This is a genomic window from Polyangiaceae bacterium (assembly GCA_020633205.1).
Classification (GTDB): Bacteria; Myxococcota_A; Polyangia; order Polyangiales; family Polyangiaceae; genus JAHBVY01.
The window spans coordinates 1,200,857-1,258,527 of sequence record JACKEB010000011.1 but is presented as its reverse complement, the minus strand read 5'-3'; the positions used below and the strand labels follow the sequence as shown (position 1 = coordinate 1,258,527).

Below are 57,671 nucleotides of genomic sequence, written 5' to 3'. Positions count from 1 at the left end.
ACTGAGCTGCGGCGCGGGGAAAAGGGGCTTGATTGGGCACCTGACGCGCTCTCCCTAGTGCGCCAGACGGGGACCATCGACTCTGCAAGCATTGACACCGCATCCAACGAGGCAGCATCCATCGAGGCCGAATCCAACGAGACAGCAGCCATCGAGGCAGGGTGGAGAACGGAGACGCTCGAAGACGCCCCGGCGCCGCAGCTCGAGCGCCCAATCGGTGTGGGCATGGACTCGTCCCCTCCCCCCCAAAGTCCGGGCACGCTCCAGGGATTGCCGGGGCAGCCACGAGAGCAGACCTCAAACTTCGCATCCCCACGGCAACAGAAGTCAGCGAAGCCGCTGCTAGTTTTTTTGGGGGTGAGTGTGCTCCTGGGAGGCGTCCTAACCGGCGTCTATGTGCTGCGCACCCCCAATACCGCGCAGCAACCCGCGGTCACGCCGTCCGCCGTCGAAACCACCAGCGGCGTTCCGGCTCCGCTAAGCAACGGAGCCGCGAGCCAGGTGCCAGCACAAGGTGCAGCCCCCGAAGCGCCGTCAGCCATTTCGAGCGGCGCCGCTCCGCCCAAGCCGAGCGCCAGTGTGGCCAAGCTCGGGCCACTCCCAGGCGCCCAGCCGAGCGTCGCGAAGAGCGCTCAACCGGCGGACAAGCCAGCGTGCACCGGCGCTCTGCAGATCTTCTCCAATGGCAGCTGGTCGGTGAGCGGCGGACCAAGCGCGGTGCAGTCGCCGGGGCGATACGTCTGGCCGTGCGGACGCTACAGCCTGTCAGCCGTCTCCCGCATGGACAGCACCCAGCGCAAAGGCGGCAGCGTGGTGATCGCCGACGGTCGCACCGCAACCCTCGACCTTCGCTGAAGCACGCGCAGACGCGGCCCGGGAAAAACACTAAACTCCAGCAAGCGGACGAGGCACGGGTGGACGAAACAGCGTGTACGCAAGTGGTGATGCAAGACGGACAGGTGGTGATGCGCCTGCCGCGCTTCCGCGTGCGCGTCGTCGAGGGCCCCGACCAGGGTGCGACCGCGGAGGCCAAGTCAGGGCGCTTGGTGGTCGGGAGCAGTAGCCAGTGCGACCTCAAGCTGACGGACCGCGCCGTCAGCCGTTTCCACATGGAGCTGAGCGCAGGCCCAAACGGCATCACCTTGAAGGACCTCGGGTCCACGAACGGGACCCGTATTGGCGGCGTGCGCGTCGAACGCGCGACACTCCCCGGCGCCCTGGAGCTCAGCGTTGGAAGGACGCGGCTCGCTCTTGAACTGGGAGACGCCCACGATGAGGTGCGCGGCGGGCGTAGCCACTTCGGGGAACTGCTCGGAAGCTCAGCCGCGATGCAGAGCGTGTACACGCTCCTCGAGAAGGCGGCGCCGACGGACGTGCCGGTGCTGCTGCTCGGGGAGAGCGGGACCGGCAAAGAGCTGGCAGCGCGCGCCGTCCACGCCGCGAGCCCGCGTGCTGCTGGGCCATTCGAAGTCGTCGATTGCGGCGGGTTGCCACCAACCTTGATCGAGAGCGAACTCTTCGGCCACGAAAAGGGCGCGTTCACCCACGCCATCAGCGCGCGGGCCGGCGCCTTCGAGCGCGCGAACGGCGGCACGCTGTTCCTGGATGAGCTAGGTGAGCTGCCCCTCGAGGTGCAACCGAAACTGTTGCGCGCCCTGGGCGAAGGAGAGGTACGGCGGGTAGGCGGGGCGCGCCGCGAGCGCGTGGATGTGCGCATCGTTGCCGCCACGAATCGCGACCTGCGCAGCGAGGTGAACCACGGTACATTCCGCACGGATTTATACTATCGCATCGCCGTGATGGAAGTCCGCATGCCGCCGCTGCGCGAGCGGAGCGAGGACATCCCCCAGCTCGCTCGGGAGCTGATGCAGCAAATCGTTCTCGACCGCAAGATCCCCACGCTCATCGTGCCGAGCGCGGAGCTCTTGGCAGAGCTACAGAAGCAGCGCTGGGCTGGCAACGTACGAGAGCTCCGCAACTACTTGGAGCAACTCGCGGTACTGCAGGTGCCTCCGCCTTTACGCGACCCGAACCCGAGCGCAGGGGACGGCAGCGCCTTCGATGACCTACTGGAGCGCCCCTGGCGTGAGGCGAAGCAGGAGCTGGTAGAACGCTTCGAGCGTCAGTACCTGGAAGCGGCGCTGCAAGCGAGCGACGGCAACGTTGCTCAGGCTGCGCGCCACGCGGGGGTCGATCGCGGCACGCTGTTTCGCAGCATTCGCCGGCTCGGGCTGCGCGGAGACGACTGAACCGTGGGGAAACGATTCACGCGAAGGCTGCTTCGACGCGTGCCGCGCGGCGCCTTGCTCCTGGTCTGCACCCTGGTGGCCGCCGAGTGCAGCATGGGTTGTGAGGCTGAGTCGCTCTCCGTGCGGGTGACCCGCAGCGGCGCACTGCGAGTGCTTGCGAGCTGTGAGCCCGATCCCAACGCGTGCAAGACCCACGCGGAGCTGAATCCGTTGACCCACGCGCTCGAGGGCACCGCGCTCGACGTAGCCCTGGTGACGAGCAGCGGCGAAGTAAAGCAGCGCTCTGCCTGCGTACGAACGGCGCTCTCTTCTCAGCCTACAGAGCTCGCGACACTGCTGAACGACGCCCTCGACCGCGCGATGCCTGACGGCATCACCTTCACCGACTTCGAGAAGGAGAGCGACGCCACGCTGGTGGCCGTGCTCTACGCCACCGGCGCAGACGACGTGACGTGTCAAGCGGACAACCTCATCGGCTGCTCTACCTTCGGCTTGGTCGCGGCTGGCTCCAGCAGCTACGACATCCAGTGTTCAGCTTGCGCAGGCGGAACCCGCAGCGGCGCCGGCTGCCAAGCAAACAGCCAGTGCGTATTCGGCGTGTGCGACTTCCAGTGCGCCCTCGAAGTCTGCCTGGGAGTGGCAAAGAAGTAGCGCTCCGAACCCACGAACTCGAAAGAGCTTTACCGCCAAGGACGCCAAGAGCGCCAAGACTGGGGGGGCGTGCACCTTTTCGCGCTGCGAGGACACGAACATTGCTGCACGCGTCGCGAGGGGTTTTACCGCCAAGGACGCCAAGAGCGCCAAGATTGGGGGGGGCGCGCACCTTCAAGCTCCGGGCCCTCTGAACATTGCCGCGCGGCACCGACAGGAGAGCGCGTCCGCTGACAATAGCGCGCGCTGACTGAACGGGTGGTACAACCGACGTACGCCTCGAGCCCAACCCCCTTGGCGTCCTTGGCGCCCTTGGCGGTTCAATCCTCGAACACCGATGCGCCCCAAGCCGCGAACGAGACCAAAGCGCTGAAGTAGCGCTCCGAACCCACGAACTCGAAGGGGTTTTACCGCCAAGGACGCCAAGAGCGCCAAGATTGGGGACGCGCACCTTCTAACTCTGCGGGGAGCCGGATATTGCCGCACGGCATCAAACAAGAAGCCCACCAACCGCATGGCTCACAACAGCACTAAGACGACTCAGCCAACCGGCGTACGCCTCGAGCCCAATCCCCCTTGGCGTCCTTGGCGTCCTTGGCGGTTCAATCCTCGGACACCCATGCGCCCCAAGCCGCGCACGAGACCAAAGCGCAGAAGTAGTCAGTTGCACCCGCGCGGCGGACAAAACTTCAGGTCGCGCTCGCTGCGGGCGACTGCGATGGTCGCTACGGTGCCGCCGACGACTACGGCGCCGGCGAGAGGCCACACGTACCAGGGCACGCCGGTTTCCTCACGGCAACTTTCTCCGAGCACCCGGCAGGCTAGCGCCTCGAGGTCTTTCGCCGGCCCCTGAGTGTGGCGTACGCGCTTGCCAGAGGCGGCGTCCCACAGCGACAGTTCGATGCGCCGCCGGGGCAAGTGCTTGAGTTCCAGCACGTCCTCCGCGCGGGACCAGAGCGCGACGGCGAGCTGTTTTTCGTGAGTCGAGGCGGCTCGAGGCTTTCCGGACACGAGCTGCGCAGCCAGCGTGGTGGGCCGCGCAACTTCCATGCTGAGCTGCACGCGCCCCGACGGCTGCAGAAGGATGCGCTCGGTGAGCAGCTCGAAGCGGAAGCGCCGCAGCGTCACGAAGTGGTCGCCGAGGCGCACCTTGGCGTTGAGCGGCGTCTTGCCGCGCTGCTTGCGACCGTCAATCCACACTTCAGCGCCTGGCGGATCGCTCTCGATGCGCACCATCCCGCGGGCGCGCTTGAGGACGTCGTCGCGCGCCTTCAGCTGCTCCCGCTCTACATCCTCGCGGTGCAGGCCTACCTTGGGAGGCTTCTCGTCGAAGGTCGCGGCGGCCAGGAAGTGCGGCCGCGCGTCTTCGAGTTGCCCCGCGGTAACCAGACAGGCGCCGATCTGGATGTGTAGATCTCGGAGCTCCTCGAAGTGGCCGCTCAGCGCGAGCACGGTGGTCGCTTCGCTGAGCACTCGCGCCGCTTCACGCACGCAGGCATCGAAGCGCGCCTCGGATTCGTAGTTGCGGGCGCGCTTCAGCGCGAGCTCGATGGCGCGACGGCGCGCCTCTAAGTTGGCTTCTTGAACGGTGCTGCGCTCCGGCGGAGGCAGCGGCAGTGCGCTGACGACCCGACGAAAGCGTGCGGCGACGCGGAACAGCTGACGGCGCTCCTCGGCATCGCTCTGTTTGGTCACCAAGTAAACCGGATTGCCAGCTGCGTAGGCGATGCTGGGTGAAGCGACGGTGAGCAAGCAGGCGCAGGCGATGAACAGCGCGCCTAACCCCCAAACCCGACCCATGACTCAAAGCTAGTGCTAGAACCGGCCCATGAACAAGCGGCTGGCGTTTCTCGAGCAACTGCACACCGATGGCAAGGCGGACTCCTTCGCCCTGTATGGCTTGGCGATGGAGTATCGGAAGCTCGAGCGCGTGGAAGATTCGCTGAAGATTTTCGAGGAGCTGCGCGAGAAGGACTCCGGCTACCTCGCGATGTACCTGATGGCGGGTCAGCTCTTGATCGAGGCCAACCGCGGCAGCGACGCGCGGGTCTGGCTCGAACAGGGCATCGAGCTCGCGACGCGTACCGGCAACGGCAAGGCCCTCGGCGAGCTGCAAGACGCCCTCGAAGACTGTTGAGTTTTCGCTACTGGGCAGCTGGCGTAGCTCAGCCGACGGCAGGCGGCGGCAAGGTCCAGGACGAGCTGTCTTGACCTTCATCGTCCGGGGGGCCTGCCTCTTCGACCTCACCAAAGAAGTCCAAGAGCTCCGTGCGGCGCGCGTACGCATCCGCGCGACCTAGATCGATCAAGCTGCGGGCAAAGCCACCATCGAACAGCAGGTAGCTCGCGAGGTCTGCGTCATCCGCCACGCCCACATCGAGCAGCTTGAGCAGACGCTTGGTCACCACCGGGCCCGCCTTGAGCTTGCCTTTCCGCAGGTAATCACCCGCGAGCTTGCCGACGCGCTCCGTGGGGCGAACCACCATCGTGCTGATTTCGCTGAAGCGGTGACCGCCGCGCAGCGCCGCGGCGGCGTTCAGCTTGTCGACGTAGTCGAGGCCGAAGGCCGCGCGCCCGCTCTCCATGGTGTCGTTCAGTAGGTTCACCATGCCGAGGTCGTTGTCCAGGTGGTCGAGGAGCAACGCATTGAGGATCTTGCCGAGCAAGAAGGTCGCGCCGGGCGCCTGCAAATCCGGCTGGGGATGCACCACGCCACGCACCAGGCGCGAGGTGCCAACGACCAACACATGGGTCGCGCCCAGGCGAATCGCTGGGGCAATCGGCGTGTTCTGGCGCACGCCACCGTCCACGTATAGCTGGCTACCGATTTGCACCGGAGGGAACAACAGCGGGATCGCAGCGGATGCAAGGGCGTGTTGCGGCCCGATGCGATCCGCGCGGATCAACGTGCGCGGCGGCGCGCGAGTTGGCAGCGCGGTGTTCGGCCCCGTCTGCATGAAGATCACGGTGCGTCCGGTGCTGACTTCCGTCGCGGAAACGCTCAGCGCCTTGAGGTGACCCTTACGCAGGCTGCGGGAGACGGAGCGCCACGGGATCTCCTTGTGCACCAGGTGGGACATCGGCGCGACGTCGAACACGCCAGTGCCTTGGCCGCCGCCCATCAACACCTTGGGCAGCGACAAGGCCTGCCGGACGCCGAAGCCAAGCACGCGATCCAGGCGCAGGCCGCTCCACACATCGACCAGGCGCCGCACACCGAGCACCGGGTCGCTCAAGTGCGCAGCGGTGAACGCGCAATTGATCGCGCCGACGCTTGTCCCGCACAGAATATCGACGCGTGGCGGTGCACCGCGGAGCCGCGTGAGCTCGTCGAAGAGGTACCAAAGCACCCCTGCTTCGTACGCACCCCGCGCACCTCCCCCCGACAGGATGATGGCTAGACGTCGTCCGGATTTGTTGCTCACACCGTCCGACAAGCTAGTCCGTGCTAGCCCCCAAGGCCAAGCCGAAATAACCGCGTTGCTTACATGGCCGCGGAAACCCGACTGACCTTCGCTGATCCGAAGAAAACACGGGGTGATCTCGAACGTGGAAGTGTCCTGTCGCCGTAGTTCGCTGCAAAAACTCGCCCGCCCCCTCGAGGTGTCGGCGCTCGAGTTTTGCGCCTTCGCGCTACTTTTGAGACGAGGAAACGCTGTGTTGACTTGTTCGGCGAATCACAGATTCCCCTCACTAGGTGCTTGCGCTGGAAACACCGCTTTCCTGGCCGAGGGAGCTGCAGCTGAGCGCGCCAAGGCGCCGCTCAAAGCTCGACTTCCTTGGAGCGCGAGGCAGCAGACGCGATGCTCGAGCCATGTCTCTCAAGGCTTGCGGCGCGGCTCTATTGCTCATGCTTTCGCTCACTGGCTGTGGCAGCGACGACTCTGCGCCGGAGCCCGGAGGGCCGCTCTTGCTGTCGAACCACTTCCTCAACATCGCCCATCGCGGGGGCCGCAAGTTGGCCCCTGAGCACACCTTGGTCGCGTATCAAAACGGCCTCGACGTCGGCGCCGATATCCTCGAGTTGGACGTGCACGGCACCTCCGACGGCGTGCTGGTACTGATGCACGACGAGACGGTGGATCGCACAACCAATGGCACCGGCGCGATCTCGGAGATGACCTTCGCCGAGCTACGCAGCTTGGACGCGGCGTACAACTTCAGCGAAGACGGCGGACAATCGTTCCCCCATCGCGGCCAAGGCATCCAGGTTCCAACCCTCGAGGAGGTATTCGACGCGCACCCGGACACCGAGTTCGTGATCGAGATCAAGCAGGAGACGCCGAGCATCGTCCCCGAGTTCGCCGAGATCGTGCGAGCCAAGGGCATGACTGAAAAAATCTCCGCGGGCTCCTTCCATAGCTCCACCGTGCAAGAGCTCAGGCAGCTGATGCCCGAGGTGCCAAGCGCATATGCCCTGGGGGAGATCCTGGACTTCGTCGACCTGAACGACGAGTCGAGCTATATTCCCCCAGGAAAAGTGCTCCAGGTGCCGCCAGAGCAGCTCGGCATCAGTATCATCAACGAGACCACCGTCGCTCGCGCCAAGCGCTTCGACCTCAAGATCCACGCGTGGACCATCAACGACGCAACCGAGATGGAACAGCTGATAAACCTCGGCGTCGACGGCATCATCACCGACGATCCGATCACGCTTGACCAAGTGCGCAAGCAGCTCGGCAAGTAGCCTCCCGGCACCGTGCATCGTTGCCCCCTTCTTTTTTTTGGGGGGGTGAGGCGCACCGCTTCGACTAGCGATTGACGAACGCGCCGTTCCAGCAGGTCACAACGGGCTCACCAGGTGCCTCCCCGGTAACCACGAACGCCTTGCAGCTCTCTCGGGTGCGCATCACGTAACCGCCCGGTTCGAGCCCAGCGAGCTTGCTCGACAAGTGCGCGACGCTGCAGTCGGACAGATTCGGCATTTGCCCGGAAGCCTTGGCTCCCGCAGGCTTCGTGACGTCGATCGCCACTCGCGCACCGCGATTCGTCTCGAGCTCCATCGCACCCGAGAGGTGCACTTCGTTTTTACTGGTCAGGCAACCAACGTAGAACTTGACCTCGATTTCGTTTCCGCGCTGAATCACGCAGCTGTCACTCACGGGCACGCTCTTCGGGTCAGGCTCGCTGGCGCCGCCGCAAGCTTCGCTGGCCGCGCGGGCTGCTGCTTCCTGACCACCGCCGATGTCTGCAACGTGGGCGATCTCGAGCGTCATGTGGCTGTCGCTGTCGTTCACGCCAAGCGGTGGAGAGTCGCCCTGCACCGGCGCATCCGCCTCCGCGACCGACCGCTGCTGAACAGGTCCACCACCACACGCGACGCACACGAGTGCCGCGCTCCCAAACATCCAACGCAAACGCACGTGGGCACCGTCGCCCAGTGACTGCGCGAATTCAACGCCCCGGACTATCGGGACCCGGAGTCTTCACGATCGGCCGATCATTCCAGCACGTGCGTTTCTCTTCGACTGGCCCGAGGCGCGGCAGCGCACTGGGCGCAAGTTGCCTGAAGGGTAGGCAGGTGTCGTTGACTCGGAGCTGATAGTCGCCGGGTTGGATGGACAGCGGCAGAGTCATCACGACGACTCTCCCGACGATGTCATCTCTTTCACCACGTCGATAGACTCGGTGCTTCGCCTCGAGCTCGAGGAAGACCGAGTTCGTGCCGCGCACGAGCGAAATCGTCTCGAGTTCCTCGGCGCCCAACTCGAAGTAGAGCAGCGCGCGCTCGCGATCTTGGAGCACACAAGCGTTCACGAATCCGAGCACTCCGAAGCGCTCGGGTGCGAGCTCACAGCTGCGGCCCGCCGACGGCTCGATGGCGATAGATAGCGGCCACGCACGAAACACAGGTGGCAGCGGCAACGCCTGCGCGACACGCGCGCTCGAGGTTTCAGCTGCAGCTTGATGGGCCGCTGACGGAAGGATTTGTGGTTCGTTCGCGCCTCCCGGGCGCGAATTGGCGGCGCTCGTTGGAGTCGGCTCAGCTGGCTCTGGATGTTCCGAGCTCCTTGGACGCGTGGCACACGCAATGATCGACAGCGCCACCAAGGAACTCAGCACAGCTCCCCTCACCCCCGAAACCGCGAACGCCACGGTCTAAGGGTTACCCAGAAGAACCCGGCGCTCAAGCGGCGCTAGAACCGGAAGGGGTCATCGCGCAGACAGATCCGCACGGCAGCATCCTTTTCCGGGACCTTGGCTTTGACCTCGAAGGGCACGCACGCATCGTTCACCCGCAGGGTGTACTTGCCGGGTGCGTTCGAAAGCGGAATGACTGCGCGAACCTCGATCGCCTCGAGCAGCACTTTCTCACCGGGGCGACGGATTGGCACGCTCTCCTCGATCTCGAGGAAGCGAACTCGACCAGTGTCTTGTTTCGAGAGGATCTTCCAAGTCAGGCCGGTGCCCCCACGGCTCATCACCCCAAGGCGCACCCCTTGGTCGCTGTGTTCGACGCAGGCGTTGCTGAAATGGAGCTCCGCGAGCGAGGTATCCTCGCGGGGACACGGCTCCTTCGTTGCCGGCGCGACCGTGACCCGAAAGGGCTGCGTGCGATACTCACGGGGCGGCTCCGCAGGCTGCTCTGGCTCAGCCGCGGGCGCAGGTACTGGCTCTGCGTCGCTCGACACGGAAGGCGACGACGCGCCGGATGCAGTTGGCGCGGAGGACGAGGGTGTTGAAGGCGGGGACGTGCTGGGTGAAGCGGCTGGAGCGCAGCCGCCGCAAAGCAGCAACAGCAAGCAGCCTGTGACGCTTCGGGGCTCAGCCTTTGACGCCATCGGCCTCGTCCGCTTGCTCGAGGCCAGTGAGCGAATCGCGTTCGATGTCCTCGTCGGGGTCGGCGCTGCGGTTGGGGTCGATGTCGAGTGGAGGCAGCAGCTCGGAGATCTCGCGTTCGGATCGATCCACATCCGCGTTGGTGCCTAGCTGGCCGGTCTCATGGCGCCCGACCCCTGTGTCCTCTGCCGGGCCCAAGAGTTCGACCACCACACCGCGGCGCCTGAATGTTTTCCGTGCAGCTTTGTCACGAATGAAGCCCATCAGCTCCTCCGTGTATTCAGCTGCTCTCTTCTGCAGCTCCCCCGCTTGGGGCGAACCGGCTTTGCGGAGCGCTTCGCAGCACAGCGCGCGCGTCTCGAGGCCGTACTCGCTGCCTTGCACCGTGCCGATGGCACCCATCGCGGTCGTCGCCAGTAGGATCCCCGTGTGCTGCTCCCCAATGTCCACTCGCGCCGCCGCTTCGACTGCCATGGCATAGAAGTGGAACGCGACGTAGGCCTGAGCCTCCGCCGCCTGGCGTGCGTCGAAGGCGTGCATCACCGCCGCGCCAGAGTCTCCGGTGCGCCGCGCGAGCAAGGCCCGCATGATCTTCTCGTGCACCGAGTCGTAGGCGCTGCTGGTGACCGCGGTCAGCGCGCCCGCGTCACCCACCAGGTTCTCCGCGGCGTCCACATCACCTGCTTCCAGCATGACGAAGGCGCTGCACAGGAGCGTATCCGCACGGCTATCCTGATCGCTGTAGCGCTCGTGCGCTTCACGGGCGCGCTTGAGGTACGCCAGAGCGCGAGGAAGATCCCCCAAGCGCCCATACGACTGACCGATGTTGCTCAGTGTCTTTGCGATCTGGAAGCGACCACCAATCGCGAGGTCGATGCGAATCGAGTCGAGAGCGAGGGCGATGGCGTCTTCGAAACGCCCCAGCACGAACATCGCGTAGGCCAGTGCGTTCTTGGTGCGCGCCTCCTGACGCCGCGCGCCCACCTGACGAAACACCGCGATGGCCTCGGCGTGCGCCTCGACCGCCTCGTGCACACGCCCAACGCGGCGCAAGAGCGTGCCTCGAGTACGCAACACATCCGCTCGACGTCGCGCGGGGACGTCTTGATGCTGAGCTGACTTGATGGCGCGGTCGCACGCCGCCAGGGCGCCCTGCATGTCGCCTAGGTCGCGCAGCATTTCGGCGACCAGCGCCTGCGCCTGCACCTGGAGCACCGCGGAGCCGCAGGACTGCGCCACTTGCTCGGCTTTTTGCGCGGCGGAGAGGCCACGCGCCAGGCGTCCATCGTCGAGGTCGAAGCGCGCCGTGCGGACCAGCGCGGTGGCCACCCACTGGGGGTTATTGCTCTTCTTCGCCAACGCGCGCAACGCTGCGAGGTGGCGTCGGCGCTCCTTCCAGCGACCCTGAACACGGCAGATCGCTTCAAGCGCTTCCCGCGCGGAAAGCCGTCGCAGGTCACCCTCGGGGAGCACCGCAAGTGCACGTCTGAAGTAGCGCGTTGAGAGCTGCATCTGGTAGCTGGCGCGCGCCGCGGACGCTGCTTCCAGGTAAAAATCACCTGCGCGCGACGGCTGCTGGCCACGGGAGAAGTGCCGAGCGACGATGGCCGCAGACAACCCCCGCGCCACGCCGCGCTCTGCCAGGTACTCGCCCACCCGACGGTGCATCCGCACGCGCTCCAGGCGGTCGAGCGCGAGATAAGCGACGTCTCGGGTCAGAGGATGCCGCACGTCGATGCTGCCATCGCGCTCATCGCACACACCGCGCGCGCAGAGCCGAGTGACGGCTTCATCCGCGTCGTTGCCCGCCAAGAGCCGCAGGTCTTCCATGCGTAGCGGGCCGCCTGCCACGGCGAGCCAGTCCACGATGTTGTGCTCCTCTGCCGGGAGCTCATTGAGGCGATCCGCGATCAGCTGCTCCAAGGTGCTCGGAAGCGTCCCGGCGCTCTCGTTGTCGCGATCGACACGCACCAGCTCGTGCGTCTGGTCGGGGCGCTCGCGGATCTCGAAGATCCCGCGCTCCAGCAGCGCATCCACCATTTCCAGAAGGAAAAATGGATTGCCAGCGGCCCGCGGCAACAGGTCAGCACACACCGCGCGCACCCCTTCCCGGCAACCAAGGTGGGTCTGCAGCAGCCGGACCTGGTTGTCGGCCGATAGCCCCAGGATGTCGATGCGCACGATGCCTTGAATGTGCGGGGTGACGCGATCGTTCGGTCGCGTCACGAGCAGCGCCAAGACCGGCAGAGAATCCTCGCGGCTCACGAGCTGGGTCAACAGCTCGAGGCTTGGTCGGTCGCACCACTGCAGACCTTCCAGCGCCACGACCAGCGGCGCCTCCACCGCGACGCGCGCAAAAAAGCGGCGCATGCCCGAGGTGATCAAACGACGGTTGTGCGCCACCTCGGCTTCGTCGTCTGCCTGAGCCAGGTTTCCCGTCACCAGCTCCGCGAGGCGCTTGACGATCTCTTCACCGTGCTGTCCCTGAGCGAACTCGCCGAGCATCTCTTCGACGGTGCGCACCACCTCCTCCAGAGGTTGCTCTGCGCGCGTGCCGGTCATTTCCCGCACCCACTCGCCCACGTTGGCGAAGGGCAGCTCCGTGCGCGCCGGCGTGCACTCGACGCGCAGGACTCGCGCGTCCGGAGGCAATTCCGAGAGGAAAGTCGACACCAGCGCCGTCTTGCCGATCCCCATCTCACCCGCGACGACCCGCGCTGTGACTTTGCCGAGCTGACCTCCAGGCCCAGGACTGACGGCGCGGTGATAGGCAGCGTGGAGATCCGCGAGCTCCGCATCGCGACCGACCAAGTCGCTCGGCGCGTGCTGCAATACCTGCTGGCGCTCCTCGCGGGTCAGCGGGCGCTGCAGCGCATAGATGCGCATGTTACGCGGTAGCTCACGCTCGTCTGCGTCTGACAGCTGAATCGTCGGCGCGTCGCCCCACACGAAGTCACGGCGCACCAAGCGATACAGGCCGCCAGCAACCCAAGTGGCACCTGCCGGGGCACGCTCGCCCAAGAGCCGCGCGAGGTAGTCAGCGTTCTCCTGCAGCTCGTGGTGAATCAGGTGACCGCCGTCATCACGCCGACCGGTAGCGATGCCGCGCACGATACCCACGCCGGCGCGCACCGGAACCGGCAAGTCGTCACAAGCGCCTTCGATGGCTTCGTGCAAGTCGACGGCGAGCCAGGCTGCGTCCGCTGCGGCGCGAGCCGGGTTCGCCATCAAGCCGACCACGGCGCGCGCGGAACCAGTGAGTAGCGGGTCGCCCTCTTGCTGGCCGCTCTGAGCGCTCCACGACCAACGGGCACCGCGCTTGAACGCCATCTCATCGAGGGTGCTGCGAAGCTGCTCCGCAAAGCGACGCGCCTGCATCACCCCAATCGCCTTCGCCAGATCTTCGCCGCCGTGGAGCCGCAAAGTGACGATCGCCACATGGCGCACCTCGCGTCCGACACGGTTCTTCAGATCGCGCTTTGGATCGGGGCCACCGGGGCCCGTCGGTGCATCCGCGTGGAGACGCGAGCCTTGTTCGAGGGAGCTGCCGCTCGCCGGCGGGAGCTCGCTCACGCTGCCCACGGTGGCAGGAGCCTCCACACCAGGCGACGTATGCTCTCTGCCCACGAGCTGCTCGATCACGCTCTCGAGGCTGTGGGAGTCGACCACCTCTTGCTTGGCAAACAGCGCCCGCGTGATCGCGCCAGCCATGTCGCGCGCCGTCTGGAAGCGGTCCGCCGGTTCGCGGCTCAAGGAGCGCATCACAATCGACTCGAGCTCCGACGGCACCCCTCGCGCGAAGGTGCTTGGAGGCTCGACGTGCCCACTGCGCACGACCTCCAGCAGCTCCTGACCTTCAGCCGCACCGTGAAGCGGGCGCCCAGTGAGCAGCTCGTGGAACACGACTCCAAGGGAGTAGATGTCCGTCCGCCGGTCGACTCGCTCTGCTCGCGCCTGCTCGGGACTCATGTAGCTGGTCTTGCCCATGAGCACGCCCGGTTCTTCGCGGAACACGTTGGCGGTCGCGATGCCGAAGTCCGCGATCTTCACCGCGCCTTCGAAGCTCAACAGAATATTTTGGGGAGAGACGTCGCGATGAACGATCTCCAGCGGCGCACCTCGCTCGTCCTTGCGGGCGTGGGCGTAGTGCAGCCCCTTGGCCACTTCACCGATGATGAACGCAACGACGTAGGGCGGGATGCGCGTTTGCTGCGCCTTCGTCGCCCGCTGCAACTTTCGCAGATCGGGCCCCTCGACGTACTCCATGCTGAGGAGCTGGCCCTCGTCGCCGTAGTCCTGGAAGTCGTAGACCTGAACGATGTTCGGGTGATTCAAGCGGGTGGCGAGCTGCGCCTCCTCCGCGAACATCGTGCGGAAGCGAGGGGACTCCACGTGCTGCGGCAAGATGCGCTTGACGACCAAGAGCTTGAAGGTGCCCTCGGCGCCCCGGCGCTTGGCCAGAAAGACCTCTGCCATACCGCCCGCACCAAGGCGGCGAATGATCTCGAAGTCGGCAAGCCGGGCGGGAGTATCCATGACGTCGCTTGGAACCTGAACGTTACCGCACCTCCGCGGGACGTGGCGGGCGAACCTCGCGGTTGACCGCTCGAATCCGCTCAGTCTGGGGCCCGATGTGGGGCTTTTCCGCGCGAACGCAATTTTTCTGGCCCCACGTTCATGGTCCCGAAATCGGCGTTTCATCGCGGCTCTGCGGCGCGAATTGGTGTTTCTTCCCGGGTGTCGCCGCAGCGGTCGGCGCTTTTTGAACGTTCCACCGCGTGTTTCCAAACCTCGAACAAGGCCCCGACGCGGCTCTAGCGCCCCGGCTGGCAACGTCGACGCCGACTCCCTTCATCGCTCCAAGGACCTCCCATGCGTACTCTTCGCTCCGCCTCGTTGCTCCCCTTGTGTGTCGCTGGCTTGCTCTTCAGCACGAACCTGATGGCCCAAGCCGAAGACGAAGCAGCGTCCGGCGAGGTGGAGTCGAAGGCAGGACCTTCGATGGAGAGTGAAGGGGATGACCCCGTCGACTCCGAGGTCGCGGAGGCAGATGCCCCATTCGTTCCCCGCGGAAAGGAAAAGGCCGGTGACGCCGCTGAAGACGATTCCGCCGCTCGCTCCGCCGCGCGCATGGAGAAGCCGCTCGCGGTCCACGGCGACGTGCTGTTTGGCTTCGGTCAGACCCCGCTACCCGGACCAGTGGACCTACGCTCCCCAGACGCGACAGCGATCAGCTTGGTGATCGGCGCGAGCTACGCTGTGCAGCCCAATCTGAGCCTCGGACTCGACCTTCCGTGGACCACCGCGAGCTTCGATTCGACCGCAGATCAGAGTCAAATCGACGAATCGGCGAACGCCCTCGGCAACCCGATGCTGCGCCTCGAGTACCGCCTGGTGAAGCCGTCCTTCGACATCCCGCTGCGCTTCGGCGTTGGCATCCCGGTAGCTCAGGGCGAGCCGGACCCAACCAGCGCAGACCGCGCGAAGATCGCCCAGACCCAGGTGCAGCTCACAGCGGACGCAGCGCGCGCTTGGCGGGAAGGCGAGTACTACGCCGTCGGCCGCATGCCAGTGACCCTCGGCGCTGGCATCGAGTTCCCTGGTACCTTTGAATTTTCCGCGGCGGAAACGTTGCTCCTCGCCCCCAAAATCCGAGGCGAAGTCTCCACTCCGGAGGCGCTACCCAACGGCGAGACGAAGCTGAACTCGTTCGCCATGCGCAGCGTGACCGATGTCGCCGCTGCGTATCAGATCATCGAGCTGCTCGGCGCAGGGCTGCGCGGATCCCTCGTCTACAACATCATCGACGCGGTGGACTACACGCCCGATAGCGACGTGACCCAGCCGTCGCCGCTCCAGCTATCCCTGGAGCCCCACGTTCGCGCCACGTTCTCTGGCATCACTGCCTCGGTGGGCTACCTGGTCCCGCTGGGGGGCCAGTTGGGTGACGCGAAGATGTCCGGGCTCCGCCTGGGCGCAGCCGCGCGCTTCTAGCGCAACACTCTTCAGCAAGTGCGAGCTGGTAGCGCTGGAGCAGTTGGGGTGTAGACTGGCCCCAATGCGTCAGGTCGTTCCCAATGCGTAAGGTCGCCCACACGGCGGTGATCGCTCTCAGCTTGAGTGTCGCTCTTGCAAGCACAGCTTGCACGTCCACCACCAACTCACCCCCGAATCACCCCACGAGCCCGACGGGCCCGGTGAATCCAGTAAAGGTCAGCGATGACCAGTTCGGGCCCGCGGTGCACAAGCTGCTGCTCAACGGCGAGCGCAGCTCGGAGCGCCTCGATCTACTGGTCGGCGTGGTGCGCAAGCAGCTCGAGCACGCAAAGCGCCGCTTCGAAACCGGCCATCCCGACCAAGGCGTCGCGGCGCTGACCGGCGCCCTTTACTTGGTGCGAGTCGGTGAATTGCGCTCCGAGATGTTTGTTGGGGGTGAGGAAGCGCTGAAACAAAGCGCGGATGCTGCGGCACAGGTTGGCGACGAAGGACGCGCCCGCGCGCTCTATGGAATGCTCAAGGAGGCGCTGCCGGCAGGTAAGGCACGAGACGAAGTCGACCAGCACCTCGCGGCGCTGAAGACCTGGATGGCGAAGACACGTCGCCCAGGCAGCATGAGCTCCCTCAAGGATCAGCACAACGCGGCTGCCCTGCGCTCCCTGCTCGAGCCCAGCAAAGACGCGATGGACGCTGCGAATCAGTCCACGACATCCTGGGTGAGCGCTGCTCTACGCAAGAACCTCGACGACATGCCGATGCAAGACAACGCCGACCGTGAGGAGGCAGTCAGCGTCTTTCAGGCAGTCCGCACAGGCAGCTTCGCCCTGGCCGCGGTGTACCTGCGCCAAGGCGACGCAAAAGGCGCCTTCGACGCGATCCAAGCCAGCGACGTAGGCAAGGTGGCGCCACCTCCCTTGCTCGAGGCGCTGGACGCCGCAGCCAAGGAGCAAAACCCCGAGGCCTGGGCGGCGCTACTCGAGGTCTACACCCGCGCGGAAACACCGGACCGCCCGGAGACCGCGATGAGCCCAGACTTGGCCGCCGGAGCGGCTTGGGGCTGCGCCGTGCAGCTATACCGCGCGGAACCGTATAGTCTGCGCGCCGCTGGCACGCTGAGCACCTTGCTCATGCGCTACGGGATGAGCGAAGCATCGCCCCAGGTGCTGGTGAGCGCACTTGAAAAGGAGCCGCAACCCCGCAACGTCGCGACTGGGCTCGCGCTGCTCCTGCGAGCGATCGTCGACCTCGACGAGATCAACGACGTGGCGGCTGCGCGCCGCACCTTCACCGCTGCGGATCGCCTGCTCGCCCTCGCGGATAGCCAAGGCCTCAAGGGGCGGGTGAATCCCAGCCCCGGTCGCCTCCACTACGTGATGGGCGCGATCGAGAGCCGTGCGGGTGAGCTCGACAAGGCCAAGCCTCACATCGAGGCCGCTGTAGCCTCGGATCCCACCGTAGAGGCGCTGAGCCTGCTCTCAGCCATCGACCGCCAGCGCGGCGCATACGACGACTCCTTACGCTCGTTGAACTCCATGGCGGAGCAAGCTGGCCGTGAAGGCGACAAGGCCGCAGAGACGCGCGCGCTGACCACCCGCTACGAGGTCCTGCTCGAGGCGGGCCGCAAGGACGAAGCCCCGAAGGTGCTCGAGCGCGCTCTACGCACGGCGCTCGACGCGCGACGCTTGGCCCGCTCCAACGCGCAGCTCAGCGAAGCGGAGCGCCAGCTCGCGCGAGTGATGGAGCACTATGGGGACAACGCTGCCGCGCGCCGCGCCACCCAGCGCGCCTACGAGGCGTCGGGCGGAGACGTTCGTCAAGTCACCGCCACGGTGCTGGATGCCGCGCGCCGCGCGCTCACCCTGGGCGATCTGCGGGGCGGTCGCGAGGCGCTGCGCCAAGCCGTGGAGGCTGACATCCCCGATGGGGACTTGGTCTATGTGGCGCTGTGGCTGCAGCTCCTCGAGCGCCGGGTCAAAGCCACCAGTGACGGCAGCGTTGAAGCGGCCCTGCAGAGCGCTGGGGGCATCGACCGCTGGGGCAAGAAGCTGCGGGCGTGGGGCACCCAGCAGCTCGCCGATCAAGAGCTGCTCGGCGCGGCGAAAAACCGTGTGGAAAAAACCGAAGCTACGTTCTACGCCGCGCTCTCGCATCCAAGTGGGGATCTCACGGAGAGATTGAAGGCGGTGGCGAGCAGCGAGACCATCGAGCTGGTCGAGGTGATGATCGCTCGCGACTTGCTGAAGCGCGCGGATAGCTTCACCCCGCCCGACCTGCCGAAGGGCGTGACCATCCCCTGATCCAGCGGGAACACTCGTCATTCGCGCCACAATCGGGCGAACAAAAGTCGGACATACAAACCGACCTGAGCTAAGCCATCCGCCGGCGCTGGGTTCCTTTGAAGCCGACAGAACGAAGCGTTCGGTGTCACGAACGCGAAACCTGTCAGCAGTGATTCACGGAATGAATCCGGGCCCCTTGCGGATCCCAAGAGCGGGTTCCAGGTAGCGCAGAACGGTGGGTTGCGTCCGCAGCCCGCCGAGGGCGCCTCCGGCGCCTCCCCTCGTCTCTCGGAGAACACCGCAACCGCGCGCGAGCGCCACTTCGCGGCTTCCGGATCGGGAACCACGTTCCCAAGACTCCAAGACCTCCTAACCGTCCCAGCACGCTCTCGATTCCAGCCAGCGCGGGCCTGGAGCGGAGCGCAAGTGAGGCGCCTCTCCCCACTCGGTGCCTGAACGACGGAGCAAGCGGATCCCCATGTTCAAGAAAGTAGCTCTAACCATCGTCGCCTTGTTGGTCGTCGTGGGCGTGATTGGAGGCGCCAAAGGCGCCCAGATTGCGGCGCTGATCCAGAGCGGCAAGACCTTCGTGCCGCCCCCAGAGACGGTCACCGCGATCGAAGCCAAAGAAGAGACCTGGGAGGACAACCTGACGGCAGTCGGCACCGTGGTTGCGCTTCAAGGCATCACGGTGACAACGGAATCCCCTGGCGTCGTACGGGACATCCGCTTCGAGTCCGGTGAGATGGCGAAGAAGGGCGCGCTGCTCGTGCGCTTGGACACCAGCGTGGAAGCCGCTCAAGTCGCCCAGGCGGCGGCGCAGAGGAACCTCGCGAAGGTGAACCTCGAGCGCGCAGAGAAGCTTCAGAAAGCAGGCGTCGCCGCTCAGGCCGAGCTCGACAGCGCGAAAGCTCAGGCGAAGCAGACGAGCGCTCAGGTCGGGAACTACGGCGCCGTCTTGGCTCGCAAGATCATCAAGGCGCCCTTCACGGGTCGCCTCGGCATCCGCCAGGTCGACCTGGGTGAGTACGTGACCCCTGGCGCGCCCATCGTCACGCTCCAGGATCTAACGAGCGTGTACGTCGACTTCCGCCTGCCGCAGTCCCAGGTGGCGGTGCTCTCTCAAGCAGGCCTGAAGGTCCGTGTCAGCTCCGATGCTTTCCCCAAGGAAAAGTGGGAGGGCACTATCCACGCGGTGGATGCGGCAATCGACTCGGCCACCCGCAACGTGCGAGTTCGTGCCATCTTCAAGAACCCAGACGAGCGCCTGAAGGCCGGCATGTTCGTCAACGTTTCCGTGGTGCTGCCCACCAAGCAGAAGAACGTGGTCGTGCCAGCAACCTCCATCCAGTACGCGCCCTACGGCGACTCGGTGTTCCTGGTCGTCGACGCCAAGAACGAAGACGGGTCGCCGAAGGAGGGCAAGGAGGCCAAGCAAGCCTTCATCCGCCTGGGCGAGCGTCGTGGTGACTTCGTGGCCGTCGCTTCCGGGCTGGAGGCGAACCAGATGGTGGTCACCAGCGGTGGCTTCAAGCTGAAGAACGGCATGTCCATCGTCGTGGACAACACGCTTCAGCCTGACGCGAAGAAGAACCCGAGTCCTGAGGACAAGTAGCGTGAGCTCCTCCCCAGAAAAACCCTCGGCTCCCTCTCATCGCAAGGGCGCCGCCAAAGCAGAATCGGGCAGCAAATTCACCGATCTGTTCATCCGACGGCCAGTGATCGCCATCGTGGTGAACCTGGTGATCATCATCGCTGGCTTGCAGGCCATCAAGAGCCTCACCGTACGCCAGTACCCAAAGAGCGAAAACGCATCGATCACCGTCACGACGGTTTACGTCGGCGCCAACGCAGACCTGGTCAAAGGCTTCATCACCACGCCCCTCGAGCGCGCCATCGCGGCAGCGGACGGCATCGACTACATCGAGTCGACCAGCACTCAAGGTGTATCGACCATCACCGCGCGCCTCGAGCTGAACTACGACGCGAACAAAGCGCTCAGTGAAATCAGCTCGAAGGTGGACCAAGTCCGCGGCGATCTTCCGCCTGAAGCCCAAGTACCGATCATCAATATCGAGTCTGCAGACAGCCGCTTTGCGTCGGCATATCTCTCGTTCTCCTCGGAGTTCCTGAAACAGAACGAGATCACCGACTACCTGGTGCGGGAGGTCCAGCCGCGCCTGACCGCGGTGGAAGGCGTGCAGCGCGCGGACATCCTCGGCGCCCGTACCTTCGCGATGCGCGTCTGGCTGAAGCCAGACCGCATGGCGGCGTTCAACATCAGCCCGGCCCAGGTGCGCCAAGCGCTCGCCGCCAACAACTACCTGGCGCCGGTCGGCACCACGAAGGGCGCGCTGATCCAGGTCAACTTGTCCGCGAACACCGACGTGCAAGACGTCGAAGGCTTCAAGAAGCTGGTGATCCGGGAACAAGATGGCGCGCTGGTCCGGCTGGAAGACATCGCCAAAGTCGAGCTCGGCGCAGAGAACTACGACACCGAAGTACGCTTCTCCGGGAAGACCGCGGTGTTCATGGGCATTTGGGTGCTGCCCAACGCGAACTCGCTGGACGTGCTGAAGCGCGTGCGCGCCGAGCTGACGGACATCAAGAAGGATCTCCCGGAACAGATCGACGCCAGTATCGGCTTCGACGGCACGGAGTACATCCAGAGCGCCATCGACGACGTCGTGCGTACCCTCACGGAAACGCTCGTCCTGGTCATCGTGGTGATCTTCCTGTTCTTGGGATCGATCCGCTCGGTGCTCGTGCCCATCGTCGCGATACCCGTGTCGCTCATAGGCACGATATTCTTGATGCAGGTGTTCGGCTTCACGATCAACCTGCTGACGCTGCTCGCCATCGTGCTCTCCGTGGGTCTCGTCGTCGACGACGCCATCGTCGTGGTGGAGAACGTCGAACGAAACCTGCAGCTCGGAATGAAACCAGTTCAGGCGGCGAAGGAGGGCGCGCGGGAACTGGTCGGCCCAATCATCTCGATGACCATCACGCTGGCCGCGGTGTACGCGCCGATTGGCTTCCAGGGCGGTCTGACGGGTTCGCTGTTCAAGGAGTTCGCCTTCACGTTGGCGGGCGCCGTCACCATCTCCGGCATCGTCGCGCTCACGCTCTCTCCCGTGATGGCGTCGCGCTTGCTACGGGAAGGCGACGCGGAGAAGGGCCTCGCGAAGTACATCAACCGCGGCTTCGAGCGCATCAAGAACACTTACCTGAGGCTCTTGAGCACCACGCTCCGCGCGCGGCCCGCCGTGTACGTCGTTTGGATTGCCCTCGGCCTGATCTCGTTGGTCTTCTTCCAGATGAGCCCCAAGGAGCTCGCTCCGAAGGAGGACCAGGGCATCATCTTCTGCATCCTGGACACCCCGGCAAACAGCACGACTGAGTCGCTGATGCCCTCGGTGAACAAGGTCAACGAAGAGTTCCAGAAGTCGGAGGAGTTCGACTTCAGCTTCCAGATCACCTCGCCCGGTGGCGGCTTCAGCGGCATGCGCCTGAAGCCTTGGGACAAGCGCGAGCGCAACGTGTTCCAGATCCTTCCGGAGGTGCAGCAGCGCCTGAAGGGCGTGGCTGGTGTCAGTGTATTCGCGGTCACTCCCCCGGCGCTGCCCGGCGGCGGCCAATTCCCCGTGGAATTCGTGCTGACGTCGACGCAGGACACGGAACAGATCCTGGGCTTCGCCAAGGAGCTGCAACAGAAGGCCACCGAGAGCGGTATGTTCGCCTTCCCGCCGATCATCGATGTGAAGATCGACCAGCCCCAGAGCCAAATCGTCTTCGATCGCGATCGCGTTGCGGAGCTTGGACTCAACATGCAGCAGGTGGGCGCAGACATCGCGTCCGCGGTCGGTGGCAACTACGTCAATCGCTTCAGCATCGACGGTCGCAGCTACAAGGTCATTCCGCAGATCAAGCGCCAGGACCGCCTGAACCCCGATCAGCTGAAGGACATCTATGTCACGGGCCCGAAGGGCGAGCTGATCTCACTGGCGACCATCGCTACTCTGAAGAACTCGGTGGAGCCGCGCTCGCTCAACCGCTTCCAGCAGCTCAACGCGGTGAAGCTCTCCGGCGTTGCGATCCGTCCCCTGGATCAGGCGCTCGGCTTCCTCGAAGGGGAGTCCGCGAAGATCCTGCCCAAGGGCTACGTGCTGGAGTACACCGGGGAGTCGCGTCAGCTCCGCAAGGAAGCAGACGGCTTCTTGCCTGCGTTCAACCTCGCGGTGGTGCTCATCTTCTTGGTGCTGGCGGCGCAGTTCAACAGCTTCCGCGATCCACTCGTCATCCTCGGCGGCTCAGTGCCGTTGGCAATGTTCGGAGCGATGATCTTCACCTTCTTGAAGATGCCCGCGCCGGTGCCCTTCTGGACCGACGGCTGGACTACGACGCTGAACATCTACTCCCAAGTCGGCTTGGTGACGCTGGTCGGCTTGGTGTCGAAGAACGGCATCTTGATCGTGGAGTTTGCAAACCAGCTCCAGCGCGAGGGCAAGACCAAGCTCGAAGCGGTCCACGAAGCAGCGGGCACGCGCTTGCGTCCGATCTTGATGACCACCGTCGCGACGGTCGTCGGTCACTTCCCGCTGACCCTCGTCACCGGCCCTGGCGCCTCCGCCCGTAACTCCATCGGCCTCGTGCTGGTGAGCGGTATGGCCATCGGCACCTTGTTCACCTTGTTCGTCATCCCGTCGCTCTACGTGCTGATCGCCAAGGATCACTCGAAGGAAACCGCAGCCGAAGCCGAGGTGGACGAAGAGGGTGAGGGCGAGCCGGCCACCGCCTGACCCAGCAGGAAAGCAGCTGAATCGCGCCCCGCTTGCAGTCACCGCAGCGGGGCGTTTCAGCATTTCGCGCCCGGAGGCGCGCACAAGGAACCATTTCGCCGAAGCGATTTTAACCTTTGCCCCGCGCCGTGTGTCTGTCCCTCATGAGGTGGTCTTACGTCTTCGTTTTGGGGCTGTTCACGGTTGGCTGCGGGAGTGACTCGGGCGGGGGAGGCAGCGCTGGAAGTGGAGGAAGTGCCTCGGGTGGCAGCGGCGGCGTTGGAGGCGCAAGTGGCTCTGCTAGCACGGCTGGCACGGGCGGCAGCGCTGGCAGCGCCGGCGTCGGCGGCGGCGCTGGAAGTGGGGGCACCGCCCCATCGTTTATCGAAGCCTTGGAAGCTCGCGGCTTCACGGTGCAGACCGGCCGCTTCAGCTTGATCGACCTCAGCAACTGCTGTGAAGACGGCAAGAGCTGCTCCGGCAACAACCCGACGAGTCCCTACAGCACCTACTACGTGCCCCGCGCTCCAGGCCAAACCGTCGCCAATCCGAACGAGCTGCCCGACGGCACCTCGAGCACCTTCCGCCTGCGCGAAGACGAAGCGGTGATTTACGTCGGCAAGACGCCGCCCCCCGCCAAGTACTTCGGCTTCCGCAGCTACCTCTTCGACCGCTTCAACACCACAAGCAACCAGCGGGAGAACATCTTTGCGAGCCTGGGGCCAACGCTCAATCCGCTGACCATCGGCGTGGACACGAGCGGCGGCACCGGCAGCAGCCCAGCTCCGTTCGATCGCCCTACGTTGGTCATCACCACGGGGCACGCACAAACCGATAGGCTGATCCGCGAGTCGGCGCTTGCCGCAGGGATCTCCGAAAGCGCCCTCAACACCGATGTGCTCGACCCCGCAAAGGTGAAGTTTGGCTTGGAAGATCAAGCGGACAGCTTTGGCTTCCTGTTTCGCTACGCGATCCCCGAGGATCCGGCCAAGGGCCAAGCCTTCCTCGACAACCCCGGCGCGACCTTGCTGCGCGTAACCCCAGCGACTCCCCTCACCCCCGACCCCATCCCAGCGCCTGCGCGACCGACCCGCGGCTCTGGCACCAGCGAGAACAGCTACAGCGCCGCGCTCGATGCCCTCGAGCAAGCCATCCGCAACCAATACAGCGGCTACGACATCACCGCGATTCCCCTGGCCACCACGGGCGAGCCAGACCCCGACGCATGCATCGCAGGCACTCGGAGCTGCGCTGGCGACAACCCGGACGCGCTCTACCCAAGCAGCGGCCCGCTACGCTTCGAAGCCGCGCTGCAGCCCAACGCCAACACCTTCTACGTCGCGTTTGGCGTCAATCACGAAGCCTCCGGCAAGGTGCTGTACTCGAACTTGAGCGTATACGGCGTGGAGCACTTGGTGGGCGTGAAGTCCGTCGCCAGTCCGGAGATGCCCGGCAGCGCTCAAGACTACCTCCCGAACGACGCTCAGGCGAATGAGCTCTTCGCCTGGAAAATCGCGCGCAGCTGCGGGGGCGCCGCGCACTGCATGGAGGTGCCCACCGGTTGCCCCGGCGTGGACACCAACGCCTTCGCGACCATCACCTTCCGCGCCTACTTGGACCCAGTCACCAAGACCGGCCCCGCAGCGAACGAACTGCTGCCTGAGCGCATCCTCAAGATTTCGAATCCGTGAGGATCAAGCCCGCGCGGGTCGCGCGCTGACGGCACGCAGCACATCCATGTAGCCGGGCGGCTCGGCCACGTAGCCTCGCTCCCTCAGCAGCGCGTGCATCTGCTTCAAGCGATGGTACGGCACGCCCGGCATCAAGTGATGCTCCAGGTGATAGTTCACGCTGAGCGGCGCCACGGTGAGCCGCGCGAGCCACCCCGCGCGCGTCGTGCGCGTGTTCTTGAGCATATCCGGGCTCTGCTCGAGGCAGGCATGCTCAGCCAGCGAGCGAATGCGCAAGAACAAGCTGAACGTCGTCAAGTACGCCAGCACCCACACACCATAGATCCACGGCTCACCGCACAGCCAGAGCACCAGCGCCATCAACGCGTTCATCAGCCACACCCCCCAGGCGTGCTTGATGAGCGACCGCAGGTGCTCCCCCCAAGCGCGCTTCGGCAACCGGTGGGTGTCCGTGGCGACCGTCCACTTCAAGAGTCCCATATCCATGAGGAATAGCCCCAGGATGCGCTTGAGCCCCGTGATCCCCAGCAGGTCCCGCAAGAACTTGCGGTAGAGCCCCTTGCTCGTCGTCGGCAGGTTCGCCACCAAGGAGCGATCCACGTCGCGCTCGGTACCGGTGTAGCGATGGTGCTTGCCGTGATGCACGCGGTAACGCGCTTGGTCAGTCCACACCAGCTTGCCAGCGAACCAGTCAGACACGAAGCGGCTCAGCCCCTTGCTCGCAAACAGCGTCCCATGGGAGCCCTCGTGCATCAGGATGGCGCAGCCGAGCTGCCTGCCTCCAAGCACGATCAGAGCCAGGATCACGGTCAGGGGGTGAGGCCAAACGGCCAGGGCAACGAAGCTGCCAATAATCCCACTCCAAATCGACAACAGCGCGAACCAACCCCGCCAATCGGAGCGCCGCGTCAGCTCGCGAATTTCCTCACGGCTAAACAGCTCACTCACCTTGGTGGCGCCGCTCTGCGGTACCGCGCCAGCCGTCAGCGTAGTAGTTTCAGCCATCAAGCGGCACCTCCAAGCGCCGCCGCGCGGCCGGTGCTGCCCGTGCGCTCTTCCGCGGTGCGCGACAACGCACGCCAAATCCGCTGCCCCGCCTCGTCGAAGCGCACCACGCTAGCCACAAACTTCTGGCGCAGCTCACCATCGATCAGCTCCTCGGGCAGCAGCGGGTCAAACACCCACTGCCGAATCGCTCCATCCCCCAGCAAAAAAGATTGCCGCGCGGCAACTTGCGGCGTCAGTCGGTCTGCTCCTTCCAGCCACTGCTCGAGGCGCGTCCGCGTTTCTTCGTAGCCTCGTTCGATACGCTTCACGTCCCACAGCGCGGCGATGCGCGCTTCATCGCAATCAGCCAGTTCCGCCGCGCGAAACACCAAGGGCCGCGCCTCCAGGGACGCCTGCCCCGGCGAGAGCTGCAAGCGCTCCAAGCGTTCGCGCACCCGCTGGACACCACCGACCAGGTTATCCGGGCGCAGCCACAGATCACCTTCGAGCTGCCTGAAGCCGGTCAGCGTCAGCGCGCGCTCACGCCGATTGACCGCCGCGCGGTCGCCGCGCCCGAGGCCAGCACAGGCGGCCACCACATAGTTCCCGCGCCAGCGCTTGAGGGACTGCAGGCGCTCACGCCAGCCGGCGACTTCAGCCGCCAAGGCACTGCCCGCCGCCCCCAACCGGTACTCACCGCGCCCCACCGACTGCACCAAGGAGTCGGCCACCAAGCGAGCCAAGGTGACGCGCACGTTGTTGCTGGAGACGCCCATCAGCTCCCCAGCCGACACGATGCTACGCACCGGCAGCGCGTCTTCTTTCGCAGCCAACAGCAGGTTGAGGATGAGCCGCTTGGTGTTCACGCCGATATTACAGCATCCATGCCTAGACACTGCACGCTGTAATATTACGCTTGGCTCAGCAGAATGGCCTAGGGATGTAATGAACGCGGATCTACCGCATGGGAACGCCCTGGATTGACTTGGGTTTTCCCCCTGCGTATGCCTGCCGGATGCGTCACGCCTGGATCTGGATCTGCCTTCCGCTTGCCCTGGCCTGCAGCGAGTCCGGCGATGGAGGCGCCGCGGGCGCTGGCGGTCAGGCGAGCGGCGGCTCCGCAGGGCAAACCAGCGGCGGAACGGGCGGACAAACCAGCGGTGGCTCCGCTGGCAGCAGCATAGGGGGCGCAAGCGGCAGCGCGGGTACCGCTGGGCAGACTGCTGGCGGCGCCGCCGGTCTGGGCTCAGGCGGCAGCGCTGGCAACGCTGGAGCCGCAGGCACTGCAGGCAGCGCTGGCGCACAGAGCTGCACCCCCGTCAGCCTCGGCGCGCTGATCGTCGCCGATACGGAAATGGGCGGCTCTTCCCTCGCCTACGAGCTTCAAGGCCTGGACGCGACCCTGGACGACGTGATCTACGTCGAGTTCTTCGACGTCGCAGGCGCCCAGACAACCGGCAGCTTCGACTTGAGCCAGGCTCCGGACGACAACTACTCCACCTGCGCCCACTGCCTGCTCGGCTTCGAAGACGTGGGCGGTAGCTCCACGCCCTTCTACCCCGAGAGCGGCAGCCTGGAAGTGACTCAGGCAGACACGCAGTACGCAGGCGTTTCCGCTGGGAATTTCAACAAGGTGGTCTTGCGCGAGTCGACATTGACCAGCTCAGTCACAGCACCGGTGGCCGGCGGCAAGTGCTGGCTGCTCGAAGGCGCTTGGCAGAACCCCTGAGCCGAGCCGAGGCGCCCCCCTGGGCTGGTGGACTACTTGCGGTGCGGGATTTGACCGCCAAGGACGCCAAGAGCGCCAAGGGTTTGGGCTCGAGACTGGCGACCACTTGGGGACGTCGTTGAGTCATTTGACGGCATTTCGCGCGCGCCCCTCAAGATGCCGCGCGGCAATATTCGGCGACGCACGGCTCGTGATGGTACGAGATCCCCAATCTTGGCGTCCTTGGCGTCCTTGGCGGTTGTTCAAACTTGGAGGACCGCGTGTGTTGCTCACGGCATCGGCGGGTCTTCGCTGTGGGTGGTGCCTTCACCGGTGGTGATGAAGAGCAACGTCGCGCGCTGGGAGTCGACCTGACGGTACGTATGCCACGTGCCTCGCGGCACCACGACGTAGTCGCCAGGCTGCTCGAGGCGCAGCGTTTGGTCGCCACCCGGCAGACGCAGCACGAAGTCGCCGGCACCGGCGATGAGCATCACCACTTCTTCGCCGCTCGGGTGGATCTCCCAGTGGGGCCAGTCGCCGCTGCTCTCACCGAAGCTCATGAGGTAGGGCCCGGGTAGCGCAAGCTCTCCAGAGCTGAGCTGCGACCAGAACGCGGCGCTCACCTCGTGGGTTTGAACACCGCCGTTTGCATCCAGAGAGGCAAAGGTGCTGCTGGCGGAGAAGACTTTGGCGGCGGTCATCGACCGGACGCTGACGCTCGGAGCCTGAGAATGCAACCTCACCCCCGAAAAAACCGCTAGCAGGCCCAACGTGGCTTCCGATGCCGTGGATTTCGGGCTCTGAGGTGTGAAGTCGAGCGGTTGATTCCGCACGGCATTTAGCGAACGAAAGGCCGCTCGCTCGCGGGCCGCATGCGCTAGACTGTGCGCCGTGGGGATCTTCTACCTGGCGGCCCTGATTGTGGGCTTCGGTACCATCGCCTTGCAGCTTCTGATGGGCGGCGCTGGAGATGGTGACGCGGATGGCGGGGGCGGTGATGGCGGCGGGGACGCCGATGCGGACACCGAAGCGGAGCTCGACCACGGGGACTTGGGGCACGACGGCGAAGGTGGACACAGCCACGCGGACGGGGGCTTTCTGCCCATCTTCCTCTCGCTGCGCTTCTGGACCTTCAGCCTGTTGGCGTTCGGGCTGAGCGGCAGCCTGCTGCACTTCTTCAACTGGGCGAGCTCGACCACGGCGTTGATCGTTGCTCTCAGCCTGGGATTGCTCTCGGGCTTTGGGGTCTCCTGGGTGTTCAAGGCGCTCGGGCGTGCACAGACCACGAGCGGCGGCAGCGCGCGCGACGCCGTGGGTCAGGTGGGCAAGGTGCTCGTGCCATGCAGCAAGGGTGGGCGCGGCAAGGTGCGCATCGAGCTTCGAGGTCAAACGGTCGACTTCATGGTCACGACCGATGAAGAGGCCTTAGCCGCGGGCGACCTGGTGTTGGTCGAAGACGTGGACACCAGTGGGGGAAACACCGGGGGCGTCCTGCAGGTGTCACGCGCTCCCGCGGAGTACTTGCCGCCCAGCACCCGTCAGCGCAGTCGCGTGGAATAAAAGTTGTTTGCTCGCGGCTCCTGGGCGCGAAATACGCACTACCGAGGGGTTTTCGGCCTGCGTTTTTGCGCAACCGTGAGACCGAACGGGGGGATATCCTCTCACGCATGTTCAACACGGTAGGGGGAAGCGCACTCTGCGCGCCGCGGCTGCTCGGCGACATCACGCCGACTCCGTTTGGCGATCCGCAAGACGCGATTCAAGTGCTCGGTGTCGCGGTGGCCATCGTCGTCGCCTTCTTCATCGTCATCTGGTTCATCGGACGCCTGCTGGTGATCTGCAGGCCGAACGAAATCGTCGTGATCAGCGGTCGCCAGCACAAGCTGCAGGACGGCTCGAAGGTGGGCTACAAGGTGCTCCACGGCGGACGCGGCTTCGCGATCCCGATGCTCGAGGAAGTGAACCGCATGGATATGCGGCTGATCCCGGTGCAAGTCGAGGTGCAGAACGCGTACTCACGAGGCGGCATCCCACTGCGGGTGCACGCCATCGCCAACGTGAAGGTGAACAGCAACCCGAACTTCGTACGCAACGCCATCGAGCGCTCGCTCTCGATGACGCCCCATCAGATCGCGGGCATCGCCCAGCAGACGCTGGAAGGTGTGCTGCGTGAGGTCGTGGCGGAGCTCACCCCCGAAGAGGTGAACGAGGACCGCCTCAAGTTCGCGAACACGCTGATCCGCAACGCAACGGATGACTTCGACAAGCTCGGCCTCGAGCTCGACGTCTTGAAGATCCAAATGGTCAGCGACGACGCGAACTACCTGAACAGCTTGGGCCGTACGCGCATCGCCCAGATGATCCGCGACGCCCAGAACGCTGAAAACAAGGCCAACCAGGCCATCACGGAGGCCCAAGCCGCCGCACGGCGCCGCGCGGAAACAGCGCAAAAGCAAGCCGAGGCGCAAGTGCTGACCAAGCAGAACCAGCTGCGCGCAGAGCTCGCCCAGCTCGAGGCGCAGGCGAAGGGCGTCGAGAACGAGGCCGCCGTAGCCGCAGAGACCGCACGCTCGGAGGCAGAACAAGCGCTGCAGGCGCTGCGCGCCGATCTCGAGCGGCTGCGCCTGGAGTGCGACGTCTACTTGCCCGCTGAGGCCCAGCGCCTGGCTTCAGAGGCAGAAGCCCGCGGTCGCGCGGCGCCCGTGGTGGAGAGCGGCAAAGCCAGCGCCGAGGCGCTCGCGATGGTCGCCGCCGAGTGGCAAAAAGCCGGCGCTGACGGCCGCGACCTCTACGTATTGCAGCACTTGCGGCCCCTGGTAGAGGCGGCGGTGGCGCGCGTCACCCGCGCCAAGATTGGCGAGCTGGCAGTGGTCGATGGCGGCGACGGCTCGAGCTTCACCGGCGCCGTCGCGAGTTTCCCCGCGGCAGTATCCGAGGTGCTCAAGGAGACGGGCGCAGCGATCGGGGTCGACATCAACGACCTCTTGCGGGGCACCAAGAAGGCGCTGCCCGGAAAGGGAGGTGTATGATGGGGATCTTCGTCGCCATTGGCATCACCGGCTTCGTGGTGCTGTTCGCGCTCTACGTGACCGTCAAGCGCCTGCTCTGGGTCTCGACCCCGAACGAGGCGCTGATCTTCAGCGGCGCCCAGCGCGCCGTCGAGGGTCGCACCCTAGCGTACCGCTACGTGCGTGGTGGCCGCTCGCTGCGTAAGCCGCTGGTCGAGCGCGTAGACGTCATGGACCTCTCGATGTTCACCGTGATGGTCAACGTCAGCGGCGCCTTCAGCAAGGGCGGCATCCCGCTGACCATTCAGGGCGTCGCCAACGTGAAGCTGCCGGGTGAGGAGCCGTTGCTCTCGAACGCCGTCGAGCGCTTCATGGGGCGCACCCGGGACGAGATCTACTACGTCGCCAAGGAAACACTCGAAGGTAACCTGCGCGGCGTCTTGGCGAGTCTGACACCAGAAGAGGTGAACGAAGACAAGCAACGCTTCGCATCGATCCTCCTCGAGGAAGCCGAGCACGACATGAGCCGCATGGGCCTCGTGCTGGACACCTTGAAGATCCAGAACGTGACCGACGAGGTGAACTACCTCTCGAGCATCGGACGTATCCGCGGGGCAGCACTGAACCAGACGCAGGCCGTAGCAGAAGCGTCAGCGCGCGCCGATGCTTCGGTGCAACAGGCCACCAACTGGTGCGCCAGTGAGATCGCCAAGATCGACGCGGAGCTCCTGATCCAGCGGGAGGAGACCGCGAAGCGCATCGCCGATGCCACGAGTCGCCGCGAAGCGATGATCCAGGAGGCGCGGGGTGAGGTCTCGGCGCTGATCGCTCAGGTCACCGCGGAGATTGAGCGCCAGAAAGCGCGCGCATTGCAGGAAAAGCGCCGCCTCGACGCCGACGTGGTGCAGCCGGCGATCGCCAAGCAACGCGCAGCCGAAGAAGCGGCGCGTGGCTCCGCGGCGGACACCCTGGAGCGCGGTCGCGCTGAAGCGGGCAGCCTCAAAGCGCTGATCGACTCGTACAAAACCGGCGGCGCCTCGGCGCGAGACGTGCTCGCGCTGCAGAACTTGGTGCCCATGCTGGCGCACATCTCTGGCGCCCATCACTCGCTGGCCATCAGCAAGCTCAGCGTGCTGCCAAGCGGGGACGCGTCAGGCAGCGACTTCGCGCGCAAGGCGATCGGCGCGACGGAGCAAATCAAAGCCGCGACCGGTGTCGACCTGGCGGGCGTCGCGAAGAAGTTCGGGGGCTGATCATCGCCATGATCGATGTGGTGGTCGTTGGGGGTGGACCCGCTGGGTCCACTTGCGCCGCGCGCTTTGCGCAGCTGGGGCACTCGGTGGTCTTGCTGGAGCAGGACCACTTCCCGCGCTTTCACATCGGTGAGTCGTTGCTCCCGGGCACCTTCAAGGTGTTCGACGCCATCGGCGTCACGCAGAGGATAGAGTCCCACGGCTTCCTACCAAAGCACGCGGCGGAGTTCGTCAGTGGAGACGGCAGCATCCGCCGACGCTACCCATTCGCAGGCGGGCTACTTGAGGGCCGCACCTCAGCATTCGAGGTGGACCGCGCCGATTTCGACCAGCTGCTGCTGGACCACGCAGAGGTGCAGGGTGTTTCCGTACGTCGCGACACCAAGGTACGCCGAGTGCACTTCAGCGCTGGCGGTGTGGAGGTGGAGACGAGCAGTGGCAAAGCCAGCGCGACAGTCACAGTTTCCTCAAGGATATTAATTGACGCGAGCGGACAAAGCACCCTCGTCGGCCGCGAGCGCGGTGTGCGTCAGCTGGATCCGGCGCTAAAGAACTTCGCTTTGTTCTCCCATTACACCGGCGCGGCTCGGGGGAGCGAGCAGGCAGAAGGCGACATCAGCATCGTGCTCTCCCCAAACGGATGGTGGTGGGTGATACCCCTGGCCGGCGACCGCACCAGCCTTGGTCTCGTGGCGCCGACCCAGAGCCTCGATGGCGCCCGGGCCGACGAAGCCTACTTCGAGCGGCAGCTGGCGGCTTCGAGTTACCTCCGCGAGCGCTTCGCCGATGCCGAACGCGTCACACCAGTGCGCGGCGCCGCAGACTACTCCTACGCCTGCAGCGAGCTGGTGGGCGAAGGCTGGATGCTGGTGGGCGACGCCGCGGCATTCATCGACCCGGTGTTCTCCACCGGCGTGCACTTGGCCGTACTGAGTGGTTTCCGCGCGGCAGAGGTTGCGAGCGCCGGGCTCAAGCGCAAGCCGAGCGGTGCTGTGCCCCACAGGCAGCTCGTCTCGTATCAGCGCTGGCTCGCGCCGCTCATCCAGCGCTACCGCGGCTTCGTGTCTGGGTTCTACACTCCGGAGTTCGTGGAGCTGATGCTCGCCCCAACGGAGAAGCTACAGCTCCGCCAGGCGGTCACGTCCATGCTCTCGGGGCTCACGGAGTCGAGCTTCAACGTCGCGTGGCGCCTCAAGGTGTTCGAGTCACTGGTGCGCCTCAACCGCTCGTTCAACCTGGCGCCTCGCTTGGAAGACCGCCGAGAGCACACGAGTCGCTGAGAGAGTCCGCGCGCTGTCTTCAACAGCGACTGCTCAACCGCGCCGCCGTGCTCAGGTGCACCACTCAGGTGCGCGGCTTGCGCCCCAGGAGCTTCGCGGCCAGGTGCTCGCCGAGCTGGTCAGCGAGCAGCTTCTCGACGACGGTTTCCTTCTCCGCTCGCTCTTCGTCCCCGGTGTACTGGAACTCGATGCCCATGCCGGCGGGGTTGCCCTTGGTCGCCTCCTCCGTTGGCACGACCCAAATCACCTTGCCCCTCAGCCTGAGGGCTTCGGGGAGGTTCGGCACGGTGAGCGCGAACACGAACTCGGTGTCGACCGCCAGGGGACGCTGAGTGCCAATGAACGTGCCGCCGCGCGAGATGTTCTTCGTGTAGTCAGCGAAGAAGGTATTCAGGCGCTTGTATTCGACCTTGAGCTCAATAGGGGCTCGTTTGTCGCGACGCCGTTCGTCGTCGTCAAGCTCGCTCATGCGTCGAGCAGCGTAGTTCTTGGTCCGGCGCACTGCAATCGCGATACGCACACACCCCAACCACGAGCGCCGATGGCGCTGACGCCCGCACCGCTCCGAGGCGTGGCACGTAGCTGGGACTCCGAGCTGTGACGGCTAGCTGGGGTTGCCGCATTCTCGGCGTGCTATGTCACGAGGCGTGCGGGACCCGTACGAGCTGCTCGGCGTGCGTCGCGACGCCACCCAAGAGGAAATCAAGGCGGCGTTCCGGCGTGCGGCCATCAAGCACCATCCGGACCGCAACCAGGGAGATCCGACAGCCCAGTCACGCTTTGCGGAAATCAACCGCGCCTATCAGATCCTCTCTGACCCGGGGCACCGCGCCAACTTCGACCGCTTTGGCACGGACCCCTTCGAACGTGGGGGTGTCGCAGCGAGCGGCATCGAAGACTTCGTCGATTTGTCCAACGTCGACGGCGTGATGGGGGACATCTTGAGTGCCTTCGGCATCAAGAACCCCGACCGCAAGAAGGTCGAGTATCGCCTCGAGATCAGCTTCGAAGAAGCCGCCCTCGGCAGCAGTCGGGAAGTGCGCTACGCGCGGTTGGATCACTGCAAGACTTGCGGCAGCAGCGGCGCCGCTCCCGGAACACCGCTGACCGCCTGCCGCAATTGCGGCGGACGAGGCAAGGTCCGCAGCTCCCAAGGCCTCCTGCCGATCCCGTTGGAGCGCCCGTGTCCCACGTGTTTTGGGCGAGGGAAAATGGCTCAAACCCCGTGCGTCAGCTGCCGCGGCAAAGGGCTCACCAAGCAAACGCGCACCCTCGAAGTGAATTTGCCTGCGGGAATCGAGCACGGCACCGCGCGCGTCGTCGAAGGCGAGGGCAACCGCATCAAACCAGGCGGGGGCTTCTCAGACCTGGAGATCCAGGTGGTGGTGCTACCGCACGAGCTGTTCGAGCGGGACGGCGACGACGTCCGTTGTCGGGTCCCGATCAGCTATGTGCAAGCTTCCCTCGGTGGGGAGATCACCGTACCGACGCTGGCGGGCAAAGCGAAGGTGCGAGTTCCTCCGACTACTCAGTCGGGAAGCGTGTTGCGCCTCCGGGGCCAGGGTATCAGCCATCGTCTGCGTGGCGGCAAAGGCGACCAACTGATTGAGGTCTTCGTGGAAGTGCCGTCAGAGCTCAGTCCCCGCGCGCGGGAGCTGTTGGTTGAGCTTGGGCAAGAGCTTGGCGAAGATCTGCAGCCCCAGCAGCGGAGCTTCATGGAGAAGCTGAAGGGCCTGTTCGGCTGAGGGCGCCTGGTTTTGGGGGAGAGGGTACGGCGTGAGCGAAATCCAACATATCCGCGCGGTAACATTTGACGCAGGCCAAACGTTGGTCGAGCTGGACACCTCGCTGCTCGCGTCGCGGGTCGAGGAGCAAGGCGCCCTCGTAAGCGTCGCGCGACTAGACGACAGCACGTCGGAGGCCTGGAGCGAGTACGCCGCTGCCCTCAGCGAGGGGCAAAGTGGCGAGCATGCTTGGAAGCGCTTCATGAGGCGTCTGCTCAGCGTGGCGGAGATCGCTCCTCACCCCCAAAAACGCGAAGGCGTGCAGCAACGGCCTAGCGGCGAGCTCGCTCAGGAGCTGACGGAGTGGCTGTGGCGAGAGCAACCCGTCAAGAACCTGTGGCGGCGCCCGGTGCGCGGCATGTTCGAGCTAGCTCGGGAGCTCCGAGAGCATCACATCCCCGTCGGCATCCTCAGTAATTCCGAAGGGAAATTAGCAGCGTTGATCGACGAACTGGGGCAGCTCGATGCGTTCGATACGGTCACGGACTCGGGGGTGGTGGGTTGCGAAAAGCCAGCCCCGGAGATCTTTCATCTGACCGCGAAGGCCCTCGGAGTCGCAGCGCAAGAACTGCTGCACATCGGGGACTCCTTCGAGGCGGATATTCGAGGGGCGCTGGGCGTCGGAGCCGAAGCCATCTGGTTCAACAGCGCCGGATTCGAGGCGCCTCCGCCGAGCGCCGCGGGTGGTTTCGAGCCGGTTCAAGAGGCCCCGGCGTCCGATCCTCGGATGCCAACCTCGGTGCCCAGCGTCCGTCGCGCGACCACGGCCTTCGAGCTGCGAGAGCACTTCTGCGAGCTGGGCCTGCTCTAACTTCCCACGTGACCGCGCCGGTTCTGGAACTACACTCGGGCGGCTCATGGAGAACGAAAAGATTGGCTTCCTCGGCGCGGGCAATATGTCCAGCGCTCTCATCCGCGGCATCCTGGCGTCTGGGATGGTGCAGCCGACCCAGGTGCGGGCCAGCGACATCAGCGATGAGCGCCTAGAGCGCCTGCGCAAGCAGCACGGCATCGAGACCACCAAGAGCAACCTCGACCTCGTGCACTGGGCGACCATCCTGGTGTTCTCCGTGAAGCCTCAGGTGATCGACCGCGTGGTGAAGGAGACTGCGGACGCCTTTGGTCCAGGGACGATGGCGGTCTCGATTGCCGCTGGCGTGCCTATCGAAGCCTTCGAGCGCCGCTTGCCCGCAGGCACCCGTGTGGTGCGGGCGATGCCCAACACCGCCGCGATTGCACTGGCAGGTGCGACGGCGATCGCCCCCGGCACTCATGCGACGGATCACGACATGGGCCTCGCGAAGCAGCTGTTCGATGCAGTCGGTCGCACCGTGGTGCTCGACGAGTCCCTGATCGACGCGGTGACTGGGCTTTCTGGAAGCGGGCCGGCTTACGTGATGTTGATGATCGAAGCCCTCGCCGACGGCGGCGTGAAGGTGGGCTTGCACCGCGAAACTGCACTGCTGCTCGCGGCTCAAACCGTGTACGGCTCCGCCAAGCTCCAGCTGGACACCGGGGAACATCCGGGTCGCTTGAAGGACATGGTCACAAGCCCTGGCGGCACCGCGATCGCGGGGCTCCACACGCTGGAGACCGGCGGTTTGCGACGCACGCTGATCGACGCCGTCGACGCGGCCACCCACCGCGCCCAAGAGCTCGGCGAGGCGATGGCGAAGAAGCTCAACGACGGCTGAATCGTCGCGGGTTCGCCGTCGACAGCGCTCAGGCGAAAACAGAACTGAAGGCGAAGCCGCGCGGATCTACTTGGTCGATTCTGGTTCGCTCCAAGCTTGCGGCGCTGGCTGGCCTGGTGAAGGCTGGAAGGGATCATGTCGACTCCCCTCACCGCGGCCGCGCGGCCCTCTTTGCTTCTCCTCCTGGGCTTGCTGAGCTTTGGCGCTGGCTGCCACGTGCGCGGTGCCAACGCGCCGGACCCTATCGCTGACCTGGAGCGCGACCCGGCGGGAGTGGTGCGTCGCGTGGCGGAGCTACGCGGACTGCCAGAGAAGCGCCCAACGCAGCTCATCTTTCAAGATGAGCAGGCGTTCATTCGGGATCTGGAGTCCGGTGGCGCCGCTCGGCCGACGGCGAGTGACTACCGCAGCGTGTACTCGGCGTTCGGCTTCGACCTGCCATCAGAAGCAAAAGGCACGTCTCCCCGTCAGGTGATGCACGAGCAGGTGATCGCCTTCTACGACCCAGACACCCACAGCGTTCACGTACGCAGAAACGCCGGCACGCTGAAGCAAACGGCGGAGGACGTGAAGGGCATCGTCGCCCATGAGCTGGGGCACTCGCTTCAACATCAGTACTTCCCGATTCCGCCCGTGGAAGACATGACCGATCTCGACCAGCGCCTGGCGTCGATGGCGCTGATCGAAGGCGACGCCATGCTCACCATGGTCGCTTACCTCGCGGATCTGGGTCATATCAACCTGAACCGCGCCCTCGTCGAGTCGGGGAAGGCAGTAAACCGCAGGGATACGGAGCGGGCCGCAGAGGGAACCGCCGACTCGGTCGCATTGATGCGTTCCCCGGGTCTCATGCGCGAGCGCCTGATCTTCCCCTACACTCAGGGCCTCACATTCCTCACCGCGGTGCATCGCAGCGGCGGCTTCCAGCTTGTGAACCAGGTCTATTCAGCGCCGCCGAGCACCACTGAGCAGGTGCTGCACCCGGAGAAGTACCTGGCTGGAGAGCAAGCGGTGCCTGTCGCTTTCCCTGGGGTACCGCAGGGCTGGCAGCTCGGGCTCAAGGGCCGCATGGGAGAGCTACAAACCCGCGTCATCCTGGAAAACTGCATGGACAAGGCCATCGCGACCCGCGCTGCTACGGGTTGGGGCGGAGACCAGTTCATGCTGATCGAGAAGCAAGGCCTCGCGCTGGTCTGGCTGAGCGTGTGGGACACACCCCAAGACGCCGAAGAGTTCGAGCTCGCCGCGCGCTCCCTGGCTCAGTGCTGGGCGACCAAGCCGGGCGCTGCGCTGACCTCCGGTGTGGGGAGCGGAGAGCTCGTGCGGCGCAACGGCAATAGCGTCGCCATGATTCGCGGCATGAGCCCCGCGGAGCGCGAAGAGCTCGCCACGGCAAGCCTCGAGCTAGCGTTCAATGCGCCAGCTGCCACTCCCCCGCTGGGCGCCGTTGCCCTTCGACCTATCCCCACGGAACCAAAGGTGCACGCGCCCTACGTCTCCGAAAACGTGTACGTCAACCCACGCCTGGGGATCAGCCTGCCGTTGCCCCCTGGGTACACCTACAAGCTCGAAGAGGACGAGCTGTCCCTCGACGCCCAGAGCGGCGTGGGCTCCATGCACGTCGGCCTGAGCGAGTGGGCGGTGACGCAAGAGAGCCTCGCGCACCTCTACAGTGAGTTCGAGTCCACCCTGAGCCGAGAGCTTGGCAACGGGGTGAAGCTCAGTGTCGAGCAAAACGCCGAGTACCCAACGACCCTCGGTCGTGGGGTGACACGCACTTGGCTAGTGCGCGGCACCCCGGTGCGCATCCGCCTGATCGTGCTCCCTGTGTGCAACTCCAGCGGCGCGATCATCCTGAGCAATGTGTGGTCAGAAAAAAACGCCCTCGACATGGCGACCTGGTGGGTCGGCGGCTTGCGGCGTATCTCTGCGGATACGCCACCCGTGTGCAGCTATTTGAATCCGTGAGTCACACGGGGACCGCTGAAAGGCTGCGCCATGGGCGACCTTCTCCGCGCTCAACTAAAGGCTAGCTTCCGCCGACGGGCGATGAACCACAGCGCTACCAAAGCTCCCAGAGGCCAGAGCGGCGCGCGGTTCCCGGACCGGCCCATGCTGCAGCCTGAGTCGGAGCTCGAAGAGGCGTGGTTCTCCGCAGTCTCGCAGCGACGCTCGGAATTGCATCGCGCCCCGTCGGAGCAGTCCGCGGAGCTGTTGCAAGTGGTCAGGCACGTGTTCGCGCGGCAGCGGAAGGGTACGCAGCTGACTTGGTTTCCGTTCTCGTCGATCCGCTCGATCTCCGAAGAGCACTGCAGTGTTCCGGGCACGATACAGCTGCAACTCGCATCCCCGGAGCACGCTGACTCGGGCGCGCAGGCGTTCGCAGCCGTTGGATCAGCTGGACACTCTTCGTCTGGGTCGAGACCTGCCTGAATCGGCTCGCACACCCCATCCTCACCGTAGCCCTTCTTCGCGGCGCTGCATGCCTCGCAGGTACCAGCGCACGGCAGATCACAACATACTCCGTCCACGCAGTTGCCAGTCGTACACTCGATGCCGTCGAAGCACGTGCCGTTCGTTTCCGTATGGATTACTGACCACGAGGCCACGAAGCCGGACTGGTCGTTGGACGTCTCCAGATCGGGAGCTCCAATCACCAGCCGGTCGTTCCTCAAGTCCTGGACAGCTCCGAATCGCGCGGTGTTCGACCCAAGCCCTGCTTCCGGGACCAATCGCTCGAGGAGCTGCCAGGTATTCCCAACACGATGATAGGTGGACACCGATCCCCGCTGGTCACCCCCCGATTGACCCGGATCCGCCAACTCGCCCACGCCCAAGAGCTCACCGTCGAACGCAATCGACTGCCCAAAGCCACCTCGGGGCTTTGGGGTCATGGAGCCCAAACGCTCGACGAAGGCCCAGCTCGTCCCAGAGCGCTCGAAGACGTACACGGCACCAGCCTGGCTTGCGAACGCGCTGTCGAATCGACTGACTATGAATAGGGCGTCATCGGACATCGCAACCGCGTATCCGAACTGCGAATCGGACTGAGGAGACGGAGCGAAGAGCGTCTGCTGGAGCGTCCAGGTTCCGTTCGCTAGGGCGAACACGTGTACTGCGCCCGCCGTCTTGGTCCCACTCTCGTCTTCCTCGGGTGCCCCCACAGCGAGATAGTTGTCACTCAACGCCAACGTTCTGCCAAAGCGTGAACCCACGCTCGCACCGGGCCCAAGCGACTGGCTGAACGTCCAGCCGTTGCCACCACGGCCGTACATATGAACCGCCCCGGGCTCAGCGCCGAGCGGTCCCTCGAGGTAGTCTCCTACCGCCATCCACGAATTCCGCGCAGCAATTGCTGCGCCAAAGCGCTGGCGCTCGGTGCTCGGACTGTTGATGCGTTGGACCTGGCTGCCTGACTGGAGATCGAAGACGAGGACGGCGCCGTCTGCTTGCCCCGTGCCTACCAGCGCCTCAGGCATTGACTCGTCGTGAACAGACACTGCGGGGCTGAGCCAGCGGGTCGTCGCAACATCCGTGGGCAGGAGTAAGCTCGGAGGCGACCAACCGGTGCTCGTACTGCGCGACGCGAGGACCTGTACGCTGTCACTCAAAACGACGTAGCGTGCGGCGACCAGCCAGTCTCCAGTCGTCGCTACTCCCAGTCCAAACCGATCGCCTAACGAAGCGTCTTCAGGCTGCACCGCTTCGAGGGGTGAAAGATTGATCTCGACGGGAAGGGCGCGTTTCCCGACGGGCTCCGGCGCTGAAGGCTCGCAGCTGCTGAGGGAGCTAACCGCCGCCAGCAGTAGGAAGGCAAGAGCTGAAGTTGCTACGCGAGACATCAACTTTCGTTGTGTCTGCTCTCCCCCCAAACAATCAAGCCCTCGCGTTGCCCCGCACGCAGTTCTTTGGACTCTCACATTTCCCGGCGCAAATTCCCGCACGAATGCTTCAACCGTCGGAGGACACCGCCGACTGTCGGCGACACTCGATCACGCTCGTGGGTTCAAGAGCTCACACCAACTCCGCTGGGTTTTGTTCGAGAACCCAAGCGGGGTCGAAGGCGGTTCGTGGTGGCACATGGGTTGCTCAAGCGCAGGGGCGAGCCAACCGCGGTTTCACGCCGAGGCTCAGGCTTGGATTTGTGTAGGCTCAGAGTTCGCCGGCGAACGCGCGCCGGAATTCATTGGGTTTCAACCCGACCTGCACGTTGCCCCAAAAGAGGACCCATGAACAGTTCACGCTTCTCAAACGGCGGCGCGACCCGCCGCTCCATTTCCGCCCGTTTCGTTCCGACGGCCATACTCGGGGGTCTACTGGCGGCATCGCTTTGCACGGTCGGCTGTGGTTCGAAAGACGAGGATTCTCCGGAAGAAACTGGCGGCACCGGAGCCTCCGGTGGTTCCGCAGGGAATAGCCAGGGCGGCACTGGCGCTAGCGCAGGAATGGGCGGCTCGGCTGGTGTCGGTGGCTCAGTGGGCGGAACCGGCGGATCGACGGCGGGAACTGGAGGCACGGCGGGTGGTAGTGGCGGCGCAGCAGGCAGCGCCGGCGATGGAGGTGCGGCAGGCAACGCCGGTACGGGCGGCTCGACGGGCGGCACCGGTGGCACCACCAGCGTCGACCTGGTCGACGTCACGATTCAGGCTGACGTTCTGCTCGGTAACAACTACGGCATTCAACTGGATCCCCTCTACCGCTCGACGTTCTCCGCCGGCTCGCAGATGGCACGCCTCAAGCTCTTTGCGCGGTTCTGCACGGACGCGGCGTGCGACAATCCAGTGGCTGTCGTCCCCATGAACGTGCCCGGTGCCGACGCGACGACGGGGCGCTACGTATTCAGTACCGCGAGCACGAGCGGCGGAGGCTTCGCGAAGACCGTTACGATTCCTCAGGCACCGGTAGGTACTTTCTACCTGCAAATCGTGGGAGACAGCGAGGCGAGCGAGAACTGGGGCAAAGGCACGTGTTCCGGAGTCAACGACTGTCCAGGCGATGCGGACGTGCTCCAAATGGACGGCTTCCAGATCAACACCACTGGCGTCGGCTCCGGCGACAACCCGAGCCCATACGCGCAGCAGATCACGATCTCCGGCGCTGGTCAGAACCAGACGCTCTCAGGAACCCAATACCTCGGACACATCCGGATGAGTGGCGACGAACTCTGGACGCCAGCGCCAGCTGACACCGGGACGCTGGTCGTCGCGATGAGCAACGCGGCGGATGACGCGCGAAACTTCATCGGCTTGATCGATCTGAGCGACGCCAGCGCCACGCCCGGCGGCACTGGCTCGGGCTCCTACAACCTGCAGAAGAACGGCAGCCCTTTCCCTGGGGATGTTTGTGCACTGATTCCTGGAGGCGGCTCACTCTACGCCGTGGCGGTGGACAACTCAGGCGCAAACATCTTCGAGCTCAGCGCGACCACCGGGCTGCAGGTAAGCGACAGCCCAATCGCCACCATCCCTCCGACAGACCCGAACAACGCCGACACCTACCCCTGGCCATGTCGCGGCGTCTACGCCGAGAAGGGCGGCAAGAAGCATCTCTATCTGGTCCAGTTCAAGGGCGCTGGTGCACTCGACACGTCCCTTCCTCATCCGTTCTACCACGTCAATATCAGCGACAAGAGCGCAACGACACCTCTCGACGCCTACAGCAACTGGGCGTGGCGCGACATCGCTGTCGACTCAAGCGCTTCGAAGCTGATCGCGGTGGACATGAACTGGTCGAAAGACGCACAGAACAACGGCGTAGCTTTCAACCGCTTGGTCCCGATCCCGCTGAACGCCGACGGCACTCCGGGCTCCGTTGGCACGGTGGTGACCACTGACGTCAAGAGCGACAACCAGTGTGGTTCGACGAACCATTGGCCCAGCGGGCTAACCATGCATGCGGTCGGCGGCTCCGAGCGGCTCTTGGTCGGGCACGACGCGGGCGTGGCGGTGTTTGACCCGAGTAATCTCTCGAAGGCTCAAGACCTCAACCTCTTGACGTTCGGCAACCTGTTCAGTCAAGTGGCCGCATCTCCCGACGGAAACACGCTGTACGCCCTTCCCCAGTGCAAGGCCGACAACGCTCAACACGACTGGACGTTGCCCTACGGCGCGAGCACCGAACGGGCGGACAAGAATCTCGTCGCAGTGTTGGACCCGAGTGGGGGCAGCCTGGCGGTGAAGACGACCAACATCGACGTCAACGGCGACGGCACTCACGACGACGGTATCGACCTCGACTACTACCGGATCAAGAATTACATCCGTAGCTTCAGCACGACGATGTCGATTCCCCCCGTCGTTTACACCGGCCCTCGGATCGCAGTTGGCAACTCGATGCTCTTCGTTCGAGGCACGGGCATTCAAGGAAATGGCGGCTCGAGTATTTCCTCGTCTGGTCTCGGGCAGGTGCAAGACGTCGGCTTCTTCAACCTCAGCACGGGTGACGGGGTGGTGTTCGATCAGTACATGCCGTTCTTCGACGGTCTGAGTTCGAACGCGGGCAAGGGTCCTGGGATCTGGGGTTACGACGTTCGCCCGGGTCAGGAGAGCTCCGTGGGCGCGCTGTACTACATCCCCTAGTCCGTTCGCTCCAAGGGTAGCCCGCGCGCCTGCGCGGGCTACGACGCGTTCAAGCGAAGTCACAAGCCTGAGTTCCGAGGAGCCGCTATGCTCCTCGAACTGGAATGCAATCCGGAGAACTCGTTGCCGGACGCTACGAGATCATCGACCTCATCGGCGCGGGCGGGATGGGCGCGGTGTACTCCGCGCGTCATACACTCAGCCAGCGCGAGGTGGCGCTCAAGGTGATCCATCCAGCTGCTTCGGAGCGACCTGCTGCTGCAGCACGCTTCCAGCGCGAGGTCAGCGCTGCAGCCAAGGTGGGTCACCCCGGGCTGGTTCAGGTCCTCGATGCTGGCAGAGACGAGGAACGCAAAGTGTTGTTCTTGGTCATGGAGCTCCTGGAGGGCGAAACGCTGAAGGATTGGCTCAGCGCCCACAGAGCACCCTCTTCCATAGCGAGCGCCACGCCCTTTCTTGAGCTGTTCGCGGAGCTCCTCGAACCCGTTGGTGCGCTTCACAGCGCGGGGTTCGTGCATCGCGACTTGAAACCGGAGAACGTTTTCATCACCCAGCTTCCCCGGGGCAACGGGCGGGTGAAGGTGCTCGACTTTGGTCTGACTCGAGAGGTTGGCACTGCCTCGGATACGCGGACCGGCACGGCACTCGGGACGCCGCACTACATGGCGCCGGAACAGTCGATGAGCGCAAAGGATGCGACGCCCGCCGCCGATGTTTGGGCGCTTGGCGTGATGTTGTACGAGGGCGTGACCGGCCAAAGGCCCTTCAGTGGGGAGACGCCGAACGCAGTCCTGGTGGCGGCGTGCACCACAGCTCACACGCCGGTCGAGAACCGATGTCCTTGGTTGCCGGAACCGCTGGTCAGGTTGATCAACACTTGTCTTAGCAAGCGACCCGAGGAACGCCTAAAGAGCGCGGGTGAAATGCTAGCCAGGCTGCGGGACGCTCTGGGCACGAGCCCCAACGTCTCGTCCAGCGTGGACGTCCGCATTTTGAATCCGCAGGGCAATATCGCCCTGCTCAGCACGCTGGATTCGGACTCCGCCAGCGCAGACTCAGCGTCCCCTCAAGTCTTGGAATTGGACAACACCCTCCTCGCAGATACTCTGGAGGAAACGGCGCCAACTTCTGAGGGCCGGTCTGCAAACCGCTCGCTGACTTTCGAGCGTCCCAATCGCGGTGCGCGCTTCGTAGCCGCAGCAGTCGCTCTGGGCGTCATCGCCTCAGTGACTTGGTTCGCGTTTCCAAGAGACACTGCCCCGACTGAGCAAAGCACCAGTTTGGCGTTCACAAGCGATCCACCGGCGGAATCAGAGCCGGCGAACCCTGCTGCTGAGCCAGTTCGGAGCTCCAGCGCGCTTCCGTCTAGCGAAGCGCCACCGGAAGCCAGCGCTGGCACCCCAAGCACCGCGGCCCCTCAAACTACGACGCCGAGCACCGCAGGGCGCCTAGCCGGCGGCAAACCCACTGGGACGAAACCCAAAGGCTCCTCCACTCTCGCAGAGCCAAAGCCCCGATCAAGCAGCCCGACCGCCCCTCAGCCCAAGCCAGACGACGACCCTGGATTCATGCAGCAGTGGAAGTAGCTCCGCGCCTCAGTCCAAGAGGCCCAGCGCCCGGAGCCGGAGCCGGAGCGCTCTCTCCGAGATCTCTAGCTGCGCGGCCAGGCTTGTTTGGTTCCCCTGATGTTCCTCTAGCCCCTTGCGCAGCTCCTGCTCCGTGAGATCCGTCGCCTTCCGCACGGAATTAGATCGCTCCATGAGTCCGTAGAGCGTGCTCCGAGGGACCCCTAGCGCGGCGGCGGTTGGACCGACCGAGAACTGGTGTGCGCGAAGCGCCGCCACCAGCTCATCGTCAGCAATCTCCTTCGCCTCCGTCCGCTCTGCGCGCGGCAAAGGCGTGACCGGTAGCGCTAGCAGTGCTTGCAACGTTGCATCCGCCGAGTAAACGGCGCTGCCGCGGTTCGAAACGCATAGCTGACGAACCACGTTCCCCAACTCACGCACGTTCCCCGACCAATGGTGCCTGAGCAGGTCTCGCATCAGCTGCGGTGGGAACCAAGGACTCGCCCGGGGCTCCCAGCGCCCCAAACGGTCCGACTCCCCGACCCGCACCAGCTCCTGACGCAGAAAATCCAGGGCAAGCTCAGGGATGTCCTCACTACGCGTCCTGAGCGAAGGCACCGAGATCACGAACCCTGCGAGCCGATGATACAGCGCCGCACGGAAATGACCTAGCTCGACCAGTCGTCCGAGATCCGCATCGGTGGCTGAGAGTAGTCGCACGTCAGCGGCGCGCTCGGCGCTACCACCGAGCGGCGTGAAGACCCCATTCTCAAGCACCCGCAGGAGCATGGCCTGCACGTCGAAGCTCAACTCGCCTATCTCATCCAGGAACAGCGTGCCGGTGTGAGCGCGCTCGAAGAGTCCGCTTCGCGCCTGCAGTGCACCAGTGAATGCGCCGCGCACGTGCCCGAAGAGCTCGGAGGCAGCCGTATCACGGGTGCTGAGCGCCATGTTGAAAGAGACGCAAGGTGCATCTGCGCGAGTGCTTGCACTGTGGATGCCTTGCGCCACACGCTCCTTGCCAACCCCCGTTTCCCCGCGAATCAGCACGGGAACCTGTAGGTCCGCCACGCGACCTATCGCCCAACGCAGCTCGTTCAGAGGCGTGCTGCCACCTGTGAGACCAAGGTCCGGCCCGCGGTATTCACGCTGGATTCCGATGCGAAGCCGCACACGCCGCCCCAGCTGCAGTTCGAAGCCGTGCGCGCGCAGTTCCTCGAAGGAGGCGCTTGCGCTCTCCAGGGGTTCGCCGTCAGCGTGCGCAGCTAGTCCAGCTGATGCGTTGATGCGAATTCCGTCGGTTCCAGTTGTCACCAAGACAGGACTGCGACTGACATGGGGTTCGGCGAGTGGCGCCCCGCTTACAATATTTCCGCGCCGGAAAATAGGCAGTGTACGAGAGAGTTCAAAGCGCTGGTTGGGACTCAGCCCGCCGAGTCGAGCGACCTCGCCCCAGCGCCGAACATCCGTATGATAGAGGATCCGGACGTAAAGCGTCTCGACGCTTGAGGACACGGAGGTACGAGACTCGAACTCGTTGCTCTTCAGCGTTTCGAGATCACCTCCAAGCTCCGACAACGTGTCGGGCCCGGGTTGCCCAGAGAAACGCTCGCTGGAGGCCATGGTTGTGCTGTTTCAGAGCGCCTAACTCGCGTCAAGTCGAGCGCCTTCCTAAAGCTGGCAGCCGCAGCATGGGATCGGTATGGAGTGTAAGATGATCCGAGGGGCGGGCGCGATTTGGCTTGTGGGGGCGCTGTTTTGCTCCACGACCGCATTGGCCCAGGCACGTGACCCGTCGGATTCCGAGACAGCGCCAGCGTCGACGCTACCCGAACGAGAGGCGCAAGCGAAGGCGCTGTTCGAACAAGGCAATCGGTTGCGAGCCGCCGGAGACTGCGAGCGAGCGGCGGGCTACTTCGAAGCCTCGCGCGCGCTGCTGCCCACGGCACCGAACACGTTGAACGCGGCCTATTGCTACTACGAACTCGGACAGCTCGACGAGGCGCTGACGCTCTACGAAGAGCTCCTAACGGATCACGCGGAAGGCCTGGACGCCACCACGCGTTCGAAGCTCGAGCGCCGCATCGCCGCCATCGTACCCAAGGTCGCTCGACTCTCCATCCATACACCCCAATCAGCCAGCCTCGTGATCGACGGTCGCAGCCGGGCGGAGCTGCCCGCCGGGCGTCCCATCGTGTTGCTGCCAGGCAAGCATGAGATCCGCGTAATCAAAACCGGCTTCAAGCAAGCGGTACGCGAGGTAGAGCTACGCGCAGGAGAGCGCCACGCGCTGTCCATTGAACTCCGACCACTGACCCACCGCGGCGTGCTCCGCATACCAACCTCCGCCGCCCCCAGCGATGAGGGGATCGTTTGGCTCGACGGGGCGAAGGTGGGGACACTCCCCTTCGAGGCTGCGCTCGCCCCTGGAGCGCATTGGATAGCCGTCGAGGTAGGAGACCGCGGAACTGGCCCTCAACGTATTGTCGTCGTGGAAGGCCAAGTCAGTCTTCTCGAACCGGCGCTGCGGCCATTGAGCGGCGCGGTTCGGATCCATGCGGCGCCGCCAGACGCGCGCCTCGCGCTCGATGGCATCCCGCTCCAAGGCTCATCGTTTGCCGGCCGCATTACCGCAGGGCAACACTTGCTACAGGTCAGCGCTCAGGGGTATGCCACTCAGCGGCTGGAGTTCTTCATCGAGCGTGGCCAAGCCCGGGTGGTCACTCTGGAGCTAAAGGTCGACCCAACACATCCACGCTGGAGGGCTGCTGAAACGAGCCGGTTGACCGTCGGTGTGCACGCCCATGCTCTACTTGGCAGCGGACTCGGTTCTGGACCCGAAACGTGCACGGGGTGCTCGGGCCCGAACGGCGCGACCGGCGTCTGGCTCGGTGGACGAATCGACTACCGACTGCCAAGTCACATCCAAGCCTCGGCGATCCTGGGCTACGGACGCTTGACGACTGAAAGCAGCCGAAGCTTCGTGCAGGACGCTCAGACCGCGGACGAGGCGACGTTCGACCTTCACGACGAGACGACTGTCAGTGGGCCTTGGTTGGCCTTGGGCCTTGGATACACGTTCGAGGTCTCACCTTGGGAGTTCAGCGGAGCACTTCACGCCGGAGTACTTTTCGCCAACGTCGATCTCCAAACCACCGGTAGCGTCAGTCGCGGCGACGACCAGGCGCGCGTCGCGGTTGAGGGCGCAGACCCGCAACGAGCCGCACTGGCATTCGTGTATCCCGAGTTGGAGGTCGCGTACCAGTTCGGCGACTTCCGTGTGGGGCTCGGCGTGGGCCTCCTGATTTCTCCCATCGGGGGCCCGAAGAATGGTCGTGGAGAGGTGGCTCCAGTTCCCGACGGCAATACGAGCTGCAGCCAGACACCAGCGCCCGTCGCCTGCGCACGAAGCTCGAGCGCTACGAGGGACGAACGCAGCGTGGGACGCTTCGTATTGGTCAGCCCGGGACTCAGTCTCGGCTGGCGATTCTGATCGCGCCTCTTCAGCCCCTCAAGCTGGGAAGAAGCGGGCGCGGTGTCCTGGCCGCGCCCCGGCAAGAGCCCCCTCGGTCAGAGGCTCCCGGTGGTCTAGCTCACTCCGTCCACTCGATGGTGGTCTCGGGCATGGTGCGGTAGCGCTTGTCGATTTCGTCGACGAGCTCCATCCACCAGCTCTCGATCTTCGGCCCCTTCTCACGCACGCTGTCCGTGAAGAAAGTGCCGCGGATGCACTCGGACTCCTCACCGGCCGCGTTCGAGCGGCAGCGGCCGTCTACGTACACCAAGATCGCCTCCGGCAAACGCGAGGCAGAGGAATCGACCGGGCTGTTCATCCAGTTCCGCAAGAAAACGATCGCCGCCTTCAAGTCTTCAGGCGTCTGCCCGTAGCCGTGGAGCATGTAGATGACGGGGTAGCGCTTCTGCTGCGCTTTGGCGTTCGAGTAACCGGGCGGGAAGTTCACGCTGACCGGGCCCGAGCGACCGCGGGAGTCCGTGAAGGTGAAGTCGCAACCGCCGCGAACCTCGCAGATGTCCGCGCCTTCGACCGGATCGATCTCCGCAGCCTCGGATAGCCCACGAGGCGCGTCCGGCCAGTGAGATCCGATGTAGTAGAGGGCCGACTGCAAGCGACGCACGATTTGGTCTGCAGTGCCTACGTGCTGCCCGCTGCCGCTGTTGAAGTCTGCGTCCGTCGGCTCGGTAGAGCCGTAGCGCATCATCACGCCACCTGGCAGCTCCGCCCACTCCGTATGCCCTGCGGAAAAGAGGTTCTCGTCTCCCAGGGTCTGCCCCGGCAACTTGTCGAAGCCGGTGTAGTAGTGAACGATGCGACCACGTCCTGCCCAGCTGCCCATCATGGCCTGGGCCGAGACGGAGAAGTTGAAGAGGTCGCGGGTTCCGCCATCGGTCCACAGGTCCATGCGGGCGAGCGCGGCGTCGTCGAAGGCTTCCTTCTGCGTGCCCAGCGGGTCCTGGGTAATTACCGTACGCGAATCGCGCTCGAGGAACGCCTTGTAACCAGGCGACATATCGAACTTCCCGTTGCCCTCACCGAAGTCGTAGGGGCTAGTCGCCGTGCCTTGTACGCCGTCCAGGCCGTAGTCCTCGTAGGGCTCACCCTCGTCGTAGCGCAGGTTGCCCTCGGTGCCGGTGGGGTTGTACTGGGGGTTCCAGTTGTCCCCGTTCGGGTCTTCGTTGACTCCCGCCTGATAGCCGGGCTCGTCGACGTCAGCCAGACCGTCGGTACCGAGATCTTCGTAGCGCTCGTGGCCTTGAAAGATCACCGGTTCGTTTTCGTCACGAACGCCGTTGTCGTTGTAGTCGACGGCAAGGGCTAGCTCCATCGGCTTGTTGTTGCCCTGATCCGACCAGGTGTTGGCGTACGGCGTGAGATCCGACTGCTGAGGTGAACCGTCGCAGAAGGTGATCACCGGGAAGGTGCCGTTCGGGTTGAAGTCGTGATCGAAGTAGTTGGTCAGCCGGAGCGTGTTGGCGCAGCGCTGCGCCGGGCACTGCTGCTCGAGCTCTTTTTGATGCGCCTCGTTCGGATCGCCACCAATGGGGTCCACCCACACGGCGCACTCACGGTCGTTGCGATCACCGACCACGCTCGGGTCATCGGGCGGTACGCCCGCAGGCAAGTTCTCCCCGTTGGGAGCCGAGTTGTAGCCGCCTGGGTTGCCGAACATCAACGCCAGGTCGCGGAAGATCTGCACGTACTCTGAACGCGGGAAGGAGCCGCCGTTGCCGTTCTTCGGGTACTCGTACCACCAGCGGTTGAACGACGACGGATGCTCGTAAGGCAGCTTCGTCTCCGGGAACTCAGGGAAGCCCGTGGGCACCGTGGTGCCATCGTTCGTCAAGAAGCCGCCGATGTGATTGTTGCGGATGTGGCCGAGCAGCCACGTCCACTCCACCGGGCCGCCGAGCGGCGCCAACACATCGAACTTCTCGTGGTTCCGGAAGCCCGTCATCGCCGTGCCACCGCCGCCCATGCTCACGCCGACGATCGCGCGATGGGTGATGCGTCGGGTCTTGGTCACCGTGCCGCCATCGGTCTTGGCGATGGCCTGGTAGGTGCCAAGCCAGGGCGCCTGGAAGTAGAGCTTGTAGGCGCCGCCCTCTTCCACGATGCGCGGGTCTGCGATCGGGACTGGGCGCGGTGTCTTCACATTGGGCCCCGTGTACGACACCGTAACGTGGCGCAGCCGCGCCATGTCTGGGATCGCCGCAGGGTTGATCGGGATCGTAAACGGGATTTCCCGGGGGAATTTCTTGTCAGCGGGACCAAAGGTCACGGCGGGGCCGAGCTTGGTGAAGCCGCTCGGCACCTGATCGGCCGCGCAGGCGATGGTGGTGTCGAAGGCCGCCACCGACCAAATGAAGCTGTTCTTGTTGGGCATGGTGGCGTTCTTCGGGTAGCCAACCGAAGCCATCGCCAGGCCGCCGGTGCCGCTCACCGCCACGCCGTCATCCACCTTGCCGGCGCCCGAGCCGCTGCAGTCCGGGATATCCGCACTGATCACGTTGACGGGGATATCGATGGTCACGTCGCCATCACCCGTGGGGAACAACGCCTTGATCGTTGTCTTACCCGCCGCGCTGCCCGTCACCGTGACCTTCGCGGTCGGAGTCAGCAAGTCGATGCGAGCGTCCGCTGGGGCCGCCGCTACCGTGGCATCCGCCGACTCGAAGCGCATCATGCGCACGTCGCAGACGTCGGGGTCGACGGTAACTTCAACCGGCCGCGTCTGGCCTGGGGCCAACACCAACTCCGCCGGGCTCACCCGCAGCTTCACCTGAGTCGGCTCCGGGTCGAAACATTGCTCCCCGGGTTCGGGCTGCGGCACGCCGCCTACGCCGCCCGTACCAGCAGTGCCACCGGTTGCGCCGGTTCCGCCGCTCCCGCTCTTCCCTCCACCGCTGGGCCCATCATCGGATGAACAGCTGACCCCCGCGAGGGCGGTAACAAGAGACACGACGGCGACGGCGCCGAGACGGCGTTGAGAATTAAGCTTCACTGGATCTCCTCCAAGCAGACGAACGTTAGGTTAGGACATTCGCGTCGGCTGTGTAACCGAATCCGCCGAACCCCTCGAAACCAGACAGAAATCTTCCGATGGGCTGGCTCGTCGTCCGAGCCCGGGCCAGGCAACCACATCCACGCACATGGTACGCCGCCGCGACTCGTGCAGCTTACCGGCGCCGCAGAGTCAGACGGGCAAGACCACTGCACATTTCCGCGCGGTTCAAAACTCAGCGCGAGCCACTTTAGATCCGCACGGCAACTTTGCCTGATGGAGCGTCACGCCCAGCTCATGTCCTTCACGATGGTGCGCCGCCGCGCGCAGGACTCGGTAGAACCACTCGCAGGCATTGGCATGCGTTTATCCCGGAGCCGGCGCGGGGTCCAGCGAGTGGCCGAAGGTGGGCACTTCTCGCGGACAACTCGGGTCGGCTGACCTCCACGGCCTCGAAGGCGGGACGCCAGAGTCATACCCAAGGGTTATCGGGGGTGAGGGCACGCGTCACCTCCCGGCTGTGAAACGCACAGTTTTTCGCTGATCGCTTGATGGATCCGCACGGCAGCTCAATCGGCACACCGCTTGCTCACCGCCCGACGTGGGTGTTGGGCCGCTGAAAGGCGCGCGCCGTCTCGGCGTGCGATGGGGAGAGCTGCGCGCGCTGTCAGGCGCTCTTGCCTTGAGCGCGCTCTGGCTGATGGCGTGCAGTGGGAGTCACGCCCCGGCTCACACCCCGTGTGAGCCTCGCGCCAGCGATAGTCCGAATGCTGAGGTAGCCCAAGTCGGGAAGCGGGGAAGGGCGCATTCAACGCCAGAACCAACATTCGGCGCAGGTCTTACCCTGCTCGGCCCCGCGATCTTCGGGACCTACACCGGGAGCTGGTTCGCACAGGATTGGCTCGTTGCCGAGGTCGGGTTGAGGCCTGACGTCGGCTTTGAAGGGTTCACGGCGGTAAAGTTCCGACCTGGCTCGCGCAGTGCCGAACGGATGTGGTTCGGTGCCAGCATCGCCGCGGGTTGCCGAGAGCGCGAACGAGACACGGAGACCGACGAAAGTGGTCCGTGGCTATGTGAAGGCGCAGCCGCGCTTCGTGTTGGCGCTGACGTCGTGCGCTGGCGAGTCTGGCAGTTCACCCCTGAGATCGACGCACGGCTCCCCACGGATTCATTGTCCGATCCAAAACCTCAGCCCTGGGCAGGCTTTACGGCCAGCTATCTGTTCTAGAGATGACGACGGGACGCATCACCTCAACCCTGTCGTGCCTGTTCACCTTACTCACCGTCGGCTGCGTGAAGCACACGAGCACCATGGTGGATCCGAGCGAGCTCCCGGAGGTGGCGCGCGAGCGGGCGCGAGGTTTCGTGCGCACGAGCTTCGTGCGTACCGTTGCGATTGCCGATCCAGACGACACGGAGGTCCGCCTCACACTGCGTGTCTGCCGCGACGCGCGCGGCGAATACGCCTGCCATGAGACCGTCGAGCTGCCACTATCTGAGTTGACCGCAAACCCAGAAGATCTCGGTCGAGGCGTTCGTGTCACCGACGTCGAGCACGCGACCATCGAGACCGACCTTCCCCCAGAACCCCGCTACCCCAACTTCAGCGTTGGTCTAACTGTGGGCGGCCCGGGGTTTCCGCTTGCGCCGAACACCCAGTGGTACCCGGCTGATCGCTGGGCACTCGAGCTGTCGGGCATCGTGCCCGCGCCGTGCGGCTTCGTGGGAGTGCGTCACCGCCCGGGTACCCCGAGTTGGTTTCGCCCTTGGGTGGGTGTGGCGCTCGGAAGTAGCTGCCTGGATGACTCGTCCAGGTTCGATCCTCACGCAGCGCTTCGCGTGGGCGTCGACCTGCGTCCCGAAGGGGATGTGTTCCAGCTTACGCCGGAGCTAGATGCTTTAATCCTCCCGGATATAGACGCGGGATGGATCGCTGGCGTGTTGCCGTGGGCGGGCCTGACGTGGAGCCACCTGTTCTGAGCCGCATGGTGTTTCAATACAGCAACGTCAACGCCGATCGCTGTCTGGCGCCAAGCGCAAGTTCCGCAGTCACGCGCGGAAACTGCACGAAAACAGCTGGAAAAGCCCTGGAAACCGCAGCGACGGGTTGAGCGCGGGTGCGGGCGGGTATCTCTCTCCCCCGAAATTCGAGAGACAAAAAAGTGTCCGCGCAGAGGGGCCGGGGGGGGGACAGCCTCGCTCCACGCGGACGCGGTGGAAGTAGCAAGCTCGAATCACAAAAGCAATCAAGTCTCACGTGGGGACAGCGATCGCGAATGCTGCGTAGCAGGCTGCACCATTTCAAATTGGAGACAACTTGACGAACGCGCGTCACCGAAACCGGACGCGCCGAGAAGGATTCAACGACTTGCCCAGCCCAACCGCTGGGTCAGGATTGCATTTGTGCAATCCGCCTCCGGCGTCGCATCACGCGAGCGCCCGCCCACCTGCTCCCACAAAAGTGGCGTCCGCGCGGTAATGCGAGCCTGGGTTGCGAGTACGCTGGAGTAGGCGAGTAGCCTCCTCCTGAGAGGAATGCTCACGCTGAATCAGGTGGCGTAGCAGCAACGCTATAGCTTGCAGCGGAAGGCCCAGCGACCCTCGCCGCCACCCCGCTCGCTGAGGGCAAGGCCCACGCTGGAAGGTGCCGCGGGGACCGCCTTGACGCCGTCCATCGCTCGCCCGTTGCTGGTGGTGGCCGCCAAAGCTTCCACGCACAGGCCCCCCGCATCGGCGATGAACTTCGCTTGCACACGGGAGCCTGCGGCGCGGGTGCCGTCGAGCTGAAGGTACGGCTGCACCGGCGGCTCAGAGACGATCGACCAGCCTTCGTCCTCGGGGCCGCAGCGCCGTGGCGTGGCGCCGAGCAACTCAGAGCTGATCTCCAGGGGCTCCCCTGCGTCCTTGGATTGCGTATCCACAGGGAACACATACCAACGGCTCTCGCTGCCACGCAGCGGGCTGACCTTGGTCAAGATGCCGAGGGCATCGCCCTGGGTGCTCTTCACCAGCTGCACCCCTTGGGAGACGCTGCCGGGGCGCATCGGGTAGTCCGCAAAGTAGTCGAGCTCGTCGCCGTTCAGACGATAGATGCGGAACGCCTGGCTGTTGATGGTTGAGCCGAAGTACCAGGTGCCTTGCACCTTCACCACGCCCGATACCTGATTCAGCGCCCACATCGCGCTGCCTTGAAGCGGGAGCGGCGCGCGGTCGCGCTCGAGGACATACGCCGTCTGCGTTCCGCGCACGTTGAGCACCAGGAGCCCGGCGTCGTCGCGCGGCTCTGGCTCGAAGCGCCAGGTCGAGTAGCCGCCCCAGCGTGTGAGCTGACCGAAGCTCATCGCGGCAGAGACCGGATCGGGCCAATCGGGGCGCGCGACTGCCGTGTTCCAAACCGGCGCGCTGAGGGAGAACGGGTCCTCCACACGAATCACCCAGCGAGAGAGCCGGCTCCACTCTTTCCCTCGCGGGCCCCAGGCGTAGGCGCGCATGCGCGTTTCGTAGCTGTCGTTCCCGAAGTCGAAGCCGAGCTCGGCGGCGCCCTTGTTCGGCGCCTTGACCCCGAGGAACGGCGTCCAAGCGCTCGACGTCAACGTCTCCGCCGTGGGCATCGCGGAACCGTATCCATAGGGCAACGGACTGAAGGCCATCGCGCCCGCAACCCCTGGCGGTGCTGGACGCTGCGGCGCGGACTTCACAGCGTCCGCCCCTGCCACGGAGACGGGCCCCGCCGGCGTACACTCCAACGTCCAACGGCTACCGCTCTTCGATGGCAAGCTCACCCGCTCGGGGAGCTCCGCGAGCTTCTGGTCTGCTTCGTCCACTGGGCGGCCTTGCCAGCCGACGCGCAGCCAGGTGCCGAACGCGCAGCCCACTGGCGAGCAACCTCGGGCGCTGCGCCCGCCGGGGTCGCCGAGGCGCGGTACGGGTGACGAGCGATCGCCGAAAGACGGCGGGACCGCGACCTCCGACCAGCTGAAGCCACCGTCGATCGTCTCCCGCAGCAGACCACCGCGCCCGATCGCCAAACCGAAGCGCCCGGAGAGCAAGCTGCGATCGATGTCTTCGCTGATGATCTCACCCGCGGCGACCTTGCCATCCAGATCGATCTGCACGCCGACGAACGGCCCACCACCGGCGACCCAGCCAGCGAGCACGTGCACCTTCTTCTTGTCGCGCTTCACCACGCGTTCAGTCAGGCCGTCGAGCCAAAGGCCCTTCTTGAGCAGCGTCTTGGTGGAGGCCTCCATCTCCTTGTAGCGCAGCTTGAGAGCCTTGTTGCTGCCGTCTTCCGCGATCAAGAGCAGCGTGCCGGGCGCACCGAGGCGCGGCGGTACCACGACGGCGACGCGCCCATCTTGCAGGGAGACCACGCGCTCCACGCCGCGATCCCCACGCACGCGCACCTCGCGCAGCTTGCCCTTTGCCGAGCGGATACAATACGAGGTCGCCCCTGCCTGCGCTGAAGAAGAGCCTTCTTTGCAACCGCCGCGGATCACCAGGCCGCCGGTGCCCGACGCGGCGATGTAGCGTGGCTCGGAGAAGGACACGATGGGCGTGAGCTCGAGGCTCGGACTCACCGAGTAGACCACGCTCTGACCCGCGGGGTCGCCGCAGATGAAGCCGATGCCAACCCCGACCTGCGCGCCCTGACAGGTGGCCGCCCCGGCGTACGCATCACGTTTGACGTCGAGCAGCTTGCCGTCGCTGAGGCGCACTCGCGCGACATTGCCCTGGGCCATGACCACGGCGCTATCTTTGGTGTCGGGCCAGCCGCCGAGGGCAGCGACACGTAGCGCATTGTCTCCCAGCGGGCGCTCCTGTCGTTCCTGGACTTCGACGTCGCCCCCTTGCTGCATCTCCGCCCAGTCGGGGAGCGCAGACTTGACCGCGCCCTTGAACGCCGTGTCGTCCCCAGAGCGCCCCAACATCTCCAATTGCCCCGCGGAATCAAGCAACATGCGCCCAGCGTAGGAGTTGATGGAGATCTTGTCGTCCTGAACGCTGATCGGCGACGGAGGCGTGTTCACCTCGAGCGGACGCCAGCTCGCGCCGGCGTCCAGCGTGATCAGCACGCCGCGCACGTCGGACTCCACCGCAGCAACCCACTCTCCGGCGAACGCCATCGTGCCATAGCCGGGCGCCGGAGGCAGCGGCCCCAGATCCGTCGGCTGCCAGGTCACGGGATCCACCGCCAGGATCTCGTTGCTGCTCGAAGTGCTGAGGTAGATGCGGTCGAAGCCTGGCGTCACCCAGTTAATATCCGCAGAGAAACTTGCAGCGGGCTTCAACTTGCCGAGCCAGGTCTTCGAGGTCCAGAACAGGCTGCGGGAGCCGCTCGAGTAGAAGACAAAGCCGCCACCCAGGCGCGGCGGCAACTCCAGCGGCTTCACGTTCAAGCGATCAGGAATCGTCTGCTCGGCGACCTCGAGGCTGCCGTCCTGGTGCTCCAGCATGCGGAGCCCGTAGGCGATGATGCGCAGGCTGCCGTCGACGTCGCGTTCTTGGTAACTCGACTCACGGCCTTCTGGCAGCACCACCATGCGCGCCGGCGTGACCCAGCGCGGCGCCTTCTTGGCTTTGCCCTGTTCCGTGTTCGGCGCCGCGGTGCTCCAACCCGCGCTCTTGCTGTTGCATGCGACGCCGCCGAGCAGCGCGAGCCCGACGACGCCGCTCAGAAACACACCGCTGCGAAGCATGCGCTCGCGTCCCACCATCGCCTGGCATGCTACTTCGCCCATCGCCCGGCGCCAGGCAAACACTGGGTTTCGCTGCGCTTTGTTGCGCCCCTCGGGACTTTGCGCGCGTTTCGCTACGTCGACCCGGCTGACGTGACGTCAGGCGCGCCAGTGATTGCACGGAGCGCATGCGCTCAGTACGGTCCCGCGACTCGCCGCGCGAACGCCTGTTGAGCGCCCCGGTGAGCTTCGGAGGAACCATGAGCGAAGCGCCCACTCACACCACCGCCCGTCCCACCGCGCCTGCTGCCGAAGAGATCCTCGGCAAGTATTTCCCGGTGCTCGATCACGGCTTCGTGGCGTTGGTGGACTACATGGGCACCGACGAGTGCATCGAGCGCGCCGCGCGGGTGAGCTACGGCTACGGCACCCGCAAGCAGAGCCAGACTCGCGGGCTCCTGCGCTACCTGCGTCGTCACAAGCACACCACGCCAAGCGAAATGGTGGAGCTGAAGTTCCACTGCTGCATGCCCATGTTCATCGCGCGGCAGTGGATCCGTCACCGCACGGCAAACGTGAATGAGTACTCCGGTCGCTACTCGCTGATGCCGATGCTCTTCTACACCCCCGATCAAGAGCAGCTGCAAACTCAGAGCCGCGCCAACAACCAGGGCCGCAGCGGCAACGCCGTCGAGCAGCAGACCTACGACGAGGCGCTCCGTCGCTGGAACGAGATCCGCAAGCTCTCCGCCGAGGCGTACGAGTGGATGACCGCGGAAGATCTAGCGCGGGAGCTGGCGCGCATCGACTTGCCGCTGTCGACCTACACCCAGTGGTACTGGAAGATCGACCTGCACAACCTCTTGCACTTCCTCACCCTGCGCGTCGATTCCCACGCCCAGTGGGAGATCCAGGAGTACGGCCGGGTGATGGCGGGCATGCTGAAGCGCGTCGCTCCGCTCTCCTACGAAGCCTGGATCGACTACGACGTGTGCGGCGACCGCGTGAGCCGTATGGAGCTAGACGCTCTACGTCGCCTGGTTGGGGTTGGGGGTGAGGAGCTCAGTTCCTCAGGCGGAAAGCTCGACGGCAAGGCGCTTGCTGAGCTCGGATTTTCCACACGGGAAGTTGCGGAGCTATTCACCAAGCTTTCACCGAAGGCCGTCCCCGACTTCGAGCTGGACCTC

39 protein-coding genes (2 of these 39 running past the window's edge) are annotated in these 57,671 nt (G+C 64.9%); 25 read left to right on the top strand and 14 right to left on the bottom strand.

Going from position 1 to position 57,671, the window contains the following annotated elements; genetic code table 11:
• The 3 genes from H6718_11955 to H6718_11945 all read left to right on the top strand — a co-directional run.
• A protein-coding gene (locus H6718_11955; protein ID MCB9586106.1) for a protein kinase crosses the window boundary here: on the top strand, positions 1-855 show its end. It extends 918 nt beyond the left edge of the window; only the last 855 of its 1,773 coding nucleotides appear in the window; its start codon lies beyond the left edge, outside the window; the stop codon is at positions 853-855.
• An 89-nt stretch (positions 856-944) separates the two neighbouring features.
• On the top strand, positions 945-2,249 hold the full coding sequence (locus tag H6718_11950) for a sigma 54-dependent Fis family transcriptional regulator (protein ID MCB9586105.1): 1,305 nt from the start codon (positions 945-947) through the stop codon (positions 2,247-2,249).
• Between the two features lie 3 nt (positions 2,250-2,252).
• Complete coding sequence (locus H6718_11945; protein ID MCB9586104.1) at positions 2,253-2,900, top strand: hypothetical protein; 648 nt, start codon at positions 2,253-2,255, stop codon at positions 2,898-2,900.
• 660 nt (positions 2,901-3,560) lie between these two features.
• On the opposite strand, the gene H6718_11940 is transcribed toward H6718_11945, so the two are convergent.
• Positions 3,561-4,700, bottom strand: a complete 1,140-nt coding sequence (locus H6718_11940) for a PEGA domain-containing protein (protein MCB9586103.1) — start codon at positions 4,698-4,700, stop codon at positions 3,561-3,563.
• A gap of 28 nt (positions 4,701-4,728) precedes the next feature.
• On the opposite strand from H6718_11940, the gene H6718_11935 reads away from it, so the two are divergent.
• Positions 4,729-5,037 carry a hypothetical protein gene (locus H6718_11935; GenBank protein MCB9586102.1) on the top strand — a complete coding sequence of 103 codons (309 nt, stop codon included), beginning with the start codon at positions 4,729-4,731 and terminating at the stop codon, positions 5,035-5,037.
• Positions 5,038-5,065: 28 nt separating this feature from the next.
• Here H6718_11935 and H6718_11930 read toward each other — a convergent pair whose 3' ends face one another.
• On the bottom strand, positions 5,066-6,337 hold the full coding sequence (locus H6718_11930) for a patatin-like phospholipase family protein (protein ID MCB9586101.1): 1,272 nt from the start codon (positions 6,335-6,337) through the stop codon (positions 5,066-5,068).
• Positions 6,338-6,714: 377 nt separating this feature from the next.
• Here H6718_11930 and H6718_11925 point away from each other — a divergent pair, with 377 nt between their 5' ends.
• Complete coding sequence (locus H6718_11925; GenBank protein ID MCB9586100.1) at positions 6,715-7,587, top strand: glycerophosphodiester phosphodiesterase; 873 nt, start codon at positions 6,715-6,717, stop codon at positions 7,585-7,587.
• Between the two features lie 64 nt (positions 7,588-7,651).
• On the opposite strand, the gene H6718_11920 is transcribed toward H6718_11925, so the two are convergent.
• From H6718_11920 to H6718_11905, 4 genes are all read right to left on the bottom strand, one after another.
• Complete coding sequence (locus H6718_11920; protein ID MCB9586099.1) at positions 7,652-8,263, bottom strand: hypothetical protein; 612 nt, start codon at positions 8,261-8,263, stop codon at positions 7,652-7,654.
• A 31-nt stretch (positions 8,264-8,294) separates the two neighbouring features.
• Complete coding sequence (locus H6718_11915; GenBank protein ID MCB9586098.1) at positions 8,295-8,750, bottom strand: hypothetical protein; 456 nt, start codon at positions 8,748-8,750, stop codon at positions 8,295-8,297.
• Between the two features lie 287 nt (positions 8,751-9,037).
• Entirely contained in the window at positions 9,038-9,532 is a 495-nt protein-coding gene (locus tag H6718_11910; GenBank protein MCB9586097.1) for a hypothetical protein, read from the bottom strand.
• A gap of 133 nt (positions 9,533-9,665) precedes the next feature.
• Positions 9,666-14,216, bottom strand: coding sequence for a protein kinase (locus tag H6718_11905; protein ID MCB9586096.1), 4,551 nt, complete (start codon positions 14,214-14,216; stop codon positions 9,666-9,668).
• A gap of 336 nt (positions 14,217-14,552) precedes the next feature.
• Here H6718_11905 and H6718_11900 point away from each other — a divergent pair, with 336 nt between their 5' ends.
• The 5 genes from H6718_11900 to H6718_11880 all read left to right on the top strand — a co-directional run bounded on the left by H6718_11900 (position 14,553) and on the right by H6718_11880 (position 24,425).
• Entirely contained in the window at positions 14,553-15,674 is a 1,122-nt protein-coding gene (locus H6718_11900) for a hypothetical protein (GenBank protein MCB9586095.1), read from the top strand.
• An 83-nt stretch (positions 15,675-15,757) separates the two neighbouring features.
• Positions 15,758-17,974, top strand: a complete 2,217-nt coding sequence (locus tag H6718_11895; GenBank protein MCB9586094.1) for a hypothetical protein — start codon at positions 15,758-15,760, stop codon at positions 17,972-17,974.
• Between the two features lie 460 nt (positions 17,975-18,434).
• Entirely contained in the window at positions 18,435-19,571 is a 1,137-nt protein-coding gene (locus H6718_11890) for an efflux RND transporter periplasmic adaptor subunit (protein ID MCB9586093.1), read from the top strand.
• Between the two features lies 1 nt (position 19,572).
• Positions 19,573-22,755 (top strand): efflux RND transporter permease subunit, encoded by a 3,183-nt coding sequence (locus H6718_11885; GenBank protein ID MCB9586092.1) that lies wholly within the window; start codon positions 19,573-19,575, stop codon positions 22,753-22,755.
• 143 nt (positions 22,756-22,898) lie between these two features.
• Positions 22,899-24,425 carry a hypothetical protein gene (locus H6718_11880; GenBank protein MCB9586091.1) on the top strand — a complete coding sequence of 509 codons (1,527 nt, stop codon included), beginning with the start codon at positions 22,899-22,901 and terminating at the stop codon, positions 24,423-24,425.
• Positions 24,426-24,428: 3 nt separating this feature from the next.
• Here the strand turns inward: H6718_11880 and H6718_11875 are convergent, their stop codons facing one another.
• Positions 24,429-25,430 (bottom strand): fatty acid desaturase family protein, encoded by a 1,002-nt coding sequence (locus H6718_11875; GenBank protein MCB9586090.1) that lies wholly within the window; start codon positions 25,428-25,430, stop codon positions 24,429-24,431.
• Positions 25,430-26,188, bottom strand: coding sequence for a PaaX family transcriptional regulator (locus H6718_11870; protein ID MCB9586089.1), 759 nt, complete (start codon positions 26,186-26,188; stop codon positions 25,430-25,432). The genes H6718_11875 and H6718_11870 overlap by 1 nt, the downstream gene beginning before the upstream one ends.
• A gap of 239 nt (positions 26,189-26,427) precedes the next feature.
• On the opposite strand from H6718_11870, the gene H6718_11865 reads away from it, so the two are divergent.
• Positions 26,428-27,141, top strand: coding sequence for a hypothetical protein (locus tag H6718_11865; GenBank protein MCB9586088.1), 714 nt, complete (start codon positions 26,428-26,430; stop codon positions 27,139-27,141).
• A 269-nt stretch (positions 27,142-27,410) separates the two neighbouring features.
• On the opposite strand, the gene H6718_11860 is transcribed toward H6718_11865, so the two are convergent.
• Positions 27,411-27,824, bottom strand: a complete 414-nt coding sequence (locus H6718_11860) for a cupin domain-containing protein (protein MCB9586087.1) — start codon at positions 27,822-27,824, stop codon at positions 27,411-27,413.
• Positions 27,825-28,014: 190 nt separating this feature from the next.
• Here H6718_11860 and H6718_11855 point away from each other — a divergent pair, with 190 nt between their 5' ends.
• From H6718_11855 to H6718_11840, 4 genes are all read left to right on the top strand, one after another.
• Positions 28,015-28,683, top strand: coding sequence for an NfeD family protein (locus H6718_11855; GenBank protein ID MCB9586086.1), 669 nt, complete (start codon positions 28,015-28,017; stop codon positions 28,681-28,683).
• Positions 28,684-28,790: 107 nt separating this feature from the next.
• Entirely contained in the window at positions 28,791-30,152 is a 1,362-nt protein-coding gene (locus H6718_11850; protein MCB9586085.1) for a flotillin family protein, read from the top strand.
• Complete coding sequence (locus tag H6718_11845; protein MCB9586084.1) at positions 30,152-31,384, top strand: flotillin family protein; 1,233 nt, start codon at positions 30,152-30,154, stop codon at positions 31,382-31,384. Before H6718_11850 ends, H6718_11845 begins: the two co-directional genes overlap by 1 nt.
• A gap of 8 nt (positions 31,385-31,392) precedes the next feature.
• Entirely contained in the window at positions 31,393-32,664 is a 1,272-nt protein-coding gene (locus H6718_11840) for a tryptophan 7-halogenase (GenBank protein ID MCB9586083.1), read from the top strand.
• Between the two features lie 64 nt (positions 32,665-32,728).
• Here H6718_11840 and H6718_11835 read toward each other — a convergent pair whose 3' ends face one another.
• On the bottom strand, positions 32,729-33,133 hold the full coding sequence (locus H6718_11835) for a TIGR02266 family protein (GenBank protein ID MCB9586082.1): 405 nt from the start codon (positions 33,131-33,133) through the stop codon (positions 32,729-32,731).
• 178 nt (positions 33,134-33,311) lie between these two features.
• Between H6718_11835 and dnaJ the strand changes: the two genes are divergently transcribed.
• The 4 genes from dnaJ (at position 33,312) to H6718_11815 (ending at position 38,110) form a co-directional block, all read left to right on the top strand.
• On the top strand, positions 33,312-34,409 hold the full coding sequence (gene dnaJ, locus H6718_11830; GenBank protein ID MCB9586081.1) for a molecular chaperone DnaJ: 1,098 nt from the start codon (positions 33,312-33,314) through the stop codon (positions 34,407-34,409).
• Positions 34,410-34,440: 31 nt separating this feature from the next.
• Positions 34,441-35,259: an HAD family hydrolase gene (locus H6718_11825; GenBank protein ID MCB9586080.1), complete on the top strand. Its 819-nt coding sequence runs from the start codon at positions 34,441-34,443 to the stop codon at positions 35,257-35,259.
• A gap of 46 nt (positions 35,260-35,305) precedes the next feature.
• Entirely contained in the window at positions 35,306-36,142 is an 837-nt protein-coding gene (proC, locus tag H6718_11820; GenBank protein MCB9586079.1) for a pyrroline-5-carboxylate reductase, read from the top strand.
• 135 nt (positions 36,143-36,277) lie between these two features.
• Positions 36,278-38,110, top strand: coding sequence for a hypothetical protein (locus H6718_11815; protein MCB9586078.1), 1,833 nt, complete (start codon positions 36,278-36,280; stop codon positions 38,108-38,110).
• 50 nt (positions 38,111-38,160) lie between these two features.
• Here H6718_11815 and H6718_11810 read toward each other — a convergent pair whose 3' ends face one another.
• The gene (locus H6718_11810) at positions 38,161-39,984 is read right to left on the bottom strand and encodes an FG-GAP repeat protein (GenBank protein MCB9586077.1); all 1,824 of its coding nucleotides are present in this window, start codon (positions 39,982-39,984) and stop codon (positions 38,161-38,163) included.
• A gap of 387 nt (positions 39,985-40,371) precedes the next feature.
• On the opposite strand from H6718_11810, the gene H6718_11805 reads away from it, so the two are divergent.
• Together H6718_11805 and H6718_11800 are read left to right on the top strand one after the other, a co-directional pair.
• Positions 40,372-42,720 (top strand): hypothetical protein, encoded by a 2,349-nt coding sequence (locus tag H6718_11805; GenBank protein ID MCB9586076.1) that lies wholly within the window; start codon positions 40,372-40,374, stop codon positions 42,718-42,720.
• A gap of 104 nt (positions 42,721-42,824) precedes the next feature.
• A complete protein-coding gene (locus H6718_11800) occupies positions 42,825-44,306 on the top strand; it encodes a protein kinase (GenBank protein ID MCB9586075.1) in 1,482 nt (493 codons plus the stop codon).
• Between the two features lie 9 nt (positions 44,307-44,315).
• Here the strand turns inward: H6718_11800 and H6718_11795 are convergent, their stop codons facing one another.
• Positions 44,316-45,908 carry a sigma-54-dependent Fis family transcriptional regulator gene (locus H6718_11795; protein MCB9586074.1) on the bottom strand — a complete coding sequence of 531 codons (1,593 nt, stop codon included), beginning with the start codon at positions 45,906-45,908 and terminating at the stop codon, positions 44,316-44,318.
• 91 nt (positions 45,909-45,999) lie between these two features.
• Here H6718_11795 and H6718_11790 point away from each other — a divergent pair, with 91 nt between their 5' ends.
• Positions 46,000-47,778, top strand: a complete 1,779-nt coding sequence (locus H6718_11790; protein ID MCB9586073.1) for a PEGA domain-containing protein — start codon at positions 46,000-46,002, stop codon at positions 47,776-47,778.
• Between the two features lie 100 nt (positions 47,779-47,878).
• Here the strand turns inward: H6718_11790 and H6718_11785 are convergent, their stop codons facing one another.
• A complete protein-coding gene (locus tag H6718_11785) occupies positions 47,879-50,806 on the bottom strand; it encodes an Ig-like domain-containing protein (GenBank protein ID MCB9586072.1) in 2,928 nt (975 codons plus the stop codon).
• 991 nt (positions 50,807-51,797) lie between these two features.
• Between H6718_11785 and H6718_11780 the strand changes: the two genes are divergently transcribed.
• Together H6718_11780 and H6718_11775 are read left to right on the top strand one after the other, a co-directional pair.
• Positions 51,798-52,034: a hypothetical protein gene (locus H6718_11780; protein ID MCB9586071.1), complete on the top strand. Its 237-nt coding sequence runs from the start codon at positions 51,798-51,800 to the stop codon at positions 52,032-52,034.
• A 2-nt stretch (positions 52,035-52,036) separates the two neighbouring features.
• Entirely contained in the window at positions 52,037-52,786 is a 750-nt protein-coding gene (locus tag H6718_11775; protein ID MCB9586070.1) for a hypothetical protein, read from the top strand.
• A gap of 590 nt (positions 52,787-53,376) precedes the next feature.
• Here H6718_11775 and H6718_11770 read toward each other — a convergent pair.
• Complete coding sequence (locus tag H6718_11770; protein ID MCB9586069.1) at positions 53,377-56,547, bottom strand: hypothetical protein; 3,171 nt, start codon at positions 56,545-56,547, stop codon at positions 53,377-53,379.
• A 197-nt stretch (positions 56,548-56,744) separates the two neighbouring features.
• On the opposite strand from H6718_11770, the gene H6718_11765 reads away from it, so the two are divergent.
• Positions 56,745-57,671 carry the 5' portion of an FAD-dependent thymidylate synthase gene (locus H6718_11765; GenBank protein ID MCB9586068.1) on the top strand. Its footprint extends 78 nt past the window's final position, so the window shows 927 of its 1,005 coding nt (coding positions 1-927); it begins with the start codon at positions 56,745-56,747; its stop codon lies beyond the right edge, outside the window.

Coding starts and splice junctions, on each gene's coding strand:
- H6718_11950 (MCB9586105.1), top strand. CDS start 945: ATGCAAGACGGACAGGTGGTGATGCGCCTGCCGCGCTTCCGCGTGCGC.
- H6718_11940 (MCB9586103.1), bottom strand. CDS start 4,700: ATGGGTCGGGTTTGGGGGTTAGGCGCGCTGTTCATCGCCTGCGCCTGC.
- H6718_11935 (MCB9586102.1), top strand. CDS start 4,729: ATGAACAAGCGGCTGGCGTTTCTCGAGCAACTGCACACCGATGGCAAG.
- H6718_11925 (MCB9586100.1), top strand. CDS start 6,715: ATGTCTCTCAAGGCTTGCGGCGCGGCTCTATTGCTCATGCTTTCGCTC.
- H6718_11905 (MCB9586096.1), bottom strand. CDS start 14,216: ATGGATACTCCCGCCCGGCTTGCCGACTTCGAGATCATTCGCCGCCTT.
- H6718_11900 (MCB9586095.1), top strand. CDS start 14,553: ATGCGTACTCTTCGCTCCGCCTCGTTGCTCCCCTTGTGTGTCGCTGGC.
- H6718_11895 (MCB9586094.1), top strand. CDS start 15,758: ATGCGTAAGGTCGCCCACACGGCGGTGATCGCTCTCAGCTTGAGTGTC.
- H6718_11890 (MCB9586093.1), top strand. CDS start 18,435: ATGTTCAAGAAAGTAGCTCTAACCATCGTCGCCTTGTTGGTCGTCGTG.
- H6718_11880 (MCB9586091.1), top strand. CDS start 22,899: ATGAGGTGGTCTTACGTCTTCGTTTTGGGGCTGTTCACGGTTGGCTGC.
- H6718_11875 (MCB9586090.1), bottom strand. CDS start 25,430: ATGGCTGAAACTACTACGCTGACGGCTGGCGCGGTACCGCAGAGCGGC.
- H6718_11870 (MCB9586089.1), bottom strand. CDS start 26,188: ATGGGCGTCTCCAGCAACAACGTGCGCGTCACCTTGGCTCGCTTGGTG.
- H6718_11865 (MCB9586088.1), top strand. CDS start 26,428: ATGCGTCACGCCTGGATCTGGATCTGCCTTCCGCTTGCCCTGGCCTGC.
- H6718_11860 (MCB9586087.1), bottom strand. CDS start 27,824: ATGACCGCCGCCAAAGTCTTCTCCGCCAGCAGCACCTTTGCCTCTCTG.
- H6718_11850 (MCB9586085.1), top strand. CDS start 28,791: ATGTTCAACACGGTAGGGGGAAGCGCACTCTGCGCGCCGCGGCTGCTC.
- H6718_11845 (MCB9586084.1), top strand. CDS start 30,152: ATGGGGATCTTCGTCGCCATTGGCATCACCGGCTTCGTGGTGCTGTTC.
- H6718_11840 (MCB9586083.1), top strand. CDS start 31,393: ATGATCGATGTGGTGGTCGTTGGGGGTGGACCCGCTGGGTCCACTTGC.
- H6718_11835 (MCB9586082.1), bottom strand. CDS start 33,133: ATGAGCGAGCTTGACGACGACGAACGGCGTCGCGACAAACGAGCCCCT.
- proC (MCB9586079.1), top strand. CDS start 35,306: ATGGAGAACGAAAAGATTGGCTTCCTCGGCGCGGGCAATATGTCCAGC.
- H6718_11815 (MCB9586078.1), top strand. CDS start 36,278: ATGTCGACTCCCCTCACCGCGGCCGCGCGGCCCTCTTTGCTTCTCCTC.
- H6718_11810 (MCB9586077.1), bottom strand. CDS start 39,984: ATGTCTCGCGTAGCAACTTCAGCTCTTGCCTTCCTACTGCTGGCGGCG.
- H6718_11805 (MCB9586076.1), top strand. CDS start 40,372: ATGAACAGTTCACGCTTCTCAAACGGCGGCGCGACCCGCCGCTCCATT.
- H6718_11800 (MCB9586075.1), top strand. CDS start 42,825: ATGCAATCCGGAGAACTCGTTGCCGGACGCTACGAGATCATCGACCTC.
- H6718_11795 (MCB9586074.1), bottom strand. CDS start 45,908: ATGGCCTCCAGCGAGCGTTTCTCTGGGCAACCCGGGCCCGACACGTTG.
- H6718_11790 (MCB9586073.1), top strand. CDS start 46,000: ATGATCCGAGGGGCGGGCGCGATTTGGCTTGTGGGGGCGCTGTTTTGC.
- H6718_11780 (MCB9586071.1), top strand. CDS start 51,798: ATGTGGTTCGGTGCCAGCATCGCCGCGGGTTGCCGAGAGCGCGAACGA.
- H6718_11775 (MCB9586070.1), top strand. CDS start 52,037: ATGACGACGGGACGCATCACCTCAACCCTGTCGTGCCTGTTCACCTTA.
- H6718_11770 (MCB9586069.1), bottom strand. CDS start 56,547: ATGGGCGAAGTAGCATGCCAGGCGATGGTGGGACGCGAGCGCATGCTT.